Source organism: Phormidesmis sp. 146-20, assembly GCF_052939475.1.
On the sequence record NZ_JBJPHT010000038.1, the window covers coordinates 1 to 57,671 of the forward strand.

Annotated in this window: 52 protein-coding genes and 1 riboswitch (1 of these 53 running past the window's edge); of the genes, 25 read left to right on the plus strand and 27 right to left on the minus strand. The window is 49.0% G+C overall.

The window, feature by feature from the left end; all coding sequences use genetic code 11:
• Positions 1 to 51 precede the first annotated feature (51 nt).
• Entirely contained in the window at positions 52 to 870 is an 819-nt protein-coding gene (locus tag ACKFKH_RS23535; RefSeq protein WP_446860797.1) for a Uma2 family endonuclease, read from the minus strand.
• 286 nt (positions 871 to 1,156) lie between these two features.
• Entirely contained in the window at positions 1,157 to 5,812 is a 4,656-nt protein-coding gene (gene gltB, locus ACKFKH_RS23540; RefSeq protein ID WP_446860798.1) for a glutamate synthase large subunit, read from the minus strand.
• 745 nt (positions 5,813 to 6,557) lie between these two features.
• On the opposite strand from gltB, the gene ACKFKH_RS23545 reads away from it, so the two are divergent.
• The 10 genes from ACKFKH_RS23545 to ACKFKH_RS23590 all read left to right on the plus strand — a co-directional run bounded on the left by ACKFKH_RS23545 (position 6,558) and on the right by ACKFKH_RS23590 (position 15,631).
• Positions 6,558 to 8,471, plus strand: coding sequence for a phosphodiester glycosidase family protein (locus tag ACKFKH_RS23545; protein WP_446860799.1), 1,914 nt, complete (start codon positions 6,558 to 6,560; stop codon positions 8,469 to 8,471).
• 152 nt (positions 8,472 to 8,623) lie between these two features.
• On the plus strand, positions 8,624 to 9,043 hold the full coding sequence (locus ACKFKH_RS23550) for a cupin domain-containing protein (protein WP_446860800.1): 420 nt from the start codon (positions 8,624 to 8,626) through the stop codon (positions 9,041 to 9,043).
• 97 nt (positions 9,044 to 9,140) lie between these two features.
• On the plus strand, positions 9,141 to 9,533 hold the full coding sequence (locus tag ACKFKH_RS23555; RefSeq protein WP_446860801.1) for a HesB/IscA family protein: 393 nt from the start codon (positions 9,141 to 9,143) through the stop codon (positions 9,531 to 9,533).
• Between the two features lie 126 nt (positions 9,534 to 9,659).
• Positions 9,660 to 10,046, plus strand: coding sequence for a 30S ribosomal protein S12 (gene rpsL, locus ACKFKH_RS23560; RefSeq protein ID WP_446860802.1), 387 nt, complete (start codon positions 9,660 to 9,662; stop codon positions 10,044 to 10,046).
• A 196-nt stretch (positions 10,047 to 10,242) separates the two neighbouring features.
• Positions 10,243 to 10,713 (plus strand): 30S ribosomal protein S7, encoded by a 471-nt coding sequence (gene rpsG, locus ACKFKH_RS23565; protein WP_446860803.1) that lies wholly within the window; start codon positions 10,243 to 10,245, stop codon positions 10,711 to 10,713.
• Between the two features lie 71 nt (positions 10,714 to 10,784).
• Positions 10,785 to 12,875, plus strand: coding sequence for an elongation factor G (fusA, locus tag ACKFKH_RS23570; protein ID WP_446860804.1), 2,091 nt, complete (start codon positions 10,785 to 10,787; stop codon positions 12,873 to 12,875).
• Between the two features lie 24 nt (positions 12,876 to 12,899).
• Positions 12,900 to 14,129, plus strand: a complete 1,230-nt coding sequence (tuf, locus tag ACKFKH_RS23575; RefSeq protein ID WP_446860805.1) for an elongation factor Tu — start codon at positions 12,900 to 12,902, stop codon at positions 14,127 to 14,129.
• A 128-nt stretch (positions 14,130 to 14,257) separates the two neighbouring features.
• Positions 14,258 to 14,575, plus strand: coding sequence for a 30S ribosomal protein S10 (gene rpsJ, locus ACKFKH_RS23580; RefSeq protein ID WP_446860806.1), 318 nt, complete (start codon positions 14,258 to 14,260; stop codon positions 14,573 to 14,575).
• Between the two features lie 158 nt (positions 14,576 to 14,733).
• Entirely contained in the window at positions 14,734 to 15,387 is a 654-nt protein-coding gene (locus ACKFKH_RS23585; protein ID WP_446860807.1) for an LON peptidase substrate-binding domain-containing protein, read from the plus strand.
• Between the two features lie 61 nt (positions 15,388 to 15,448).
• Positions 15,449 to 15,631, plus strand: coding sequence for a hypothetical protein (locus tag ACKFKH_RS23590; protein WP_446860808.1), 183 nt, complete (start codon positions 15,449 to 15,451; stop codon positions 15,629 to 15,631).
• 172 nt (positions 15,632 to 15,803) lie between these two features.
• Here the strand turns inward: ACKFKH_RS23590 and pheA are convergent, their stop codons facing one another.
• On the minus strand, positions 15,804 to 16,643 hold the full coding sequence (gene pheA / locus ACKFKH_RS23595; RefSeq protein ID WP_446860809.1) for a prephenate dehydratase: 840 nt from the start codon (positions 16,641 to 16,643) through the stop codon (positions 15,804 to 15,806).
• A gap of 202 nt (positions 16,644 to 16,845) precedes the next feature.
• On the opposite strand from pheA, the gene ACKFKH_RS23600 reads away from it, so the two are divergent.
• The gene (locus ACKFKH_RS23600; RefSeq protein ID WP_446860810.1) at positions 16,846 to 17,421 is read left to right on the plus strand and encodes a DUF1997 domain-containing protein; all 576 of its coding nucleotides are present in this window, start codon (positions 16,846 to 16,848) and stop codon (positions 17,419 to 17,421) included.
• Here the strand turns inward: ACKFKH_RS23600 and ACKFKH_RS23605 are convergent.
• The 4 genes from ACKFKH_RS23605 to ACKFKH_RS23620 all read right to left on the minus strand — a co-directional run bounded on the left by ACKFKH_RS23605 (position 17,418) and on the right by ACKFKH_RS23620 (position 23,989).
• Entirely contained in the window at positions 17,418 to 18,056 is a 639-nt protein-coding gene (locus ACKFKH_RS23605; protein WP_446860811.1) for a ribonuclease HII, read from the minus strand. The genes ACKFKH_RS23600 and ACKFKH_RS23605 overlap by 4 nt on opposite strands.
• A 63-nt stretch (positions 18,057 to 18,119) precedes the next feature.
• The gene (locus tag ACKFKH_RS23610; protein ID WP_446860812.1) at positions 18,120 to 20,309 is read right to left on the minus strand and encodes an Rne/Rng family ribonuclease; all 2,190 of its coding nucleotides are present in this window, start codon (positions 20,307 to 20,309) and stop codon (positions 18,120 to 18,122) included.
• Between the two features lie 470 nt (positions 20,310 to 20,779).
• Positions 20,780 to 23,485 carry a TIGR03960 family B12-binding radical SAM protein gene (locus ACKFKH_RS23615; RefSeq protein WP_446860813.1) on the minus strand — a complete coding sequence of 902 codons (2,706 nt, stop codon included), beginning with the start codon at positions 23,483 to 23,485 and terminating at the stop codon, positions 20,780 to 20,782.
• A gap of 168 nt (positions 23,486 to 23,653) precedes the next feature.
• Complete coding sequence (locus ACKFKH_RS23620; RefSeq protein ID WP_446860814.1) at positions 23,654 to 23,989, minus strand: STAS domain-containing protein; 336 nt, start codon at positions 23,987 to 23,989, stop codon at positions 23,654 to 23,656.
• A gap of 516 nt (positions 23,990 to 24,505) precedes the next feature.
• On the opposite strand from ACKFKH_RS23620, the gene ACKFKH_RS23625 reads away from it, so the two are divergent.
• Positions 24,506 to 24,700, plus strand: coding sequence for a hypothetical protein (locus ACKFKH_RS23625; RefSeq protein ID WP_446860815.1), 195 nt, complete (start codon positions 24,506 to 24,508; stop codon positions 24,698 to 24,700).
• Positions 24,701 to 24,719: 19 nt separating this feature from the next.
• Here ACKFKH_RS23625 and ACKFKH_RS23630 read toward each other — a convergent pair whose 3' ends face one another.
• Positions 24,720 to 25,163: a hypothetical protein gene (locus ACKFKH_RS23630; protein ID WP_446860816.1), complete on the minus strand. Its 444-nt coding sequence runs from the start codon at positions 25,161 to 25,163 to the stop codon at positions 24,720 to 24,722.
• Between the two features lie 313 nt (positions 25,164 to 25,476).
• On the opposite strand from ACKFKH_RS23630, the gene clpS reads away from it, so the two are divergent.
• Positions 25,477 to 25,758 carry an ATP-dependent Clp protease adapter ClpS gene (clpS, locus tag ACKFKH_RS23635; RefSeq protein ID WP_446860817.1) on the plus strand — a complete coding sequence of 94 codons (282 nt, stop codon included), beginning with the start codon at positions 25,477 to 25,479 and terminating at the stop codon, positions 25,756 to 25,758.
• A gap of 71 nt (positions 25,759 to 25,829) precedes the next feature.
• Complete coding sequence (locus tag ACKFKH_RS23640; RefSeq protein ID WP_446860818.1) at positions 25,830 to 26,573, plus strand: CPBP family intramembrane glutamic endopeptidase; 744 nt, start codon at positions 25,830 to 25,832, stop codon at positions 26,571 to 26,573.
• Here ACKFKH_RS23640 and ACKFKH_RS23645 read toward each other — a convergent pair.
• Genes ACKFKH_RS23645 through ACKFKH_RS23655 form a run of 3 tightly spaced genes read right to left on the minus strand, consistent with a single transcriptional unit; the run spans position 26,532 to position 30,223 of the window.
• Positions 26,532 to 27,194, minus strand: a complete 663-nt coding sequence (locus ACKFKH_RS23645) for a pentapeptide repeat-containing protein (protein WP_446860819.1) — start codon at positions 27,192 to 27,194, stop codon at positions 26,532 to 26,534. The two genes, ACKFKH_RS23640 and ACKFKH_RS23645, sit on opposite strands and share 42 nt — an antisense overlap.
• Before the next feature lie 4 nt (positions 27,195 to 27,198).
• Positions 27,199 to 28,635, minus strand: a complete 1,437-nt coding sequence (locus tag ACKFKH_RS23650; RefSeq protein WP_446860820.1) for a DICT sensory domain-containing protein — start codon at positions 28,633 to 28,635, stop codon at positions 27,199 to 27,201.
• A 7-nt stretch (positions 28,636 to 28,642) separates the two neighbouring features.
• Positions 28,643 to 30,223 (minus strand): photosystem II high light acclimation radical SAM protein, encoded by a 1,581-nt coding sequence (locus ACKFKH_RS23655; RefSeq protein ID WP_446860821.1) that lies wholly within the window; start codon positions 30,221 to 30,223, stop codon positions 28,643 to 28,645.
• 444 nt (positions 30,224 to 30,667) lie between these two features.
• Between ACKFKH_RS23655 and ACKFKH_RS23660 the strand changes: the two genes are divergently transcribed.
• Both ACKFKH_RS23660 and ACKFKH_RS23665 read left to right on the plus strand, forming a co-directional pair.
• Positions 30,668 to 31,012 (plus strand): DUF1830 domain-containing protein, encoded by a 345-nt coding sequence (locus ACKFKH_RS23660; RefSeq protein WP_446860822.1) that lies wholly within the window; start codon positions 30,668 to 30,670, stop codon positions 31,010 to 31,012.
• Between the two features lie 217 nt (positions 31,013 to 31,229).
• Positions 31,230 to 31,655: a DUF4079 domain-containing protein gene (locus ACKFKH_RS23665; protein ID WP_446860823.1), complete on the plus strand. Its 426-nt coding sequence runs from the start codon at positions 31,230 to 31,232 to the stop codon at positions 31,653 to 31,655.
• 26 nt (positions 31,656 to 31,681) lie between these two features.
• Here ACKFKH_RS23665 and nadB read toward each other — a convergent pair whose 3' ends face one another.
• The 4 genes from nadB to ACKFKH_RS23685 form a co-directional block, all read right to left on the minus strand.
• Positions 31,682 to 33,367, minus strand: a complete 1,686-nt coding sequence (nadB, locus tag ACKFKH_RS23670; RefSeq protein WP_446860824.1) for an L-aspartate oxidase — start codon at positions 33,365 to 33,367, stop codon at positions 31,682 to 31,684.
• Between the two features lie 105 nt (positions 33,368 to 33,472).
• Positions 33,473 to 33,904: a photosystem II complex extrinsic protein PsbU gene (gene psbU, locus ACKFKH_RS23675; protein ID WP_446860825.1), complete on the minus strand. Its 432-nt coding sequence runs from the start codon at positions 33,902 to 33,904 to the stop codon at positions 33,473 to 33,475.
• A gap of 186 nt (positions 33,905 to 34,090) precedes the next feature.
• A complete protein-coding gene (locus ACKFKH_RS23680; protein ID WP_446860826.1) occupies positions 34,091 to 35,098 on the minus strand; it encodes an FHA domain-containing protein in 1,008 nt (335 codons plus the stop codon).
• Positions 35,099 to 35,255: 157 nt separating this feature from the next.
• Entirely contained in the window at positions 35,256 to 35,915 is a 660-nt protein-coding gene (locus ACKFKH_RS23685) for a DUF3120 domain-containing protein (protein ID WP_446860827.1), read from the minus strand.
• A 326-nt stretch (positions 35,916 to 36,241) separates the two neighbouring features.
• On the opposite strand from ACKFKH_RS23685, the gene ACKFKH_RS23690 reads away from it, so the two are divergent.
• Genes ACKFKH_RS23690 through ACKFKH_RS23705 form a run of 4 tightly spaced genes read left to right on the plus strand, consistent with a single transcriptional unit; the run spans position 36,242 to position 39,371 of the window.
• Positions 36,242 to 37,141, plus strand: a complete 900-nt coding sequence (locus ACKFKH_RS23690; RefSeq protein ID WP_446860828.1) for an undecaprenyl-diphosphate phosphatase — start codon at positions 36,242 to 36,244, stop codon at positions 37,139 to 37,141.
• A gap of 41 nt (positions 37,142 to 37,182) precedes the next feature.
• Complete coding sequence (locus tag ACKFKH_RS23695; RefSeq protein WP_446860829.1) at positions 37,183 to 37,422, plus strand: hypothetical protein; 240 nt, start codon at positions 37,183 to 37,185, stop codon at positions 37,420 to 37,422.
• A 25-nt stretch (positions 37,423 to 37,447) separates the two neighbouring features.
• The gene (locus tag ACKFKH_RS23700; protein ID WP_446860830.1) at positions 37,448 to 38,803 is read left to right on the plus strand and encodes a TIGR03279 family radical SAM protein; all 1,356 of its coding nucleotides are present in this window, start codon (positions 37,448 to 37,450) and stop codon (positions 38,801 to 38,803) included.
• A gap of 37 nt (positions 38,804 to 38,840) precedes the next feature.
• A complete protein-coding gene (locus tag ACKFKH_RS23705; protein ID WP_446860831.1) occupies positions 38,841 to 39,371 on the plus strand; it encodes a hypothetical protein in 531 nt (176 codons plus the stop codon).
• Between the two features lie 273 nt (positions 39,372 to 39,644).
• Here ACKFKH_RS23705 and ACKFKH_RS23710 read toward each other — a convergent pair whose 3' ends face one another.
• From ACKFKH_RS23710 to ftsH4, 4 genes are all read right to left on the minus strand, one after another.
• Positions 39,645 to 41,096 carry an SAM-dependent methyltransferase gene (locus ACKFKH_RS23710; protein WP_446860832.1) on the minus strand — a complete coding sequence of 484 codons (1,452 nt, stop codon included), beginning with the start codon at positions 41,094 to 41,096 and terminating at the stop codon, positions 39,645 to 39,647.
• Positions 41,077 to 41,619, minus strand: a complete 543-nt coding sequence (locus ACKFKH_RS23715) for a restriction endonuclease (RefSeq protein WP_446860834.1) — start codon at positions 41,617 to 41,619, stop codon at positions 41,077 to 41,079. The genes ACKFKH_RS23710 and ACKFKH_RS23715 overlap by 20 nt, the downstream gene beginning before the upstream one ends.
• A gap of 2 nt (positions 41,620 to 41,621) precedes the next feature.
• Complete coding sequence (locus ACKFKH_RS23720) at positions 41,622 to 41,960, minus strand: hypothetical protein (protein WP_446860835.1); 339 nt, start codon at positions 41,958 to 41,960, stop codon at positions 41,622 to 41,624.
• Between the two features lie 183 nt (positions 41,961 to 42,143).
• A complete protein-coding gene (gene ftsH4 / locus ACKFKH_RS23725; RefSeq protein WP_446860836.1) occupies positions 42,144 to 44,000 on the minus strand; it encodes an ATP-dependent zinc metalloprotease FtsH4 in 1,857 nt (618 codons plus the stop codon).
• A 280-nt stretch (positions 44,001 to 44,280) separates the two neighbouring features.
• Here ftsH4 and ACKFKH_RS23730 point away from each other — a divergent pair, with 280 nt between their 5' ends.
• Positions 44,281 to 45,159 carry a phosphodiester glycosidase family protein gene (locus ACKFKH_RS23730; RefSeq protein ID WP_446860837.1) on the plus strand — a complete coding sequence of 293 codons (879 nt, stop codon included), beginning with the start codon at positions 44,281 to 44,283 and terminating at the stop codon, positions 45,157 to 45,159.
• Between the two features lie 12 nt (positions 45,160 to 45,171).
• A complete protein-coding gene (locus ACKFKH_RS23735) occupies positions 45,172 to 45,783 on the plus strand; it encodes a DNA-3-methyladenine glycosylase family protein (protein WP_446860838.1) in 612 nt (203 codons plus the stop codon).
• Positions 45,784 to 45,888: 105 nt separating this feature from the next.
• Here the strand turns inward: ACKFKH_RS23735 and ACKFKH_RS23740 are convergent, their stop codons facing one another.
• Positions 45,889 to 46,623, minus strand: a complete 735-nt coding sequence (locus tag ACKFKH_RS23740) for a glutathione peroxidase (RefSeq protein WP_446860839.1) — start codon at positions 46,621 to 46,623, stop codon at positions 45,889 to 45,891.
• Positions 46,624 to 47,095: 472 nt separating this feature from the next.
• Between ACKFKH_RS23740 and ACKFKH_RS23745 the strand changes: the two genes are divergently transcribed.
• Together ACKFKH_RS23745 and ACKFKH_RS23750 are read left to right on the plus strand one after the other, a co-directional pair.
• Entirely contained in the window at positions 47,096 to 48,163 is a 1,068-nt protein-coding gene (locus ACKFKH_RS23745; RefSeq protein ID WP_446860840.1) for a hypothetical protein, read from the plus strand.
• 234 nt (positions 48,164 to 48,397) lie between these two features.
• Entirely contained in the window at positions 48,398 to 48,970 is a 573-nt protein-coding gene (locus ACKFKH_RS23750; protein ID WP_446860841.1) for a TIGR04376 family protein, read from the plus strand.
• Positions 48,971 to 49,254: 284 nt separating this feature from the next.
• Here ACKFKH_RS23750 and ACKFKH_RS23755 read toward each other — a convergent pair whose 3' ends face one another.
• Positions 49,255 to 49,626, minus strand: a complete 372-nt coding sequence (locus ACKFKH_RS23755) for a hypothetical protein (protein ID WP_446860842.1) — start codon at positions 49,624 to 49,626, stop codon at positions 49,255 to 49,257.
• A 763-nt stretch (positions 49,627 to 50,389) separates the two neighbouring features.
• On the opposite strand from ACKFKH_RS23755, the gene ACKFKH_RS23760 reads away from it, so the two are divergent.
• Positions 50,390 to 51,508 carry a hypothetical protein gene (locus ACKFKH_RS23760; protein ID WP_446860843.1) on the plus strand — a complete coding sequence of 373 codons (1,119 nt, stop codon included), beginning with the start codon at positions 50,390 to 50,392 and terminating at the stop codon, positions 51,506 to 51,508.
• Positions 51,509 to 51,872: 364 nt separating this feature from the next.
• On the opposite strand, the gene ACKFKH_RS23765 is transcribed toward ACKFKH_RS23760, so the two are convergent.
• The 6 genes from ACKFKH_RS23765 to ACKFKH_RS23790 all read right to left on the minus strand — a co-directional run.
• Positions 51,873 to 52,736 carry an energy-coupling factor ABC transporter ATP-binding protein gene (locus ACKFKH_RS23765; protein ID WP_446860844.1) on the minus strand — a complete coding sequence of 288 codons (864 nt, stop codon included), beginning with the start codon at positions 52,734 to 52,736 and terminating at the stop codon, positions 51,873 to 51,875.
• Positions 52,723 to 53,523 carry a cobalt ECF transporter T component CbiQ gene (gene cbiQ, locus ACKFKH_RS23770; protein ID WP_446860845.1) on the minus strand — a complete coding sequence of 267 codons (801 nt, stop codon included), beginning with the start codon at positions 53,521 to 53,523 and terminating at the stop codon, positions 52,723 to 52,725. The genes ACKFKH_RS23765 and cbiQ overlap by 14 nt, the downstream gene beginning before the upstream one ends.
• Before the next feature lie 17 nt (positions 53,524 to 53,540).
• Complete coding sequence (locus ACKFKH_RS23775; protein ID WP_446860846.1) at positions 53,541 to 53,831, minus strand: energy-coupling factor ABC transporter substrate-binding protein; 291 nt, start codon at positions 53,829 to 53,831, stop codon at positions 53,541 to 53,543.
• Positions 53,832 to 53,833: 2 nt separating this feature from the next.
• Positions 53,834 to 54,592, minus strand: coding sequence for an energy-coupling factor ABC transporter permease (locus ACKFKH_RS23780; RefSeq protein ID WP_446860847.1), 759 nt, complete (start codon positions 54,590 to 54,592; stop codon positions 53,834 to 53,836).
• A gap of 19 nt (positions 54,593 to 54,611) precedes the next feature.
• A riboswitch (cobalamin riboswitch) is annotated at positions 54,612 to 54,771 on the minus strand.
• Between the two features lie 125 nt (positions 54,772 to 54,896).
• On the minus strand, positions 54,897 to 55,637 hold the full coding sequence (locus ACKFKH_RS23785; protein WP_446860848.1) for a class I SAM-dependent methyltransferase: 741 nt from the start codon (positions 55,635 to 55,637) through the stop codon (positions 54,897 to 54,899).
• A gap of 23 nt (positions 55,638 to 55,660) precedes the next feature.
• On the minus strand, positions 55,661 to 57,671 hold the 3' portion of the coding sequence (locus ACKFKH_RS23790) for a caspase family protein (RefSeq protein ID WP_446860849.1). The gene runs 80 nt beyond the window's last position; the window shows 2,011 of its 2,091 coding nt (coding positions 81-2,091); its start codon lies beyond the right edge, outside the window; it ends in the stop codon at positions 55,661 to 55,663.

Genomic DNA, 57,671 nt, shown 5'->3' on the forward strand with positions numbered 1-57,671 from the left:
CGTCTCATGGTGAGACGATTAGCTGCTTAAGATTTACTTTATAAATTAGCTCTAAAGCGTCTCTAAGTCAATTCCTAACTCGCGCAATTTCTCGGCAAGTCGTTCTTTCTGAAGGCGTTCGTTCTCGATTTGGGACTGTGCTGCTTCTAATTGCTGTTGTGTTGTTTCTAGTTGCTGTTGCGCTGCTTCTAGTTGCTGTTGCGCTGCTTCTGCCTGTCGCTCTGCTGCTTCCGCCTGTCGCTCTGCTGCTTCTGCCTGTCGCTCTGCTGCTTCCGCTAGCCGCTGTGCCGCTTCCGCCCATTCGTCAGGCGTGGGAAGGAGTTGTCCTTGACGGCTAAAGAATCGAAGCTGACGCTGATGGATGCCCAGATAAAGTTCGAGCTGTTGGCTCCAGAGCCAGCCTTGAGAATCGGGCTGTAGCGCTTGATATTCGCCAGCCATCAGCCGAAATCCCTGAAATTCCAGCGTATTAGGGTCAAACCAAAAGTATTCAGGCGTGCGGAAGGTGTCTTGATAAATTTGCTTTTTGAGACCGCGATCGACCTTCGCCGTACTGTCTGACAGCAACTCGATAATCACGTTGGGATATTTGCCGTCTTCTTCCCAGACAACCCAACTTTTGCGGGTTTTCCGCTCAGTGCCCAACACGACGAAGACATCCGGGCCGCGAAAAAATTCAGACTTGAGTTGGCGAGGGCTGTAGTAGATGGTCAGATTGCCAAAGACGTAGAAATCCTGGCGATCGTCCCACCACAGTTCCAAACATCGAATTAAAAGCAGCAGTTGCCGCAGGTGGAGTTCGCTTTCCAAGGGGGGTTCGTCGCTGTAGATGTCACCAGGCGGAAAAACGATGTCTTGAGACAGGGACATCACTTTAGGCTCGTAAAGGTACTTTTAGTTTAAGACTTAGCCTACAAAAATGGGTCGCTGGCTGTAACCAATGACCCAAAAAGTTTCTTCGCTTCGATGCTGTCCCGCCCTGCACTGGAAGTACGGGCTAGCTGAGGAAAGTCCACTGAAGGGACTCCGGAGCCATTTCAGCGTCTTGAGTCCGTTTCAACGGAGTTCGCACGGGTAGCCCGGATTTCAATCCAGGGCGGGTGAATGCCATGAACAACACCTGTTCAAACATCCTCTTAACCAGATTGAGACTCGCTCAAGAGGCGGGGGTTAGTATCTTTTCAGTCGTCACTTCGGGATTGGCTTCGGGGGTGTCTTTCTCAGATGGAGGTACGACTTGCCAGAATTTGAGCAAATAGGTTGACCAGTCCGCCAAGATCGCTTTGGCTTTGGGGCTGCCTGTACGATCGCGATGCGCTTCGATCAATTCCTTCAACTGCTGCTCACCTGCTGGAGAAATCACCCGCTGGACTTTGACAATCTCTGGGTTGACCTTTGCTTGAAAGCTGCCGTCTTCGTCCAAAAAGTACGCTAAACCGCCTGTCATGCCTGCGCCCACGTTGCGACCGTTGCGACCGAGAACGACGATCGTTCCCCCGGTCATGTATTCGCAGCAGTGATCGCCGACTCCTTCAACCACGGCTTGAGCTTTCGAGTTGCGGACTGCAAACCGTTCTCCCGCTTGACCATTGGCGAATAGACTGCCGCCTGTGGCTCCATACAAGCAGGTGTTGCCGATGATCACATTCAACGACGGATCGTAGGCTGCGTCAGCGGTAGGCTTGATGATCAGTTCGCCGCCGTGTAAACCTTTGCCGACATAATCATTGGCTTCACCTTCTAAAATCAGCGTCATCCCAGGCAGATTGAATGCACCAAAACTCTGACCGACACTGCCCTGGAAGATGAGCGAAATTTGACCACCAAAGCCCGTGTTGCCATACTGTTTGGCGATCGTTCCCGCAATCCGACTGCCGACGGTGCGATCGGTATTCACCACTCGAACGGTTTTTGTCACACTGCCCTGATCCCGAATCGCGGTCTGAATGTCAACATCCCTGAGCAAGTCATCATCCAAAACTGGCCCATTGCTGTGAACAGATTCATGCGTCAGCCAAGTGCGATCGTTTCGGGTATCCGGTAGCTGAGTCAGACAATCTAGATTCAGGCTTGTGGTTTTAGTCAGGTTAACTTCACGAGGTTTCAGCAAATCGGCACGACCAATGATCTCATTCAAAGAGCGGTAGCCCAGACGCGCCAAGAGCGATCGCACTTCTTCCGCAACAAAGTAGAAGAAGTTGACCACATGCTCAGGCGTACCGGGAAAGCGTTTCCGCAGTTCTTCTTTTTGGCTGGCCACGCCGACCGGACAGTTGTTGGTGTGGCAGATCCGCGCCATAATGCAGCCTTCAGCGATCATCGCGATCGACCCAAAGCCATATTCTTCACCGCCCATCAGCGCTGCCATGACCACATCCCAGCCCGTTTTGATGCCGCCATCGACTCGCAGGGTGACGCGATCGCGCAGTTGGTTTTGCATGAGAACGCGGTGAACTTCGGTCAAGCCTAATTCCCACGGACTTCCCGCATGTTTGATCGAGCTTAGAGGAGAGGCACCCGTTCCGCCGTCGTGACCAGAGATTTGAATGATATCCGCGTTGGCTTTGGCGACCCCAGCGGCGATCGTGCCGATTCCCACTTCGGCGACCAGTTTGACGGACACCTGAGCCAATGGGTTGATTTGGTGCAGGTCAAAGATTAGTTGGGAGAGGTCTTCGATCGAGTAAATGTCGTGGTGAGGCGGCGGAGAAATTAGAGTGACACCGGGTTTCGATCGGCGCAGCATCGCAATATAAGGGCTGACTTTGGGGCCAGGAAGCTGTCCACCTTCGCCCGGTTTTGCGCCCTGAGCCATCTTGATTTCGATCTGCTTGGCGCTCATCAGATATTCAGGAGTTACACCAAATCGACCAGATGCTACCTGTTTGATTGACGAATTAGCGGTGTCACCATTCTGCAAGCCTTTCAGATGAGGCAATAGGGGAGACAAGCCTTCGTTAACATCATTGAGAACATTAAACCGAACCGGATCTTCGCCGCCTTCACCCGAATTGGATTTGCCACCGATGCGATTCATGGCGATCGCTAACACTTCGTGCGCTTCGCGAGACAGGGCACCCAGCGACATCCCACCCGTACAGAACCGTTTGACAATCTCAGCCGCAGATTCGACTTCTGAAATGGGCAGAGAAGGACGATCGCTCTTAAAGTCCAATAAGTCGCGTAGCGCCGTCAGCGGACGGCCTTGCAGATGTTTTTGATACAGGTCGTAATGGTCGAAACTCTTGGTGGCGACGGCTTTATGCAAATGTTTCGCCAATTCGGGACTGTTCATGTGATACTCGCCACCGGGACGATATTGCACAAATCCGAAGTTTTCTAGCTTTTTGGCATTCAGTTCAGGAAAAGCGCGAGAGTGGAAAGACAGCACTTCTTGAGCCAGATCCGTCACGCTCAAACCGCCCAACCGAGAAGCCGTTCCGGTAAATCCCAGGTTGAGCAAATCAGAACCAATGCCGATCGCTTCAAAAATCTGCGCCCCGTGGTAGCTCGACAGTAGCGAAATCCCCATCTTAGAAAGAATCTTGAGCAGACCGTCTTCGATCGCTTTTCTAAAGTTTGCCTGCACTGCTGACAGACTGGCCGCTTTGATTTTGCCTCGTTCCATCAAGGCTTTGGTACGCGAATCAGACCACCACTGACGCACCGTTTCGAGCGCCAAATAAGGACAAACCGCACTCGCACCGTAGCCAATTAGACAAGCAAAATGGTGAGTACTCCAGGCTTGAGCGGTGTCCGAAACGATCGAAGCCTTCATCCGCAAGCCCTGACGAATCAAGTGATGGTGAACGGCTCCCACAGCCAGCATCGGCGGAATGTAGCTGTAATCTGTGTTGAGATGAGTGAATTGGCCAGAGGGCGTGAGGCGATCGCTCAACACCAAAATTTTCTGACCCGCCCGAACAGCCTCCGTTGCTTTCTGACAAAGTTCCGTCACAGCACGTCTCAAACCTTCAGGGCCATTGGCGATCGCAAACAACGTCGATAAGTTAGCCGTTTCTAGACCAGACTGCCGCACCTGCTTCAGATCGCTGTCATCCAAAATCGGTGACTCCAGCATCAGCAAATTGGCATATTCGGGCCTGGCTTCTAGCAGGTTGCCGCGTTCTCCAAGCTGCATGATTAGAGACATTACGAGCTTTTCACGCAGGGGGTCGATCGGCGGATTGGTCACCTGAGCAAAGCGTTGCTTAAAGTAGTCGTAGAGCAAGTGAGGTTTTGTAGACAGTACGGCCAGTGGAATGTCATCGCCCATACAAAAGGTCGGTTCTTTGCCTTGAGCCGCCATTTCGTGAATGATCATTTCCACATCTTCAGACGTGTAGCCAAAGGCGGTTTGATGACCCAGCAGGGTTCGACCATCCATCAGCGTCGTTTCGGTTGGCGGTTGAGCGGGAATGTTGCGGCGCTGCTTTAACCAGTCGCCATAGGGATTTTCGGACGCGACTCGCTGCTTGAGTTCCCAGTTTTTGAGAACTTCATGAGAATCGAGATCAAAGGCAATCATCTGTCCCGGACCTAGTCGGCCTTTCTCAATCACGTCTGACTCTGGAATGTCCACTACGCCAGCTTCGGAAGCGACCACAATATATTGATCGGTCAGACAATAGCGAGCCGGACGCAGACCATTGCGATCGAGCGTTGCCCCCACCCGTTTTCCATCGCTAAACACCAGCAGGGCGGGCCCATCCCAGGGTTCTTGAATGCCACTGTAGTATTCGTAAAAATTGGTGATTTCGGGATGATCCGTCAGGTCGGGCTGATTTTTGTAAGCTTCTGGCACCAGAATCATCAAGGCTTCCATCGGACTGCGCCCCGATCGCACCAGCAGTTCCAGCACGTTATCCAGATTAGACGAATCGCTGTTTTCAGGATTGACGGTCGGCTTGAGCAACTCGACGCGATCGCCCCAGTGAGCATGAGCAATATCCGCCTGCCGCGCCACCATCCAGTTCACATTGCCCAACAGCGTGTTGATTTCGCCATTGTGACCGACCAATCGCATCGGTTGCGCTAGATGCCATTTGGGTAACGTATTGGTGCTAAAGCGACGGTGATAAACCGCAAAAGCGCTCTTGTAAGCAGGATTCTGCAAATCTTCGTAAAAAGTGCCCAAAACCGCCGATCGCACCATGCCTTTGTAGACGATCGTTCGGCTTGAAAACGAGCAAAAATAGCACTCTGACACACCCGCCTTGTTGGTTGAGGTCGGATTGAGAATGCCATGAATCCGTTTGCGAACCAGATAAAGCTGCCGTTCTAGCGCGTCTCCTTGAAGCTCAGACTGCACGACCAGTTGCTCAATTTGCGGTTGATTTTCTCTCGCCTGAATGCCCAGCAGATTTGACTTGACAGGCACCACACGCCAGCCCAAAAGCGTCAGCCCTTCTTCGGTGAGAACCTTTTCGATCTCCTGTTTTGCTGCCGCCACATCTTCTGACTTTTGGGGCAAAAAGACCATACCGACTCCTACCTGAGCCGTTTTCAAGGCTGGAATCTCCTGAGACGCTGCCCACTGCTGCAAAAGCTCCCACGGAATCGCCGTCATCACCCCGGCCCCATCTCCAGAGTCTTGATCGGCGCTGCATCCTCCCCGATGTTCGAGACAAGCCAGTGCAGACAACGCTTTAGTGATTAGATCATGAGTGGCACTTCCCTGACGATCGGCAATCAAGCCCACCCCACAGGCATCCCGCTCTTCTATTAGCCACCGCTGCCCCGCATACCCTGCGTCTGATACTGAGTTGGGCTTCTCAAAATTTGCACTTGCTTTGATCATGGGATGGTTCATTCCGTTCATTTCAATGAGAATTTTGTTCCTTCTAAGAAGAAATCGGGACGACGCTGGGATGCCTCAAGCGATCGAGGCATTCATGGCTAAAAAACTAAAAATTTAAGTCGCTAGAAGCTTTTGTGAAAAAATCGAGAAACGCATGACATAGATCACACAATCAATCAAAAAACAATGCTAGTCAAGTCTACTGACCAACATAAGTGAGAAGTCCATTTTGATCACAGACAAGACTACTCCAGACTCAGCACTGGTCGTACATCACACGTTCAGCAGGTTTGCAGACCTAAACGCTTGACGCTCTCACTAGCCTGTTTAGATGGTTACTCAGTAACTCGAAAACCACTTGATTTGAGAAGGGATGAAGTAAAAATATTATAAAAAATCCCTTCTGCTGGCAATCCCTGTGGTAAGAAGCCTTTTGGAAATCTAAATTCATCTGGGAGCAATGTACGAAGGCAAATTGTCTCAAAAGATGAAGAACAATCGACTGGGGAGATTTACTATGCTAATTCATATTTACTTCATACCATGCAGGGCTGGAGAAAAGGCCAGTCTGAAAGTCAGTGTTTCTTGATGAGACGATCGACTAGCCCAAAAGACTGTCGTTTTAGTTTGGACAAGTCACTCAAAAAACTTCACAGAAATAAATCTCTCCCCTTAAAACCAGACGAGTCGAGTAAAATGCGCCTCAACCGTCATCCAAACGTCACTTTTCAAGAAGCGCAGAACGATAAGGAAGCCTGTGGTTAGGATCAAAACTAGTTATCTTCAAATTGAGAAGCCATCTCTTCGAGTTACCCGCAAGGGATCGCTTCAGCGTACAAGACTCTTCAACTTAAGATCGGTAGCCTGGCTTACGATCGCCCTCTTCCTAACTGCCCAAAAGCCTGGAGCTGCTGATGCTCCGATCACTCGTCCATTAGACTTTGCGCCACCTGGACAGAGCCAACGATCGCCCACTCCCCAACCGCTCAACTTCAACCCGCCCACTCCTCAAAAGCTAGCGCAGGCTCAGGGCAGCCAAATCTCGCTCAATGGGCGCACCTTCAATCTGCCCTGGACTCAGTGGCAAACGGGCACAACTACCCGAATTGGTCTAAGTGACGCAGCCTTAAACCAGTTATTTGGAGCAAATTTGTTGAGTACCTCGGATGTCATGAGACAGCCGATCGAGTGGTTTCCCACTGCTCAAGGGTCAATTCTCTCGACTCGCCTGGCCGCGCCGCTTCGCTACTTAGATATCACCACTCTAGCGCAGCAGTACGGGTGGCAAATGCAGGCATCGGGTCAAAGTCTACGCATCAATACCCCGACTGCAAAACTGGTTGGAATTCGTCAGGGACAGCAGCCATTTGGCGATCGCATTGTGATTGATCTCGATCGTCCCGTTCCCTGGCAGGTCGATCAGCAAAGTCAAGAATTTATCCTGACCTTGGATGCCCAAACTGATCCCGCGTTCGTTCAAGCGTTCAAGCCCAAGGTGACAACTCAGGTCAAGTCGCTCAAAGTGGAGGCGGGGTCAAATCAAACAACGATTCGCTTAGGGATTCCGATTACGCAGCGATCGCAGATTTCAACTTTGTCGAATCCAAGTCGTATTGTGATTGACCTGCGATCGGACTACTTGCCCAACCTAAATATTCTCTGGTCAAGCGGACTGCGCTGGCGACAGCAAACCTTAACCGTGGGATCGTCGCGATTCCCTGTCATCTGGCTTGAAGTCAATCCACGTCAGCCAGGCATGAAAATCCGCCCCATTCTCCCCAATCCAACTGTTGTAGGAACTGCGCCCCTAATCCAGACGGCTCGACAGTCTCAAGCGAGCGCTGCCATTAATGGAGGCTTCTTTAATCGTAATAACCAGCTACCGCTTGGTGCAATTCGTCTTGATGGGCAGTGGCTATCTGGGCCGATTCTCAATCGTGGCGTTTTTGCCTGGAATGAAACGGGTGAAACAAGGTTCGATCGCCTGACGCTGCAAGAAACGATCGTCGCTTCCAATCAGCGCATTCCCCTTGCTACGCTCAACAGTGCTTATCCCCAAGCTGGAATTTCTCGCTATACAGCGGTTTGGGGTGCCAGCTACACCACGCTGGGTGACAACGAAATCTTGATCACGGTTCAAAACAATCAGGTCACGAATCAACAGCCTGGAGGCAAGGCAGGGAGTGCTTTTGCAATTCCGACGAATGGCTATCTGCTGGTGGCTCGATCGAGTGCAAATGCGGCGGCTTTGTTAACGATCGGCACGTCGCTCCAGCTAGAGAATATCTCCCTCCCTTCTGACCTCAGTTCCTACCAAAACATTGTGGGAGCGGGGCCGTTGCTGATTCAAAATCGTCAAATTGTATTGGATGGCAGACTTGAGAAATTTAGTGAGGCGTTCATTCAAGAAACTGCTGCCCGAAGCGCGATCGGACAGACTTCAGACGGCACCCTGCTCATCGTTTCGGTTCACAATCGAGTCGGCGGCAGAGGCGCAACCTTAAGTGAAACTGCTCAGATGATGTCTCAATTAGGAGCCGTAAATGCACTGAATCTGGATGGAGGAAGTTCGACCACGCTTTACTTAGGAGGTCAAATCCTCGATCGTCCCCCTCGCTCATCAGCCCGTGTCCATAACGCTATCGGCGTTTTTCTTCCTGCAACTCCCTAGAAAAACTCCGTGAAGAATTTGTAAACTTCTTCTAAATGGTTCGATTCGCGGTGGTATCCCTCAAAAGCGTTTGTTAGTCTGATTGGTTGGCAAAGGTTCTGGATTTCTAACGACAGTTAAACAAACTAAATTCAGTGTAAAGGAGAGGAACGGTGGCTCAACCTCAAGAGATTATGCAGACTCCCACGCTCACATTATCGACATCGACAACTCCTCTCAAAGGAGCCGCAGCAACAGAACTTCGTCCTTGGGGTTCTTTTACGATCCTGGAAGAAGGACGCGGCTACAAAATCAAGCGCATTGAGGTAAAGCCAGGTCATCGCCTGAGCCTGCAAATGCATCATCACCGCAGCGAACATTGGATCGTTGTTTCAGGAACGGCAAGAGTCACCTGTGGCGAAGCAGACTTGACCCTCAGCAGCAATCAATCCACTTACGTTCCTCAATGCACCGCGCATCGTCTAGAAAACCCTGGGGTGATTCCCCTGATTCTCATCGAAGTTCAAAACGGCGAATACTTGGGCGAAGATGATATTGTGCGTTTTCAAGACGATTACTCGCGCGCTCAGTAGAGGTCTCAAAGCAATCTTCAAGATATTAGTTTCAAGACATTAATTCCAAGACGATAAATAAAACGGGGCTATCAGAACGGGTCGCCTCGTTTATTTTTTGTCGAAAAGTCTTCTCCGTCACGGTACGATCGCCCCTACAGTTTCGTTAGCGATTCGTATGATTCATCTCAGTCAATCCGCCGCCGATGAGGTGATGCGACTTAAGTCACGTCAAAAAAGTCCGCAGGTTTACTTTCGAGTGGGTGTGGCGGCGATCGGATGCTCTGGTTTGTCCTACATCACAAAATTTGAGGAAGTCGCGCAGGTCGATGACCAGATTTATGATTGTCAAGGAATTCGAGTCGCGATCGACCCACAGAGCCTCCCCTATGTCAATGGTTTAACGCTAGACTATTCAGAGGATCTCATGGGAGGAAGTTTCCGCTTTCATAATCCCAATGCGTCCCAACACTGCGGCTGCGGAACGTCTTTCTCTGTTGTAGAACGGTGAGATCTCCTGAACTGTAGACCGATCATCTGTGGTCATCCATAAAATGTGTTTGACAGTGACGCAGACAGATTGGTATGCTCAATATTTGTTGAAAGTTGGAACAGTCAAAGCTGCCTACGCCAAAAAATGCCCACAATCCAGCAACTCATTCGTACTGAGCGCAACAGAGCGCAAAAGAAAACTAAATCTCCGGCGCTCAAGAGTTGCCCTCAGCGTCGTGGTGTCTGTACACGGGTCTACACGACGACCCCCAAAAAGCCTAACTCCGCCTTGCGTAAAGTGGCGCGGGTTCGCTTGACCTCTGGTTTTGAAGTCACAGCTTACATCCCAGGTATTGGTCACAACCTCCAAGAACACTCTGTTGTGATGATTCGTGGCGGACGGGTGAAAGACTTACCCGGTGTTCGCTACCATATTATCCGTGGCACCCTCGACACCGCAGGCGTTAAAGACCGCAAGCAAGGTCGTTCCAAATACGGTGCCAAACGTCCCAAGGCAGCCGCAGGTAAGTAGCCTGAGAACCTCATTTTTTGAGCCTCTCGCTTCCTCCTCCAGCTAGCCAAACCTGCTGGTTGAAATAGTTGAAAACAGCTTTGAAGGAAGATGAATCTTTCTCAGAGCCGTTTGTGCGCTGTAGTTCCTGCCGTATGTTCAGCTCAAAAAGTTGAATTTTCACAAGCAATCCTGATTTCTTTCTAAAAGGCTTACTATGTCCCGTCGCGTTGTCATTAAAAAGCGTCCCGTTCCGCCAGATCCGGTTTACAACTCTCGTCTCGTCAGCATGACGATGCGAAGAATTATGAAGAGTGGCAAAAAGTCATTGGCTTCCCGCATCATCTACGATGCCTTTGAAACCATCAAAGAGCGGACAGGCACAGAACCTCTCGAAGTGTTTGAACGGGCTGTTCGCAACGCAACGCCTCTGGTGGAAGTCAAAGCCCGTCGAGTCGGGGGTGCTACCTACCAGGTGCCGATGGAAGTCCGCCCCGATCGCGGTATTGCTCTTGCCCTACGCTGGTTGATTCAGTTTTCTCGTCAACGCCCTGGTCGCACAATGGCAGCCAGACTAGCGAGTGAACTGATGGATGCTGCTAACGAAACTGGCAACGCGATCCGCAAACGGGAAGAAACCCACCGGATGGCCGAAGCCAACAAAGCTTTCGCCCACTATCGTTACTAAAAAGTTAAAATACTTAATAGAAGCAGTAGTGTAATTTATCGACTCATGCGGCAGAGACTAAGGAGGTAGCTGTGGCTCGTACAACCCCACTCGAACGAGTACGCAATATCGGAATTGCAGCCCACATTGATGCGGGCAAAACAACGACGACTGAGCGAATTTTGTTCTACTCAGGGGTCGTTCACAAAATTGGTGAAGTTCATGAGGGGACTGCCACTACGGATTGGATGGAGCAGGAGCGTGAGCGCGGCATTACCATTACGGCTGCCGCTATCAGCACTAGTTGGAAAGACCATCAAATCAATATCATTGACACGCCTGGGCACGTTGACTTCACGATCGAAGTCGAGCGCTCTATGCGAGTACTAGATGGAGTAATTGCGGTGTTCTGCTCGGTGGGTGGTGTGCAGCCTCAGTCTGAAACCGTGTGGAAGCAAGCCAATCGTTACAACGTTCCCCGCATTGTGTTCGTGAACAAAATGGATCGGACAGGTGCAAACTTCTACAAGGTCTACGAACAGGTGCGCGATCGCCTTCGGGCAAACGCAGTGCCGATTCAAATTCCAATTGGTGCAGAAGACAAGCTGAGAGGTATTGTGGATTTGGTGCGGATGCGCGCCTACGTCTACAACAACGACTTGGGAACGGATATAGAGGAAACTGATATTCCTGAAGACGTTTTGGCACTAGCCCAAGAATACCGGACTAAGCTGATTGAGTCCGTCGCAGAAACCAGCGATGCTTTGATGGAGAAATACTTCGCAGGGGAAGACCTGACCGAAGCTGAAATTAAAGCAGCACTGCGAAAAGGGACGATTCAAGGCGTAGATGGTGAGTTTCTGGTACCCATGCTCTGCGGTTCTGCATTCAAGAACAAGGGCGTTCAGTTGATGTTGGACGCGGTGCTAGACTATCTGCCTGCTCCGATCGATGTGCCTCCGATTCAAGGCTTGCTTTCTGATGGCACCACGGTTGAGCGAAAAGCAGACGACGCTGCCCCCATGTCTGCGTTAGCATTCAAAGTCATGGCAGACAAATTTGTGGGTCGTTTGACTTTTGTGCGCGTCTACTCTGGCGTGTTGAAGAAGGGTAGCTATGTGATGAACTCTTCCAAAGGCAAAAAAGAGCGCGTGTCTCGGCTGATTGTTCTGAAAGCAGACGATCGAATTGATGTAGATGAGCTTCGGGCAGGTGATTTAGGCGCAATTCCAGGACTGTCAGACACATTGACTGGAGACACCCTTTGTGACGAAAACGCGCCTGTGATTCTGGAGTCCTTGTTTATTCCTGAGCCTGTAATTTCCGTCGCGGTCGAACCCAAAACTAAGCAGGACATGGAAAAGCTCTCCAAAGCCCTCAAAGCTCTGTCAGAAGAAGACCCAACCTTCCGTGTCAATATTGATCAAGAAACCAATCAGACCATCATCGCTGGAATGGGCGAACTTCATCTGGAAATTTTGGTCGATCGAATGCTTCGCGAGTTCAAGGTAGAAGCAAACGTGGGTGCTCCGCAGGTCGCGTACCGCGAAACTATTCGTAAGGCTGTGAAATCTGAAGGGAAATTCATTCGTCAGAGTGGCGGCAAAGGGCAATATGGTCATGTTGTCATCACGGTCGAGCCAGGTGAACCAGGGAGTGGCTTTGAATTTATCTCTAAGATCGTCGGTGGTACCGTTCCCAAAGAATATGTTGGCCCCGCCGAGCAGGGCATGAAGGAGGCCTGTGAATCTGGTATCCTCGCTGGATATCCGCTCATCGACGTGAAAGCCACTCTAATCGATGGGTCGTACCACGAAGTTGACTCCAACGAAATGGCATTTAAGATCGCAGGCTCAATGGCGATCAAGGATGGAGTCATGAAAGCTTCACCTGTCCTTCTAGAACCTGTCATGAAGGTCGAAGTTGAAGCTCCTGAAGATTTCCTGGGCACCGTTATGGGCAACCTGATTTCTCGCCGAGGTCAGATTGAAGCTCAGGGCGTTGAACGGGGAATTGCCAAGGTCTCAACCAAAGTTCCATTGGCGGAGATGTTTGGCTATGCCACCGACATCCGGTCTATGACGCAAGGACGAGGTACGTTTACAATGGAGTTTAGCCATTACGAAGAAGTGCCTCGTAACGTGGCTGAAGCCATCATCGCAAAGAACAAAGGGAACGCATAATTCAGTCAAGAGGAACAATAATACATGGCACGCGCAAAGTTTGAACGGACAAAGCCCCACGTTAATATCGGTACGATTGGTCACGTTGACCACGGTAAAACTACCTTGACTGCCGCAATTACAATGACACTGGCTGCATTGGGTCAGGCGACAGGTAAGAAGTATGCTGATATCGACGCGGCACCTGAAGAAAAGGCGAGAGGAATTACGATTAACACTGCTCACGTCGAGTATGAGACAGCCGAGCGTCACTATGCTCACGTAGACTGTCCAGGTCACGCTGATTATGTGAAAAATATGATCACAGGCGCGGCTCAGATGGATGGTGCAATCTTAGTTGTATCGGCGGCAGATGGCCCAATGCCCCAAACTCGTGAGCACATTCTGTTAGCGAGACAGGTTGGCGTTCCTCGTCTAGTAGTTTTTCTGAACAAGAAAGACATGGTGGATGACGAAGAGCTGCTAGAACTTGTGGAACTGGAAGTTCGTGAGCTTCTTAGCTCCTATGACTTTCCTGGTGACGAAATTCCTATCACTGCTGGCTCTGCCTTGCAAGCTCTAGAAACGATGACTGCCAATCCCAAAGCGGGTCGTGGCACTAATGAGTGGGTTGACGCTATCTACACCTTGATGGATACAGTTGACGAATACATCCCAACTCCTGAGCGCGAAGTCGATAAGCCCTTTTTGATGGCGGTTGAGGACGTTTTCTCGATTACGGGTCGGGGAACTGTCGCAACAGGAAGAATTGAGCGAGGTACAGTCAAGGTTCAAGATGATGTAGAACTCGTTGGCATCAGAAACACCCAGAAAACTACCGTTACTGGGATTGAGATGTTTAAGAAGAGTCTCGATCAGGGCATGGCAGGAGACAACGCGGGAATTTTACTCCGGGGTTTGAAGAAGGAAGACATTGAACGTGGAATGGTGCTTGCAAAGCCTGGTTCCATTACACCTCACACCACCTTTGAATCTGAGGTTTACATTCTGAAGAAAGAAGAAGGCGGTCGTCACACTCCTTTCTTTCCTGGATATCGTCCTCAATTCTATGTGCGAACCACTGACGTAACTGGAACTATTAGTAACTTTACGACCGATGAGGGTGGTGAAGCTGAAATGGTCATGCCAGGTGATCGGATCAAAATGACCGTTGAACTGATCAACCCGATCGCGATTGAACAAGGAATGCGCTTTGCAATTCGTGAAGGTGGTCGGACTGTGGGCGCAGGCGTAGTTGCCAAGATCCTCAAATAGCTTCTACAAAGGTTAATCAGCTATCAGTGGTCAGCAATTGAGTTTGGCTGCTGATAGCTTTAGACTGTTTACACTGGGCACTTGTTCAGACCCGTCCAATATCGTTTATTCAGAACCTAGACAATCCAATGGCAACGATTCAGCAGCAAAAAATTCGGATTCGTTTGAAAGCTTTCGACCGTCGGCTTCTCGATACCTCTTGCGAGAAGATTGTGGACACAGCAAATCGCACTAACGCTACAGCGATCGGCCCGATCCCTCTCCCGACTCGTCGCCGTATTTTCTGCGTATTGCGTTCTCCTCACGTTGATAAAGATGCTCGTGAGCATTTTGAAACTCGTACTCACCACCGCATTATCGACATCTACCAGCCTTCCTCGAAGACGATCGACGCTTTGATGAAGCTTGATCTCCCGGCTGGAGTGGATATCGAAGTGAAGCTTTGACCTCTAAAAAGTAGAAGCTGATGAAATGCAGGGGGCAAAATGTCTGTCGCCCTGTGTTTTGTGTTTGTGAATTTTGACAGAAACCCTGAGTCTGCTTCAATTCCTCAGTCTGAATGGGCTAGAGTAAATAAAGGAGCAGTCTTTTTATTTGGTAAGTAATGGCATCTTCGTCATCGATCGCGGTTCGAGAACTTCCGCTTTTTCCTCTACCTGAAGTCGTTTTGTTTCCGGGTAGACCGTTGCCCTTGCATATTTTTGAGTTTCGCTACCGGATCATGATGAATACGATTCTGGAGAGCGATCGTCGATTTGGTGTTTTGATGTGGGATCAGGTTCAGGGTAAACCTGCTGCGGTGGGGTGCTGTGCTGAGATTATCCAATTTCATCGCTTGCCGGACGATCGGATGAAGGTTTGGACGTTGGGACAACAGCGCTTTAGAGTGCTGGAATACACCCGCGAAAAGCCTTACCGAGTTGGTCTAGTTGAGTGGATTGAAGACCAGCCGACGGATCAGGATTTGCGACCATTGGCTAACAATGTCAGTCAGCTCCTTCAAGATGTGGTGCGATTGTCTGCCAAACTGACGAGTCAAGAAATTGAGCTTCCTGAGAGCATTCCTGACCTACCCACTGAGTTGTCTTACTGGATTGCTAGTAATCTCTATGGGGTGTCCGACGAGCAGCAGTCGCTTCTAGAAATGCAGGATACAGCCGCCCGATTGGAGCGTGAGTCAGAAATCTTGACCTCAACCCGTAACCATTTGGCAGCACGGACAGTTCTCAAAGATACGCTTGGCGATGTTTCTGAGTAAGCTTGGGCAGTGACTACTCCAGATTTTGTACGCGCTCACCGTCATTCAATTCACCACCATAGTGAGATTTTATCAAGCTCAAAGTGCGGCTGCTTCTACTGTTGCTCAATATTCTTGTCATCAGCTATTGAAGCATGGACAGACGAATGGGAGGGAGTCGGTCAAACTGCTCTATGTCCCAATTGCGGCATTGATTCAGTCCTTGGCTCAGAGTCTGGATATCCTATCACTGCTGAGTTTTTGAAGAAAATGAATTCACACTGGTTCTAAATTGTTTCTTTTTTGTCGGTGGTGATTGCCTAATCACTTTTAATGGTTTGAAGCGGTGACTTCTGAACAATTGATTTCTTCAAGATTTGGATGCCTCATCATCCACTTCGATAACAAATTACTGAACTTTAAGCAGTGCCGTTGGCTTATTCGATCGCCACAATGTCATAGCTGCCAAAGATTTTGAGCGTTTCGGTGTAATGGGTCAGTTCCTCTAGTGCAGATTGAATTGGGGATTCCCGTGCATCGGCTTGCAGGTCGAGGAAGAAGTGATACGTTCCGCGTGCGCGTCGGGTGGGACGGGATTCAATGCGAGTCAGGTTGATGTTGCGTTGGGCAAACACTTGTAAAGGCTTGACTAATACTCCGGGCTGATTGGCGCTCATCCCAAAGGCGATCGACGTGTGGGTGCCTCCAGGAGACGAATCGAGACTCAGCACTAAAAAACGAGTGCAATTATCTGGGTAATCGTTGATGGGACTTGCAAGAATTGGCAAGTTGTAAAGTTGAGCCGCCCGTTGAGAGGAGATGGCCGCGATCGTGCGATCCTCCCTCAAATGCTGGAGCGCCTCGGTGGTAGAATTTGCAGCAATTAATTGAGCTGTAGGCAAAAACTTATCAAGCCATTTCTGACATTGTGCCAAAGCTTGTGGATGGGAGTAGACGGCACGAATCTCTTCGAGACGGTCTGCATGAGACATCAGAGCATGGGAAATTGGCAGGACAAAGGCCCTTTGAATTTGCAGCTTATCTAACTGCCAAAGATTGTCAAGCGTCATAGTGACACTGCCTTCAATCGAATTCTCTACAGGCACGACAGCATATTGAACTTTCTGGTCGGCGGCAGCTATCAGCGTTTGAGCAATGCTGGGATAAGGGCAAAGAACAGCATCTTGTCCATTCTGTGTTAACCACTGCACAGAAGCGAGGGCGGCGGTTTCTGCATAAGTGCCAGCCGGGCCTAAATGAGCGATCGAGATTGCCATCGCGGTTCACTTCTACTGAGTATTACTGAAATCTTGATCTAATTAAGCCCATACGATTCAGAATTCCTACGGGAGTTTGCAAAACATTATCTTTATAAAAAACCGAATTCTGCTGATCCGTCGGTGGGGATACGCAATCTATGAGAAGCTAGTTACAATTGGTTAAGTAAAATTCGCGATCGTAACCCTTCTTCCCCCCTACATGGATACACGGTTCGCCAACTCTCAATCTGTTGAAATCCTTGTCCCACAACAGCCGACACCGATTTCTCACTATCTTCGTCAGCCCCATCGAGTCGTCCAGGCTCTCGCCGCTTCTAGCCGCATTGAACAAGTAAATGAAGATTGCTTCCGGTTGTCGATGCGGCCGTTAAGTTTTATGACGTTGAGCATTCAGCCGATCGTTGATTTGCGCGTCTGGACGGATTCAGAAGGAACGGTAAACGTGCAGTCGATCGCTTGTGAAATTCGAGGAACTGAATACATTAATCAACGCTTCACCCTCAACCTGGTGGGACGACTCTACCCTACGCAAGAAAACAGCAAAACCTATTTGAAGGGGAAGGCAGATTTGGAAGTTTTAGTCGAACTGCCGCCGCCCTTCTCATTCATGCCGAAACCAATGCTAGAAACTGCTGGAAACGGACTGTTGATCAGCGTTTTGACTACCATTAAGCAGCGATTGCTAAGTCAGCTTCTGTCAGATTATCGAAACTGGGCATCAGTTCAGGCAGAATCAGGAAGCAATCCAGACGGAGTTCCGTTTCCGGTCAGCTAGTTTGCGAACAGATCTAACTGCTTCAAAGCTTTTTGAATTGGTGCATACGTACGGCGATGGCATCGGGTCACGCCAAGTTCTTTAATTGCTGCTAGATGAGCCTTTGTTCCGTAGCCCGCATTACGTTCCCAGCCATAGCCAGGATGACGTTTTGCCAGACGCTGCATAAATCGATCGCGCCTCACCTTGGCCACAATGGATGCACATGCGATCGCATAAGAGGTAGCATCGCCGTCAATAATCGCCGTATGTGCTCCCAGGTCAGCCTGCTTGATTGCTCGTCCATCAATCAAAGCGTGGTCATAGGGCTGAATTCGCTTGAGCGCTCGCTGCATCGCTAAATAAGAGGCTCTCAGAACATTAATCTGCTCAATCTCGGCAACTGTTGCAATGCCTACACCAACCGCGGTCGCCTGCTGCAAGATTTGGACAAAGAGTCGATCGCGTTGAGTCGCAGACAGCAGTTTTGAGTCGCGTACCCCGTCGATCAGGGGGCAGTAAGCCGGAAGTAGAACAGCGGCCGCCACGATCGGCCCACACAAGCTACCCAAGCCTGCCTCGTCTACGCCCGCAATTCGCAACTGGCCCTTTGCCCAAAAGGTAAGCTCTACCTCTAATCCAGGAGCTTTTGCCATAGAAATTAACTTTAGACCCTCGACCAATTCCAGATCATCCAGTCTAGAGTCTAAAGTCTGACTTTATTCGCCCGTTGCCGAATCCCCGTTGGTAGCTGACGATCGTCGTCGCCGTCGCCGAGTTACAGAAACTTCCTCCTCTGGCTCAGGCTGACTTTGCTCTTCAACTTCTGGCAGTGAAACTTCTGGCGTTGGGGGGGCAGCAGTTCTCAGGACAGGTTGAAACCGAGGTTCAGGAATGGTGGCTTCCTCACCAACCGGAGGTTCTTCACCTAACCTCTCCTCCTGATCAGAAGCTGCCTCAACGGGTATCGATTCCGTAACTACAGGTTCAGGAGGTGCTTGCCCAGGAAGGGTGACGATTACGGTCGCTGATTTGGGATTTTTTAGCTCACGGGTCGAAAGCACCAGGGGCGAAATGCCCATCCAGGCATAAACTTCTTGCTCTTCAGGAGTCATTTCTACATAAACTGACTCTGGCGGCTCGGCAGCAGATTTAACTGCCCCTCGTCTACCTGTACGAGTTCGACGATCGTCTAGCACACGCCCTTCTCTAGGTGCAGAGGTCTCCTCCGGCATTAACAACTGCTCCGGTGGCTCCACTACAGGCTCGTTTCTGTTGACCAGTGCAGGCAGGGGAGTGGGCGTTGGAACGTGGCGGACGGGTTCTTCCCAGGGAACCGTCTTCGCTCGAATGACTTCTCTGGATACTCCTTCTCTAGGCAGCCCTTCTCTAGCTTCTCTAGGCAACCCTTCTCTGGGGGGTGCGCCTTCTCTGATTGGCTCTTCACCCACCCGGCGACGGCGACGACGATTGGTTGCTCGTCCCTGCTCTCTGTAGCTCGGATGGTTGATCAAGTCTAGATCCTGATCGCCATTCTCAGGCTCTGCGTCATCTCCGTCCCAAAATGCTTCTGCCACTGAGGGAATTTCTCGACGTGGCTCCGATCGCCGACTTTCTCGACTATCTCTGAGCGACACCGCAGAGCGCTCCAGGCTCTCCCCTTCTTCGTCAGACTCTCCAGGAAGATGGGCTAGATGTCCCAGACCGCCGCAAGTTGGACAGGTTTTGCCAAACAGTTCGTAGATGTTTTTACCCTGACGTTTGCGAGTTAGCTCGACCAGTCCTAGCTCAGACAGTTGAGAAATTTGAGGTTTGGCTTTATCGACACGCAGCGCCTTGTTGAAGTGTTCTAGCACTTGCAGTTTGTCGCGGTGAGAATCCATATCGATAAAGTCAACAATGATCACACCTGCAATATTTCGTAATCTGAGCTGACGAGCGATTTCAGTCGCTGCTTCACAGTTTGTCCACAAAACGGTTTCACGAGCTGTTGCTGATCGCGTAAACGAGCCAGAGTTCACATCGATCACGGTCAATGCTTCTGTTCTTTCGATGATAATGTAGCCGCCAGAAGGTAAATCCACTCTAGGCTTCAGAGCTTCTCTAATGGCTGCGTTGACGCGGAAAAAGTCGAGAATTGGAATACGATCGCGGTGATGATCGACCAGCACCCCTTGAGGAACTTTTCCGCCGCCCCAGCTAAACAACTGTTGTTTGACGCGCTTGAGTCCTGTATGAGAGTCAACGACAATCCGGTTTACGTCTGCGCTGTAGACATCCCGCAAAACTCTTTGAATAAAGTCATCATCTCGATTGAGCAGGGCCGGAGCGCGCGTGGAGGTAGCTTCTTGCTGAATCGATTCCCATTGCTTTTGCAAGGTTTCCAGATCTTCGATGATTGCCTCTTCGGGCATTCCTTCGGCCTCGGTGCGAATCACAATCCCCATGCCAGCAGGCTTGACGAGAATGGCTAAGGCTCTGAGGCGGTTGCGTTCGTTCTCGCTGCGAATTCGACGCGAAAGATTAACGCCTCGACCGTAGGGCATCAGCACCAGGTATCTTCCCGGCAAAGAAATGTTTCCAGTCAGGCGGGGGCCTTTGTTTCCGGTTGGCTCCTTCATCACCTGCACAAGAACTTTCTGCTGTGGCGCAAGGAGTTCTGTAATCGAACCAGCCGATCGCTTTAATCGGAGTGGCCCTAGATCCGTAACGTGAATGAATCCATTTCGTTCAGAATCGCCAATATTTACAAAAGCGGCATCAATACCGGGCAGGACATTCTCCACAATGCCCAGATAGATATCACTGACTTGATGACTGCCTGTGGCAACGATGATTTCTTGAATCTGATCTTCTGAAAAAACGGCAGCAATTCGATGCTGTTCTGCGATAACAATCTGCTTTGTCATTCAATTTCCTCAAAATTGGGGGCGAGGAGGGCATCGAAGTTCTTGCGCCTCTCGCTTTTTCCTTAAATAATGTCTGTGAGCTAAACCCTTAAAATCATGTAGAACCGGGGATTCCAGCCCTTGAGGTCATCAATGCCCAACTACCCTCAAGTGGGCGGCCTCAGCGACGGACAAGTCAATACACAAGCTGCGATCGATAAGGCAATGTTGCATATCCTCGAAGGATAAGTCACTGCATCTCATGAACGATGAGCGGAAAGTCTAGCAAGAGTAAGCTGCGTCTGGCATCTAATGCAATTCACCCGACGGCAACCACGGGGAACTCTAGTCCACAACTGCCTCTAATGGAAAGCATTATAGCGTGAGGATCTGCGCCTCAGCGAAAATTTCGAGAAATCACCGAGATTTAGCTGAGATTTAGCGAGAATCGTACCTCGACTTCTCCGTCAAATTACTTATCTCTGACCAAATCAAATATTCTCAGTTTCAGCTAGAAGCAGTTGATTACGGTGAATCTGTAAAAGGCAGAGTTCTTGCTGGGCAGTCTGTTCGAGCATATAGACCAGGTGATCCGGACGAAGCATAGTGCCATCATTGCGACAACTACCGACATAGCGCAGTGTTGTTTGGCGATCGCTTCGAGTTACCCGCGAGGGGTCGTTCTCTACCAGTTCCAACTCAAAGAGCCGATCTCGCAGGTTGATCAGGTGTACTTTTCCAGATTTTGTCGTCTGCTCAAGCCAAATTTCTTCGGCTGCTTGAATGGCTTGAATCCAGGTTTGCCACTGGTCTGTCGAGATTTGGGGACGATCGCCCCCAGCTTGATCAGCGACATCCACTGTAATCAGATATTCTGCCTTTTCGAGAATCTGGGCGGAGGCGGGGGCTTTCATGCTGACTGCTTCGACGCGATAGATGGGCATGTCTGCTGGCAATTGAGCCGCTAATTTTGCCTGAAAGAGGGCTGGCTCGATCGCTTCCGTCAATTCAAAATCCACAATCTCGCCCGAACTAGTCGTTCCCAGGGGCAGCGCGTTGGCGGGAATAATCCGCGGGTTGGGGTGAAAGCCGCCTGTAAAAGTAATCGGAATCGAGGCTCGACGAATCGCTCGATCAAATAGCCGCATTAAGTCTAAATGGCTAACCAATGCCATCTCGCCAGTTTTTCCTAGCCAGACTCGAAGACGCTGCGATCGACGCTGATCGGGTTCAAACTGCCCCACAAACTCAGGAATGGGTAATGGCGCAACAACGATGTTATGCCCAAAATCCACACCGCACACGCCACAGTGAGAACAGCCCTCAAAGGAGCAGTCTGGTACAGTTGCCGCTTCTAACGCCCGTTGCAAATCCTCTTTGAGCCACTGTTTATGAATGCCCGTATCGATGAAATCCCAGGGGAGCGGGGAATCGAGGGATGAGGGAGAACTTCGATGATCTGTCCCCCTTTGGGGGTAATCCGCTGCGCGAGGAGAGATGACTTCCGCTTCGAGGGCTGATTCAGAGTTCTCAAAGAGGTTCCATTCGCCGTTTTCGACTTGGCGGTACTTCCAGGTGAGATGAGATTCGTCGATCGCTTGTGTCCATGCGTTAAAGGCTTTGTCCAGGCTTTCCCACCAGGCATCCATCCCGGCTCCCAGTTCCCAGGCTCGACGGACGACGCTAGAAAGACGACGATCGCCTCGTCCTACAAAGTCTTCCATTGCAGAAATGCGGACATCGGTGAAGTTAACCTTTAAGCCGCGCAGAGAACGGAAGGCCTCTCTTAAAAGACTCTGCTTGCGTTTGAATTCAGCGGTCGAGACAGAGTGCCACTGAAACGGCGTGTGAGGTTTGGGCGTAAAATTTGAGATGGTGATGTTAAAGTCCAGCCGCTTTCTGCCTCTCTGACTACATTCTCGCCTCAGCCAGTGAATGGTCTCTGCAATCCCCAACACATCCACGTCGGTCTCACCTGGCAGTCCAATCATAAAGTAGAGCTTGATCTTGTCCCAGCCTTGATCAAATGCTGTTTTTACGCCTCTAAGTAATTCTTCATTGGTCAAGCCCTTGTTGATGATGTCGCGCATTCTCTGCGTGCCCGCTTCTGGAGCAAAGGTCAGGCTGCCTTGACGAGTGCCGCCGAGGATGTGAGCAATGTTTTCATCAAAGCGATCAACTCGCTGACTGGGTAATGATAGTGAAATATTCTCGTTTTTGAGCCGATTTTTGATTTCCATTCCCACTGCGGGCAGAGCCAGATAATCGGAGCAACTTAGCGACAGTAGAGAAAATTCGTTGTAGCCCGTCGCTCTCATTCCCTGCTCGATCGACTCAACGATGCTTTCAGGTTCGACATCTCGCGCTGGACGGGTCAGCATTCCTGGTTGGCAAAATCGACAGCCCCGCGTGCAGCCTCGACGAATCTCAATCACCAGTCGATCGTGAACCGTCTCGATATAGGGCACCAGACCAGTTGAGTATGCGGGAATTGGATCAGCGACTCGTCGCAAAATTCGAGTTGGGACATCAGGACGATTGGGATATACTGACCCATCCTCCGCCATGTCATAAAACCGAGGCACATAAACTCCGGGAACCTGTGCTAAGTCCAAGAGAAGGCTTTCTCTACTCAGTCCAGCTATCTTTCCTTCTTCTAAAACCAGACCAATTTCAGGCAAAAGTTCTTCACCATCTCCCAAGGCGATGAAGTCAAAAAAGTCTGCATAGGGTTCTGGATTTGAGGTAGCCGTCTGGCCGCCTGCAAAGATTAAGGGATACTCACCCTCTGCCCGATCGCGCCAAGCCAGCGGAATACCTGCCAGATCCAGCATTTCCAGAATATTCGTTGCGCCTAACTCGTAGCTGAGGCTAAAACCGAGAATATCAAAATCGGTGAGCGATCGTCGAGACTCAACCGCAAATAAGGGTGTCTGTGTTGCTCTCAGTTTGGCGGCAAGGTCAGGGGCAGGCAAGTAAGCACGATCACACAACTGCCGAGGTTGAGCATTCAGAATGCTGTAAAGAATAATATGACCCAGATTGGAAGCCCCTACTTCATAAACTTCGGGATAAGTGAGCGACCACCGAACGATCGCGCTTTCCCAAGGCTTATGCACTGCGCCCAACTCATTACCGAGGTAGCGAGCTGGGCGCAGGATTTCGGGCGTGAGTAGAGCTTCGACTGCAACGACCACGGCTGGATCACCTTACTTGAGGGTTTGATCTTCAGCCTATTAGTATACTGAAGTTCGCAGCCGCAGCTATTAAAGTACCACAGGTTCTAAATACCAATCAGGCAGCGAGTTGGCAACAGAACTTAGCGATCGCCTCGGTTCAATCTGAGTAATTGGGGGCGTGAGCAATCAAGCGTTTCTCAACTCAAAAGCGGCGACATTCTCAAAAATTTCAAAGACTCGATCCAGTTGGGTCAACTCAAACACGATGCGAATTGGAGCAGACACCGAGCAAAGCGTAAATCGTTTACCAAGTTTTTGGGCGAGGCGTAGAGTTGCCACCAACGCCATCAAGCCAGCACTATCTAACGATTCGACATGACTCATATCGACGAGCAGAGCAGCAGTTTGCTCAGAGGTGACTGCGTTGATGAGTTGATTTTGGAAGTCGGACGCGTTGGCGGCGTTCAGGTATCCCTGTGGGCAAATGGTGGCGGTTTGAGGACGGACGAGCACGCTCTGCATAATCTAACCTTTTACTATCAAATCAAAGAACTTGTTTCACTGATGACTCTGACCATAACCGCACATCCCTCGTAACGAATGGAAAGGAGCGATCGTTTCGCACAATCTTTATACGACAAGCGTCCTTGTTTAAAATTTCCGGTAAGCGTCAGGAAGATTACGTATCGTAAATCACATGTTCAAGCAGGTTTCTAGCTAATCATCCTGTGCAGAATGAAAAAATAGATGAAAGCTATCAACCCAAAAGCAATTCATGCCACCGACGATCGCAGGTTTGAAGACGATTGATTGTGGTCAGCTCAGAAGATTGATAATTGATATAAGTAGAGCGAGTAGAGCGATAGTCTTCAACCTCTGCCAAAAATTATAGAGGCGCTCTGATGCGTGATTTGACCTCGTTGAGCGGTCATCCGATTTGACCAGTGACTCAAATCACCTGAAAGACCTTATGTGGATCACCTATCTGATAGCTCCTTCCACCGATAATTTAGAAGTACGAAATCATTGCGAGTAGCCATGAAAAGTAGTGAAATCATCCGTCGGCTAGTTGAGAAAGCGCTTTACATCAAGTGCTTAACGCCTGACATGGAGAACGAAATCAACTATGAGCTAACCCGGTTGGGGCATATTTCTGACGTAGACTATGAAGCCTTAGAACTTCTGATGTCCGAAATGGATGAGGGTCGAATTCGTTTAGTCCCTAGCGTCTGAGCTAACGTTGGTCACAGTTTTACTGATCGCAAAAAACATCCGGGTGTGCCTGCCAAATTTGACGAATCAATTGGTTAAGTGACTGACGAGCGGCGATCGCTTGCGGGGAACTTGGAGAAATCGCTTCATGTCCCTCCCAGTCTCCTTCTGAGCGATAAAGCTGTGACAACAGTGGGATCACCTCCACATCCAACGCTTGCCGAAACAAAATCGCAGGCAGCAGCAGATCTGCACCTTGACGCAAATCCTGTAGGTTTTTGGGGTCGATCGCCTGAAGCATTCTCTCTGAATCTGACCCCATAATCAACACAAGAGGGCGTGCCCAGCAGAGTTGCCGAACCTCCACAATCTGCACAACTTCTGCATACAAGCGAGTCGTCTCATGCTCTAAGCAAACAATCTGAGATGGCTGAAAGTGACCTCTCCCATCCTTTGAATGAGCGTATTGTGAGGCAAAATCCATAAGGTCTATTTGGAGCGTAACGGTGGTTTAACGATTCTAAAGTTCTATTGGAGTTAAGTGCTACCGTTGAAGTGCGGTGGTTTATCAAGATAATGCCGCTATTGGGCAGGGATTTCTGACTTGTGTGGTGAATTGTTATGAAGAAGCGTTAAGGTAGGAGACGGGGCTGATTATAAGAGCTTGCTCAAGTCAAAACCACGGTTTGTCTCTGACGAAGGAGTCTATCGTGGGGTTGTCGGTGATGAAAAAGATCATTATGGTTAAAGAATCAGCCCGATTAATGTAGTTGATAGCTTACGGAGAGAAGAGAACTGTGTCTGTTGAAACTATTGAAAAGCGTTCAACGTCCCGTAAACTCGCGCCTCGCTATCGTGTATTGCTCCACAACGATGATCACAATCCAATGGAGCATGTAGTGCAGGTTCTCATGAAAACAGTTCCCAGTCTGACACAACCACAGGCTGTGAGTATCATGATGGAAGCGCATAATAGCGGATTGGCGTTGGTGATTACCTGTGCTCAAGAGCATGCTGAGTTTTACAGCGAAACGCTTAAAGCCAACAATTTGAGCAGTACGATCGAGCCTGACGAATAATTCTAAACACTTTGAAGCGCCGTCTCGATCGTATACCTACTTATCCCGCCCCACTTCGGATCGGGATATTTTTGTCTATTTTACTTTGTGCATGGCTGCCTTTGGCTGGCTTAATTCAATGGGGAGTGTCTGATACAAATGCGGCTTCGATCATTACGCTAGTTCTTTTGTACCTGGAATTTATTCTTCTAGTTCGACTTTGGGGGCACTATGTCTATCAACAGCCTCTTCTCAAACGTTATGGACTGAGCAGCACCCGCAAAAATGCACTCAACACTCTAACAGGTTTGGGGTTAGGGTCGATTTGTCTACTGGCAATGTTTGGATTTTTAGGGATTTTGGGCTGGGTAGAGTGGCGATCGTCTCCCGTTCTAGCTCAAATGATTTTGGAAGGCTCCCTCACGGGTCTGGGGGTTGGTTTTGCTGAAGAGCTTTTGTTTCGTGGCTGGCTGTTGGACGAGTTAGAGCGAGACTACCCCCAAACAGCACTTTGGATTGGTGCTGTCGTCTTCGGACTCCTCCACGCGCCTAGAGGAATTGCTCAAGTTCCTGCCCTGATTTTGCTGGGAGCTGCTTTAGTGTGGGCAAAACGCGCCACTCAAGGTCGATTGGGTCTATCGATCGGGCTACATGGCGGGTTGGTCTGGGGCTATTACATCTTGAATGTGGGACAGGTGATCCAATTCTCTAATCAGGTGCCCCAGTGGGTCACAGGTGTCGATCGCAATCCATTGGCTGGGCTGGTGGGGACTTTGGCAATAGGGGCGATCTCACTAGGAATGAGACACTGCGCTATCAGGAATCGACCCATCTAATTTCGTTCCTACTAGACAGGCTCCTGTAAGATTCACGCCTTCCAAATTTGCATTTTCTAACTCAGCACACAAAAGGTTTGCGCCCGCCAAATTTGCGCCTGCTAGATTGGCACCCTGTAAGTCAACTTCCTCCAGGTTCGCTTCGGTCAAGAGTGCTCCTTGCAAATCTGCCTGACTCAAGTTTGCGCCGTGAAGATTTGCGCCACTCAGATTTGCACCTCGCAGATCAGCACCCCGCAGGTCAACCCCCTGAAAGCTCACGCCCATCAAGTTTGCGCCACTTAAGAAAGCACCCGTCAGCGTGGCCCGAGTCAACCGGGCCCGCATCAAGTTTGCCCCACGCAAGTTGCTGCCTCGCAGATCAGCTTCGGTTAGGTCGGCTTGCATGAGGTTTGCCCCCATCAGATTGGCCCGCAGGTCAGTGCCTACTAGCTGACAGCCGATTAGATTCGCACCATCTAGAGATGCGCCTGAGAGTTTGGAGCCTGTGAGGTCTGCACCTGTGAGTTTTGCGCCTGCGAGATTAACGCCATTGAGATCCGCGTTAGAGAGATCTTCGTCCTGTAAATCTGCCCCGGCTGAATGCTTGAGTTTGTCCGATCGCACTACTTGAAGCTCCATGCTGTTAAACCTGTTCGATTGCCATGTCCACCATCTGCTCGAATTCTGACAACTTGAGCAGGTCTTCGTCTGAGTGAGAGTCGAGCAGCCACATCCCCGCTGCAATTTTGGGCAGGCTGATCGGTAGACTCAACCCTTGTTGCATTCCACTCACCAACAGGGTGAGCACATCAACGAGTTTTGGATCCCAGCGATCGCCCTGTTCTGACTGACAGGCTGCTAACGCTTGGGTAAAACACGCCTCTGGAGTCAGGGCTGGATTCGCTCGATGGTTAGCAAGCTGCTGCTGAAAAGCGGCCAAAAGTCCGAGAATTCTAGATTCTAAAGGAATTTCGTCGCCCGCTAGCCCCGCAGGTTGGCCTTGTCCGTCCCAGCGTTCGGTTTGGTGAGTGATGATGGTGGCGATCGCCTTTAACCGCTGCATGGTTCTGAGAATTTGCGCTCCGGGCACGATCGGGCAACTGGGCGGCGCGTCTGGTTCACTTTCAGAATAGCGGGCAAAACTTCCGGCACTCAAAACGCTGTCCGATCGCTGTAAAAAGGCCAGTCGATGCAGCAAACCCGCCAGCCTCAATCGATTTAACTGCCACGAAGGAAGATCGAGCAGTTGCGCCATTGCTTCTCCAAGCGTCGTCACTTCTGCGGCGGCCATCGGATTACTGAGGTCAGTTTGGTCAATTAGTTGAGCCAGCCTCAAAAATGCCTGCAACTCATTAGACACTAAATTGTTATCTAAAGCTTCGTGACGATGAGCGGTCGAGACAGACTCCAAATCCTGCTGACCCGTTTTCAGGTATTCCATCACCAGCGAGACAGCGGTGTAAATGTCATCGCGATCGGCTGCTTTAGCCTCGGTGCTAATTTCTTGCACTCTGGCAGTGAGCTGCTGGCGAAGGTCAGAATTGTAGCGTCCGAGATGGTCGATCGTGAGTTCTACTGTTTCCTTAACTAGATTGGATTCAAACGTCCAAAACCCGTAAAACTTACGATCGAGATCTTCGGTCGGAACCCCTTTCTCACCGTAGTCTTCGACCGAAAGCTCTTGACAAAGCACCATCGCAGTATAGGTAGGCGCAAAAATCATCAAGTGCCACTCTTGAGAAACAGGGTCAGTTTGTTCCAGTTCTACCAGAGAGACATTCGATCGCTGGCTGGTCGGATGTTCTGCAAAGCCTGTGTCGTGGGAGGCCATGATCACCACCTGTCGGGATCGATCAGCTAGTTCAGCATAGCGATCGGCTTCCTGGAGATACCATTTGCCACGCTGGAAGGCAGTCACCACGAGGGGCGCACTGCTACAGGTGAGAATGCAGTCCTCTAGGGCGTGACAGAGAGAGACCAGCGTGTTTTTGTAGTAAACCCCAAAGTTTAAGGGACGTTTCCCTGAGTGCCCGCTCTGGTGAGCAGACCTCAACCTTTGTAGAATGGAACCTTCCAGCATTAAATCCTCACTTTCTCGCGCCAACGCTTGCTAGAGCCTGTTGTTTGGGTGCGATCGGGGCCGTTAGAGCCTCTTCTAAGTCTGCACGTCCCAGTCTCGCTTCTAAAATATTCATCACTTCGCGCCCGAAGTCGTTGGGGTTTTGCCGCCACGCTTGCAGACAGACTTGCCCAAAGAATGATCCCAATGGCTCAGGGTTCCACAACAGCTTGCGAACCGTCCAGGGCGTGATGTTCATCGGGTCGTACCCAGGTTTGAGAATCTGATTTTTGAAGGCAAATTCTTCAAGGTGGGTATGGGGTTGGAGTCCGATAAAGAAGATCGCAGGCTCTACTTTGTCGGCCCCAAAAATTTTCTCTAGCTCACGGTGGTAGGCGATCGTTTGACGAATTGTTTCAGGACGCTCATCAATCACGTTAAACGAGTAGTTCACCGAAACCAGGTCGTTGAATCCAGCAGTCTTCAAATCGCGGCAGTTTTCTAAAACGGTTCTCAAGTTATAGCCCATCCGCATTTTGCGAACCAACTCTTGAGACCCACTAGTGATGCCAATCTCAAAGTAATTCATCCCTGTTTTGACCATCAGATCGCACAGTTCAGGCGTGAGATTGTCGGCTCGGATGTAAGCAGCCCAGTGAATGTCTTTCATGCCTGCGTCGAGAACTTTTTGCAGTAGCTCGATCACGTCGTCCATATACTTGCGGGCGGGAATCAGTTGAGCGTCGGTGAACCAGAAATTACGAATACCGCGATCGTAAAGCTGTTTCATCTCAGCCACGACTTCCTCAGCCGGATTAATCCGCACCTGCTTACCTTCGATCACCGTGTAGATGCAGTAGCAGCAGTTATGAGGGCAGCCCCGCTTGGTCTGCACGCCTACATAGAAATCTTGAGACTCAAAGTAATACTCAAAGTCACGCCAGATACTCTGAATGTAATCGTAGTTGCAGGCCGTTTTCTCAATATTAGCGGGCGCTTCGTGAATCATGCGATCGCGGGGAGTCGTCTCACCCACCACATAGCACCGCTCATCAGAAAAATCTTGACCCCGCACCAGCTTTTCTAAAAGCGCTTCCCCTTCACCGACTGAGATGATCGACCCGTTGGGCAAGCTTTTTCCGACCTGTTCGTAAAAAACACTGACGGCACCACCGCCTACAACCACACGAGCATTGGGATTGTAGCGTTTCGCTCGTTTTACGCCTCGCTTGATTAAGCCCAAATTGCGCCAAAGCTCGCCATAGTAGCCTGTTGCGATTTTTAGCAGACCGATCGCGCCTTTCATCTTGACCAGCGGATTGAGCGAGTAAAAGAACTCAAACGTATGCTGCAAAGGATTTCCACCCCGTCCACCCACAGGCGCATAAATTTGAATGTCTCGCCAAGAATAAACCAGCAGGCTGGGCTGAAATTCATCAATGCAGGCATCCAGAGCGGCCGCAAAGTCTAGTGGGGGAACGGTACCCAGGTCAAAGATTTTTTGTTCAACGTGGGGAAACTGCTTGTGAATGTGATCTGCCAGGTAGACCACGCCGATGGGAAAAATCGGGTTACACGGAAGGCGGACGTAGAGAATTCGATTTTCCATTATTGGTTGGCGGTTTAAGGATATCTCAGTCTCAAATGAGCAAGTCAAAACCTGCAAGTTTCAGCAAACCTTCTCACTTTTAGTTTATGAGAAATTGCTGATGTGTTTCTGAGATCAAGGGGTGGATCTAAATAGATGTTTGGTCAAAGATTCTGAAAAGTGTTGTCATATAACTTTACGATACCACTGCTTCTGATTCCTGTGGATCGATTTGGGTTAAGTTTTGCCAGGATCACGGATGGATAAGGGTTGCGATCGCCCTTTCATCACTCCTTACTCAAAATTTATTAATTAAGCATAGAGACAATCCTTGACATTGCTCTACCTTAAGAAAGAATTTGCAATAGAAAAAGCCATTGGTAGTGGGATTTACAGTCACCTGGGATCGCAGAGTGTTAGCGTTAAGCCACTCACCTCAAAGATGGAGTCCTCTCCATGAAACCTATGGCTCAGATTTTTGATCCCGTCCCTTCTGACACTGCGACCAAGCTGCTTTGCTGCTATGTCAACGCTACAAGTCAGATGCAAATTGCCCGCATCACCAACATTCCTAACTGGTACTTTGAGCGGGTTGTTTTTCCGGGTCAGCGTTTGTTGTTTGAGGCGGTGTCTGATGCCCAGCTTGAAATTCATACGGGCATGATGGCGAGTGCCATTCTCTCAGATACGATCGCTTGCTCAACCTTGTGTGTGGAAGAAGGCAGCAAGTCACCAGCAGTTTCCACCCAAGAACAGGAACGTCGCAATGAAGGCATTGCTGCCACGCCCGTTTTAACCTCTGCTGAGTAGATAGCTTGGCTTGAGTCAGACCTGATTGACACTCTAAAAAATTGCTCTTTAAGAAAAATTGTTCCGAAGTCCCTTGAAAGTTACGATTGCCCAAAGCTGCATCAAATCACTTCTGTGCCAAATCTGTAACGAATGAAATGTGACCAAACTCCTGCGGTGGCTTGATCAGTCACTGCATTTTTTAGGACAATGAGGGTGCTGTACTGAGTTAACTATTTTGGATCTACCCTCTTTTATCTGGCTGTGGAAAATTGCTGCCTGGTCAATGGGCTTTACGATCGTTGCCTATCTGATCCAGGCTGTTACTGGAGTTGCCCTGTTTGCGACGCGCCAGCAGCGTCCCGATTGGTTGCGACCCTTCCACTTTGTAACGGGGGGCATCATGGCAGGGCTGGTGTTGTTGCTGTTGGCGATCGGCATTGTCGGCACCCTGGGACATTACGGCAGTTTGGGTCATTCCAGCCATCTTCCGGTCGGAATTGCTGTCGTCGAGTTAGTGTTTGTCTCAGCCTGGAGCGCTGTGCAAATTAGTCCGGATCGTCCCTGGGCAAAACCGCTCCACATCGGCGTAAATGCCCTTCTCTGCGTTGCCTTCGTATTAGTCTCCCTGACAGGTTGGGAAGTCGTCCAAAAATATTTGTAGTTTTTTCATCTCATCGAAGTTTTCCCTCATCCCTTATCCCTTCTTACGGGTGCTGTCCACCAGCGATCGCGCTCTGCTTCCCGCCGAACCATTGTATGCATCTGCCATTCCAAAGACGAGTTGGGGAAGTCCGATCGATAGTGTCCCCCCCGACTTTCGGTGCGGTAGGCAGCACTTTTGAGAATCAGATCAGCGATATCCAGCAGATTGTAGAGTTCGCCCCAAGCCCGAAGGTGAGCATCTGCGTCGGCGGCATCAAATTTGAGCGTTTGGCCGGGAGATAGATTTAACAGGCTTTGTGTCAGAGAGAGTTGGGCAAATTCTTGTTGCCAGAGATGAAGTTGAGCGATCGCTTCCTGCAAAACTTTCTGCTCTCGACAGATCCCGGCTCCTTGCCAGACGAGTTTGGGCAGTTCTAGGCGAAGTAGCCGAATTTTTTCGAGGTCAGCGGCGACAAAGTGGACAACGGATGCAGCAGTTGCAGCAATCCCTTGGGGGTAACTTGAAGAGATTGCGCTTACATCTAATTCCAGGTACTTTAACTGCGCCCCAAAAACCAGACATTCTAATAGTGAATTGCTAGCAAGGCGATTGGCCCCATGAACACCCGTGCTGGCCGTTTCACCCACCGCATACAGTCCTGAAATCGACGTGCGGTTTAGCAAATCTGTCTCAATGCCCCCCATCCAGTAGTGGGCTGCCGGGGCGACCGGAATCGGCTCCTCAAAGACGTTGATCCCCCAGCGCTGACAGACTTGAATAATATTTGGGAAGCGGTGACGAATGGTCTCAGGAGCGATCGGCCTCAAATCTAACCACACATTTGCTAGGGCGGGATCTGCTTCCGTCTTTTGCAAATGGCTAAAAATCGCTCGACTCACCACATCTCTAGGAGCCAACTCTCCAGCCGGGTGGTAATCAAACGCGAATCGATGCCCCAGACGATCGACCAGATGTGCGCCTTCTCCCCGCACCGCTTCGCTAATCAGAAAGCGGGGTGCTCCTGGCTGAGTCAGTGCCGTCGGGTGAAACTGCATAAATTCCAAATCTCGCAAAATTGCCCCTGACCGATGCGCGATCGCGACCCCATCTCCTGTACTTACGGCTGGATTGGTCGTTTGCGCAAATACCTGTCCCCCGCCGCCCGTTGCCAAAATCACTGCACCTGCCCGAATCCAGTGAACCTGCCCCTCATAAACAACGCTGACACCCTGACAGGTTTGTTCTGAATCTAGCCAAAGGTCAAGGACAAAGGCTTGAGCGACAATGTGAATATTTTTACGGCTGAGAACCTGTTCAGTAAGCGTTGTGACGACAGCTCGACCCGTCGTATCAGCAGCATGAAGGACTCGTCGCCGTGAATGGGCCGCTTCTAGCGTCAGAGCCAGATTGGAACCCTGACGATCGAACGCCACCCCCATGTCTACTAAATTATGAATGCACTCAGCCGCATTCTCGACCAGAAACTTGACCGCCTGGTAGTCACACAGACCCGCCCCCGCCTTCAGCGTATCGTCGAGGTGTAGAGCCGTCGAATCCTGGGGATCAATCACTGCCGCAATGCCGCCTTGTGCCCAATCACTGGCAGAGCGAGAGATCTGATCTTTGGTAATCAGTCCGACTTGAAAGTGAGCAGGCAGACACAGAGCAGTGTAGAGACCCGCAGCCCCCGCCCCAATCACTAGCACGTCGAATGAGTTGAAATCTGACATCTTAAATCTGACATCTTAGAGGCAGCTATAAAAACACTCTCTGCATTCTGGGACAGCCCGATCGTGCAGAGAGCGAAAAATTAGAACACGTAGATTTTTTGAATCTTAGCGATAAATCCCGTTGTTGATGCGATCGTCACCTTCTACAAGCTCCTTCGAGACTTCACTAACCGTGAAATTGTTCAAATTGGCTTGCAAAACTTCCTTTTGTTTCTCACTCAACCCAGGAATTTTTAGGACATCTTCAACGCTTTCATAGGGAGCATTTTTGAAGATCAGACTTGCCAGCGTTGGATACATGCCCTGATATTGGCGGAACGCTCGAAGATTGGTGTTGTTTAGGTCAATTTTTTTACCATAGTCTGTTGCCATTTTATCTTCAACCGCATTGCGAAGCGGCTCGGCAGCCAGCACAGCAGACGGACGGACAGACCCAAAATTGCTCAGATTTGCAGCCGTTGCACTCTGAGACGCGCTAAACCAACCCAGGCATACAATCAGGCTCAAGGTGGCGATAAATCGAACGAAACGTTTCATGTTAATTTCCCTCCCACTCGATCGAGCAGACTCTCGACACAGCTTTTATTAGAGCCTATCATCTCCGTGATACAAACTCTTAATCAGAGGGTTTGAGTTTTCAAGTTTGAGAAATTGAATTCCTCAAATCCAAATCAATTCTGAAGATTCAGACGCTTGAGCAATGAAAGTTAACTCGACACTGGGTTAACTATTTGATCCAACTTTGAGTTGTAGAAACGTATCGAGATCCGCAAATGAGCAGGCATGAGTCAGCGTCGGAACGTCGTAGCCTTTAAGGTGAACGGTGTATTGCTCAAAAAACTGAGCATCTGCCACCAGGGTCGAAAGATGATGGTAAGTGGTTTCACCCAAAGCAATATCTAGACCGATCTGTTTGGTTGAAGATTCGAGGCGAAAGGCAGCATTGACGGTATCTCCGAGGGCAGTGTAATCGGGGCGATCGCCACTCCCTGTATTGCCAACCATCGCGTAGCCTGTATTGATCCCAGCGCCAATGCGTAAAGGAAAGGGTAAGGGATACTGGTTGTAAAGATTGCTAGTCATCGTATGCAGGGCCCCCACTGCCTGAAAGATTCTCAGCATTTCGTCGCGGCTGACTCCCTGGGGGCCATGCGTCCAGACTGCCATCACTGCGTCACCGATGTACTTGTCAACCCAGCTTCCGTACTCGCGAATAATGTCGCCCGCCCGCCGAAACCAGGTGCCAATCACTTCTGAAAGTAGCTTTTCGTCTAGCTGGCGCGTCAAAACTGTGAAGTCTCGAATATCCACAACCAGCACAGAAATCAGTCGTCGAATATGCAGCGTCGCGGTCGCGGTAAATTCTTTGGAGTCTATCCCCATCGAAGGGTCGGTAGGATGATGAATCGGGCAGTAAAACTCAAGCTCTGTTTGCCCAAACGTCAAGCGATCGCCATTTTGCAGCGTTACCGGAATGCTCACTCGTCGTCCGTTGACAAAAGAGCCATTGCGACTTCCTAAATCGATCAGATAGAACTCGCCTGTCTCCATTGACTGCAACATGGCATGGTTGCGCGAGATCCAACGATCGGACAGCACAAAATTATTATCTTCACTACGTCCGATCGTCCAACAGTTACCGCCAACCAGGGGAAAACGACGACTTCCAGAATCAGTCCGTAATACAAGGTGAGGAGTGGGTTGCAAAGTCACCACAGGTTTAGAAGTCAATAAGTCTTTCCTATGATGCATCCTGACATCGCAAAACGTGTCAGTGTTCACGCCTGAAAACAAGTAACCTACGCATCTTTGGGCTACTCAACTTTTCAACTTCTCAAGGATGAGATTTTCTTTCAAGCGTGATATTACTGACCTACTAAAGCTTTGCTCAAGCGAGAGAAGCCGCAAGCCAGAATAAACCATCTACCAAGATTGTACTCAGAACTGCTCCACTGAACGCTAACCAATGCAACTTTTGGGGCCTAAAAGAAAAAATACCGACGCTAAAGAGAATTGTTGCTAGGATAGCGACCCAAAAAAGCCCCCAGGCAGTGTTAACTTGAGCGATCGCTTGCTGAAAAATTGGGCGAACAAGATCCGGTTCGGTCTGCATCACCTGTCGCCAAGCCGGGATCAAACCAACCAGGTAGAAATAAAGGTCAGTCAACACCGTGCCAAACAGGGAACCCAGATAGAAAAGGTTGCCTACCTTGCACAGCCCACGCGACAGCCCCCAAAGGGCGATCGGCAGGGCGATCGCTTCTACGGGTAAATGTAAGGTCGGTTCCCAGCGCAGCCATCCCCAGTAGACCGATCCCGCCATCCAAGTCCAAGCAAATCCTGTGATTAGGTCTCCCCAGATCTGAGTGTTGAGTTTAGATGAGAGCTTTGAACCTAGCCAGAGCCAGCCTGCGGTCAACGCCAAACTTACCAAAGGCAATGCTCGAACCAAAGGCGCTTCAAAGAAGACAGGCACGGCAACCAGAAACACTGCGCCCCCAAAGACCAACCAGGGTCGAACAGCGGGTGCACTCTCAGCAGAAGCCATTGCTTCGGAGGTCTGAGGTTGATAAATAGGGTTAGAAGTGTACGGGTAGGAAATCAAGGGATTCTTATTTCTGATTAATTTTATTTACTTAACTTAACATTACCATACAGACTTCGGTCGGTTAAACGTCGTAACTCTGTAATAAATCTTAAGAAGCTTATCCCCCCTGGGGGTATTTCTGATTTTAGCGGATTTTCCGGAGTGCGATCGCAAATCATTGACTGGATCAGCAGAGAGTCATAGAAACTTAGCTGCTAAGACACAAGTTTCGGATAGACTAGTCGCGCAAAGACGACCCCGATCGCTCAATCACTCCACAGGAACGCATGAACTTTTTTGAACTCAACCCCGATTGGGGCGCTTTATTCAACGCTGGGCACTTCTTGCTACAAGCTGCCGACGCTCCAAAAAATAATCTGCTGGTTGGTTTGTTTCAGGCGATCGTGCTGGGCATCGTTCAGGGAATCACAGAATTTTTGCCGATTAGCAGCACGGCTCATTTGTTGATTTTTCGGGATGTGTTTGGCTGGACGCAGCAAAAGTATTTTATTGATGCGATTCAGTTTGGTAGTGTGATTGCGGTCGTGATGTATTTTTGGTCAGATATTCAGCAGATTGTGACGGGTGGTTGGTCAGCATTTCGGGAAAAAGATTGGCAGCGTGAAGAGTGGAAACTGCTGGTCGGTATTGGAGTGGGTACGATTCCTGCATTAGTCGGTGGGCTACTGCTCAATGACAAAATTCCAGAAACGCCTCTGGTGATTGCGGTGATGTCGATCGTGATGGCTCTGCTACTGGGTTTGGCAGAACAAATCGGCAAGCGTAAACGCGGCTTTGAGTCACTGCAAATTAAGGACGGAATTTTGGTGGGGGTAGGGCAGACGATCGCTTTGTTTCCGGGGGCTTCTCGATCGGGGTCTACCTTGACGACAGCCTTGTTTTTGGGACTGAAGCGAGACACCGCCGCTCGATTTTCTTTTTTGTTAGGAATTCCGACCTTGACGATCGCTACCCTTTATCAAGCGAGAAAAGCGATCGGGAATGTCGATGAATTGCTGCCTTTGCTAGGGGGAATTGTCTCAACGTTTATCTTTTCTTATTTGTCGATCGCCTGGTTGTTGCGCTATCTGCAAACCAAAAATACGCTGGTTTTTATCTGGTATCGTCTGACGTTCGGTGTGGTGTTGTTATTGGCGATCGCGACAGACATGCTGAAAAACGTCTGACTCAGGAGGCTTAGAATAAGAAAAGCACGGGTGAAAGGATCATGACCGAGCAATCCGACGACGACCAACGAAATTTTAGAGACAGAGACTTTCAGCAACAGGTTTTGGAGCGGCTGGATCAGCTATCTGATCGAGTTGATAAGCTGTCTAGTGATGGGGAACGGTTTAACGATCGCTTTAGTGACTATCAACAGGCGACTCAATGGGTCGTGCAACTGGCTTTTACGCTGATTGCGTCTGCGACGGTCACGGTCATTCTCACCACGGTTTTCAAACGCTGATTAGACATTTAGCTTCCCAACTTCCATGAGCGATTCTTCCATTCGTCCGGCTTTAATTACGGCTGTGTTGCCCAATTCGATCGCCGCAGAAATTGGCTTTGAGTCGGGCGATCGTCTGGTTTCGATCAACGGGCAAAAGCCGCGTGACTTGATCGATTATCAGTTTCTCTGTGCGGATGAAGTGCTGGATCTCGAAGTGCTGGACGCGAGTGGCAAAACTCATCAAGTCGAGATTGAGAAAGACTACGACGAAGATTTGGGGTTGGAGTTTGAAACGGCTTTGTTTGATGGCTTGATCCAGTGCAACAATCGCTGTCCGTTTTGCTTTATCGATCAGCAACCGCCTGGAATGCGGCAGACGTTGTATTTCAAAGATGACGATTATCGTCTGAGCTTTTTGTATGGCAGTTATTTGACGCTGACCAACTTGACGCAGCGAGAATGGGAGCGCATCGAACAAATGCGGCTGTCTCCCTTGTTTGTCTCAATCCACGCGACGGAAGCCCCTGTGAGAACCCGGTTGCTCAAGAACGATCGAGCGGGGCAAATTTTGGAGCAGTTGAAATGGTTTGACGATCGCGATTTACAGATTCATGCTCAGGTCGTGTTGTGCCCTGGAATTAATGATGGCGAGCATCTGACGCGCACGCTGTTGGATCTGGCGCAGTTTCACAGAGGGGAGATCCCGGCGATCGCTTCTGTAGCCGTGGTGCCTGTGGGATTGACGCGCTTTCGTCCTGATCAAGATGAGTTGATTCCGGTGACTCGCGAAAAGGCTCAAGAAGTGATTGCTCAAGTGCAGCAGCTTCAACAACAGTTCAAACAACAATATGGCTCGACGATCGTGTGGCTGGCAGATGAATGGTTTTTGATTGCGGGTCAGGCGTTGCCGCCGGAGTCCCATTACGAAGACTATCCGCAGATTGGTAATGGAGTGGGGTCGATTCGGCAATTTTTGAAAGAGTTTCAGTCACAGGCAAAACGGCTTCCTAAAAAGGTGTCTCCTCGTTCCTTTACATGGATTGTGGGCAACGCGGTCGAGCAAGCTTTTCAGCCGATCTTGAGCCGACTCAATCAGGTTCAAGGTCTAACAGTGAAAATGGTGGCACTCAATAGTCAATATTGGGGTCAAACGATGACGGTGACGGGCTTACTGACTGGGCAGGATATTTTACAAGCGTTGCAGGGTCAGGAGTTACAGGATGGGATTCTGCTGCCTTCTTTGATGTTGAAGCATGGTGATACCGTGTTTTTAGATGACATGCGTGTTGAAGATCTCGAACAAAAACTCAACACCAAAATTTGGATCGTCCAGGGTCTTGATGGACTGATCGAAGCTTGTCAAACGTCTGGGGTGGAGAAAACAGCCGCTCCTTGCTAATCTGATTGGATGAACAATCGCCCTCACCCATTTCACCGTGGCTAAATCAACCAACAAAGCTTTAGAAGTCGAGGAAATTCAGCTTCCGGCGAATCTTGATCGTCAAGCAGAACGAGACTTAATTTTGGCGGCCATCGATAAATTTATTGAAGTCCGTAAGAGTGAATGGGGCGATTTGCGATCGCAGGTGGGCGAGTTTAATCCCTATGTGACGCGATATGACATGCTGCAAAAGTTTCGCAAAGCGATCGCTCAGGGCGAATTGTTGAGTCAGTTTCCTGAGTTGAGCGGCAGTCTGGTGGAGCGGGTCTTTCCGATTTGGCAAAAGTTGGCGAGCTTGGCAGTTGGGCAAGCGATTGCTTGGGGACATCCCATTTCGCTAAAGTCAATTTATATGCAGCTTGATCACATCACCTGGGACGAGTTTTTGAGTGAACTGGCGCAAATTAACCAGACCGAATTTGAGTTGGTGCCGAGTCGGGTGAAAAATTGGATGGTGGGCGATCGACAGGTCGGAGCGCTAACGTTTCACCGAAACTTGGGCATTGACAATCACAAGGTAGATTAATTTATCTAATTTGTCGATCGCTCAACCGCCATCACTCAAAATCTAGGCTAACAAAGTAGAGGCTAGTCAACTGTTTAACGACAGGTATTCAAAAACTTTCAGTCTGATGGTTTTAACCTGATAGCTAATTTCGGCGTTGCTGAATCAGGGGATGAATTGCCCCACGGAGGGAACCCCAAGGTTCAAAGTCCCCCATTTTTGGGGGATTTAGGGGGCGGAAAGATTGACACTTCCCAACAGATTCATCCCTCCAATCAGCAACGCCCTAATTTCTTACAATTTTGAGGCTAGTCTTTCTGCTAAAGCAGGTAAGTTTAGACTGTTCAAGATGCTGGATTTAATTGGGCGTTTTTCATCCCAAAAGATCAAAGAGGAGTAAAAGTCTATTGCTGGCGAAGAAGTTAAAAGTGTAAGTGTTTGAGTAGCAACTTGTTCATCTTCAAAACTGAGAAAGTAAACGGTGTCGTCAAAAACAATTGGTTTGCCGTTCATTTGCCCAACCAACCGAAAGTCTAGTTTTTTGTAGAGTCCACATATTGCAATTTTCCAGGGCGCAAACGTGTACAAGCCAACTCCAAAGATAGAGAAACGAGAACTCTTCTGATGAATTTTGCTTTTTCTGTTCTCTAAATAGTCCGAATGAGTCTCTAAATAGTTCCAGGTTTTGGGAGCTAAAGTTTGGATATATTCAGTTGGCTCACCAACGAATCTTTGAGTGACCAAAACATAGCGATTAATGCTTTTTATGCGGTTTTGTGCAACATCAGAACCTTTGACTAAAGGAAACAGGCAAGTGTCTTCAATATCAACAACTTCTCCCAATCCATTCATAAATGCATTATCAACTTTACGAAATTCCATTACACTTGAGCAATCGTGCTTAATGCCCGATCGCCATTTCGCTTCCCTCTTGGGATCATGTAGATTTTCTAATTGATCAAAAGAGCCTGTATCTCTAATTGGAATATTATTTCGATAACCTATCCGGTAGTGAGTATCCGCCTCAAGACTATTGAATACGTCACAGAAGTAGTTTTGTGAATCCAAGTCAAATTTACAGAATAGAAGACAAGCATCAACAGTTGCGTTGAAATATTTCTTTGCATCTATTTTGTAAGTTGAGCAGTAAGAAAGATTTGAATTTTTGGACTGAATATAATTTAATAGTTTTCTTGCAACAGAAGTCTTACATAGCATTGCAAGATAGGCATCCTGTTTCTGCAACCATTGGATAGCGTTAATCAACATCCACTCAGAAATGTCAAAATTGCTTTTACCTGTAATGGCATCCAAACCGTTGTGATTTTGAAAGTTAGTCTTTTTAGGTAAATTTCTGCTCCCAGTCATTCCTTGTTGAGAGTTAGTAACCCAGGGAAAGTTCCCCAATACCAGAATTTTTTCGCTACATTGAGTTTTCATCACTGAAGACCAATCAAACTCAAAGAAATCTCCTGGCTGAATTTGAATTCTTTTGTCTTGTAGCCGACTATTTTTTCTAATTTCTTGTAAATAGTTTTGGTTTCTCTCAACTCCGATGATTTTACTGGCTGATGGAAATAAATGTGCAGAAGCTTGAATAAAGTTACCAATGCCACAGGTTGGCTCGACAATAATGTCAGGGTTTACACCAAGCTCTAACAACTTATGACAAATTTTTTCAGCTAACTCTAATGGAGTTTGAAAGTCTCCATACTCTAATTTTGACTTAGAGACAACCTGAGTCATACAACCGCTCTATAAACAGCAACAACACCTTCTTCTTGCCCGGCTCGCTCAAGGACTCTCCCATATTGAAGCCGCCACTGCAAAGCATTGGAGTTTGAAAATCGGCTGTTCTCTCGGCAGTGACATAGATGGTGTGCAGAATACTTAAAGTTGCTGTGCGGATGGTGCTATTGTCTGACTTGTCATAGACAAAAACAAGTAGAGAATATCCAAGTCCAAAAATCTTTTGTCGTGCAGATTTGAAGGGGCATGGCGACTGAGGTTGTCTGACGCTGGTTACTTTTACGTCAACAAGCAAGCCTGGAAAATCAATACCACTGGCTGAATTACCCTCCAAAAACTCATATTTTCCCTTTGAGTAAAGCCTGAATTGTTCCAAATATGTTCCAATAGCTTTACCGTCTGTGACACCATAGAGAATAGGCTCTGGATGCTGAGACTCGATCGCTGAGAAGCTTGCTGCTTCAGAGCATAAGGCTTGTACTGTTAAAATCGGCATCTGTGGAAGCACTTTATTTACCATCGCTACCGTTCATCTGTAGAAAAGTCAGCAGAATCTTCGTCGATCGCTTCCATCCGATGCTGATAATAGATTTCCAAGTCTTCAGGACTAATTCGATTTTTGGCTGGGTTAGAAAAGAAGGCTTTGACGCGAATGTAGAGGCGCAATCCCTCTGCTCCAGCATCTTCTCGTGTTGCCTCCTTAAAGTCTTCTGGAAAAGTCTCACTGACCTTGAGCCAAGCGTCTTGAAGAATTTGCTCGATCGCTTCGCTGGGTGCTTTGTCTAGTAAAGTTTCTAGCGCTTCTAGAACGTCGATCGTTTGGAGGATTTCGGGCGTAATTTCTGGTTGAGAATCCGACATTTTTAGCAGATGGATGATTAAAAGATAAATGGGTTTTGGAATAGCGCGAATGGCTGACTAATTCACTAATCACATTGTAGACAGCAGCAGGTCAAAGACTATCAGAGAGCACAAAACAAAAGCGGAACCTCAATGAGAATTCCGCCTGCTTTCGTTCAATTACTGATGCAATGACTGAGAAGACTAGGAGACAGCGACTTTGTTGACCTGACCTAAGAGTGCATATAACTCTTCCCCTTCGATCACTTCCGTTTCGAGCAGCTTTTGGGCGATCGTTTCCAGCAACTCGCGATTTTGTTTGAGAATGTCTAAGGCGCGATCGTGGGCTTGTTCCACAATTTCCTTGACTTCACTATCGATCGCTTTGGAGGTTTCTTCGCTGACGGCTCGACGCGGATTGGGCGATCCTCCCAAAAAGTTGGACTGCTGTTGCTGATAGGCAAGTGGGCCAAGCACTTTGCTCATGCCATAGGTGGTGACCATGCGTTCGGCTAAGTCAGTGGCTCGTTGCAAATCGTTGGAGGCTCCGGTGGTAATGCTGCCAAAGACGACTTCCTCGGCCGATCGTCCACCCAGCAATGTGGTGATTTCGCCGCGCAGTTCGTCTTCGTTCATCAAGAAACGATCTTCGGTGGGAAGCTGCAAGGTGTAACCCAGGGCTGCCATGCCGCGAGGGACGATCGAGATCTTTTCGACCCGACCACTTCCGGGCATTGCGTAGCCGACCATTGCGTGACCGACTTCGTGATAGGCGACAATTTTCTTCTCGGTTTCGTTGAGAACGCGGCTCTTTTTCTCTAAGCCTGCTACGACGCGCTCGATCGCTTCAGCAAAGTCTTCTTGAGCGACGGTTGTGCGGCGGTTGCGAGCGGCGAGTAGGGCGGCTTCATTCACCAGGTTGGCCAGATCTGCGCCAGCGAATCCGGGGGTGCGAGTGGCGATCGCTTTCAGATTGACATCATCGCCCAGCTTGACTTTTTGAGAGTGAATCTTGAGAATGGCTTCCCGTCCTGACAGATCGGGGCGATCGACGAGTACCTGACGGTCAAAGCGACCTGGGCGCAACAGGGCTTGATCCAGCGTTTCGGGGCGGTTGGTGGCTGCCAAAACAATCACCGTCGCGTCGCCTGCTGCAAATCCATCCATTTCGGTGAGCAACTGGTTGAGGGTTTGTTCGCGTTCGTCGTTGCCGCCGTAAAATCCGTTGCTGCTGCGGGACTTGCCGATCGCATCCAGTTCGTCAATAAACACGATGCAGGGTGCTTGCTTTTTGGCTTGATCAAATAGGTCGCGAACTCTAGAGGAACCTACGCCTACAAACAGTTCGACGAATTCTGATCCTGAAATGCTGAAGAACGGTACGCCTGCTTCGCCTGCGACGGCTTTTGCCAAAAGGGTTTTACCCGTTCCAGGTGGCCCGACTAACAAGACACCTTTGGGAATTCTGGCACCAATTTGCAGAAATCGAGCGGGTGTTTTGAGAAAGTCAACGATTTCGACTAGCTCAGTTTTGGCTTCCTCAACCCCAGCCACGTCTGCAAACGTGATTTTGGCTGATTCGCCTTCGACATAGACTTTGGCTTTGCTCTTGCCGATCGACAGTGCGCCTTGAGGCCCGCCGCCGCCGCGTGCAATGAAAAATTGCCAGATGCCAATAAAGATTAACGGAGGCAACACCCAGCTTAGAAGTGTGGTGAACCAGCCATTTTTGGGCGGTGGCGTGGCGGCAAATTCGACCCCTTTTTCTTCGAGCAGTTTGGGCAATTCGAGATCAAAAATTGGTGTGGTCGAGAAGACTTGACCCGGCTGATCGGCTTCACCTTTGACCTGATAGCGAATCTGATTTTGACCGACTGAGACGCGATCGACTTCCCCTTCCTGGACTTGATGGATAAACAAACTGTAGGGAACGCCCGGAACCTGCGGCCCAAACAAGTTGGGTAAAAACAGATTTGCCAGGAGAAACAACCCAGAAACACCTAGCAAAATGTTGCCAATGATGCGCGGGCGCGACGGAGTTGGGTTTTCTTTGATGCTCATAAATGTGACCAATCCTTGTGATTTAGACTTGGTGCTTAGACGAATCCTTCAAAGTTATGCCGATCGAGAGAGTCAAAGCATGTACCAGAAGATCTAATCCAATGTCCAAAATGGTTCAAAGTGAACTTTTATTTATGTAACTAAACTTAACATCTTGGCAACTGGGGCGGTCAGCGCTCAGGCTTCGGTTTACCGTACTCAAAGCAGTGTGAATGGTAGATTTCGAATTTTGCAGTTTGATTTTAGCAGGCTGATCTGAAGGGCAAGTGAAGAGGCGAATATGAGAAAAGCTTGGCAAATTGGATTGGTTTTAGGTGGATTAAGTTTGTCGATCGCCTTCGTATTTCGTTCTTCGTTCCCATCTGCTCAGGTTCCGATTTCTATGTCAAGCTCGGTTTCTCAAACGATTCAATATGAATCACGGTCGTTTTCTCACAGCGTTGTTCATGTTGTTAAAATTCCGTTGCAAAATCAATTTGAGGTGATGCCTGTTTTATCAGAGGCTACCGAAACGATCGAACAGTTTGCCCAACGAGAAGGCGCAATTGCAGTCATCAACGGCGGATATTTTGACCCTCAAAACCAGCGATCGACTTCTCATATCATTCTCAAAGGGCAAGTGGTGGCTAATCCTCAAGAGAACGATCGCTTAATGGAGAATCCGACGTTGAAGCCTTATCTAGAGAGGATTTTGAATCGATCGGAGTTTCGGCGCTATCAATGTGATCAAACGATTCGATATGCATTTGCGCTGCATCGTGATCCAGTTCCATTAGGATGTCGGCTAAAAAGTTCGATTGGTGGTGGCCCACGTTTGTTGCCAAGACTCACTGCTGAGTCAGAAGCCTTCATCGATCCGAGTAATGGACGTGACCCAATCGGCATCAATCAACGGAATGCAAGAAGCGCGATCGGGCTAACTGACACTGCGATCGTTTGGGTAATGGTGGCTCAGACTGCCTCACCTGATTCGGGAATGTCACTCATAGAACTCGCTGACTTGATGAAAAGTCTAGGAGTCAAAACGGCGATGAATCTGGATGGTGGCAGTTCGTCAGCGCTGTATTATCGAGGCAAAACCATTAACGGTAAGGTGGATGAGACTGGGAATCGAGTGAAGAGATCAGTTAAATCAGCTTTGATCATCAAACAAAAATAATCAAACTAAAAAATGGACTATACGATCGCGCTTGCTCATCTCAAACAGTCTGATCCAATCTTGGCAAACCTGATTGATCAAATTGGGGATTGCACATTAGATCAGGCGCAACAGTCCGGTGATTTATTGTTTTCGTTGTCACGATCGATCATCTCACAACAACTGTCTACAAAAGCCGCAAAAGCAATTCACACCCGGTTTTTAGCCTTGTATTCTGGAGTGCCGACCGCAGAGGCGATTCTCAACACATCAGACGAGGATTTACGAAGTGTGGGATTGTCTCGATCGAAGACGCTCTACATCAAAGATCTCGCCCAACAAACACTCAACGGATTGCCAACGATATCAGAATTAGCAACGCTAGAAGACGAAGCGATCGTTGAGCAACTTACCCAAATCAAAGGCATCGGTCGCTGGACAGTGCAAATGCTATTAATCTTCAGACTCCATCGCTGGGATGTATTGCCCGTTGACGATTTAGGAATCCGCTCAGGCATCCGTCGCGCCTACAATCTAACCGACCTACCCAACTCAAAAGCGATCGCTCAACTCGGACAGCCGTGGCAGCCTTATCGAACGATCGCATCCTGGTATCTATGGCGCAGTCTAGAACTGAAGGAATGAACAACGGGCAATGAAATTCAAATGATGGAATGAAAAGGTTGAACGGCGATCGCTCATCCCTCATCCCTCATCCCTCATTCCTCATTCCTCATCCCTCATCCCTTCTTACACCGCTCCCAAATAAGCCGCCAACTCCTCAGATCCGCCGACCAGCCTGCCATCGATAAAGACCTGAGGAACCGTCGCCGCGCCCGTCATCGCCCGGACAGAACGACTCGTCACATCGCGACCCAAGACAATCTCCTCATAGTCCATGCCGTGATCTTGCAGCATCGCTTTAGCCCGCGCACAGAAAGGACAACCCACTTTTGCAAATAGAGAAACCAGCTTGGGTTTTTGCGCCTGATCGTTGATATAACTCAGCATCGTCTCTGCATCAGACACCACAAACGGATCGCCCGGCTCTTCTGGCTCAATAAACATCTTCTCGATCAGACCATCTCTGACCAACATCGAATAGCGCCACGATCGCTTGCCAAACCCCAAATCATGTTTGTCTACCAATAGGCCCATCCCTTCGGTAAATTCACCATTGCCATCAGGAATCAGCGTCACATGGTCGGCTTCTTGATCTTTAGCCCATTCATTCATCACAAACGTATCGTTGACTGACATGCAAACAATGTCATGAACCCCATTGGCTTTGAAAACTTTGGCCAGTTCGTTATATCCCGGCAGGTGTGTAGAGGAGCAGGTCGGCGTGAAGGCACCAGGCAGCGAAAAGACAACAACGGTCTTCCCCCCAAACAATTCTTCTGTTGTGATGTCTACCCACTGGTTGTCTTTGCGGGTGTGAAATGTAGCGTTGGGAACGCGCTGTCCTTCTCGGTTAGGCAACATAGGTAAGCTCCTCGATTAGTGAATTAATCAAAGCGTACTCGTAATGAGTATGAGTTGTCAAGCCAAAGGGCTTCTACCTCTTCTCTAAAAAGCCTCTTTTTGGAGAAGACGAATCGAAAACACCTCCACCTCACAAGCAAGCTCACCCAAAAGTAACACTGTTTTTCTTGGTCACTGAGAATCGGGTTGATTTAATATCACATGTAATCTCAGTAAGCAGTTTCTAGAACCGTGGGTGTCATTTCTGGAGGAATGATAATTTTTGCGGAAGTGCTGCAAGCGTTGACTTTTGGGGTATCATCTCTCGATACTTCACTTTTAGGTGCTCTCTACCTAAAGATAGATTCGTGAGTGGGATTGAGTGCTTTAATTAGATTTGCGCGATCGAGAAAAATGATCAGACCGTGACAGATACAGAAGTTCAAGGGTGCAGTCAGCCAATTATCCGTCTTGATCGACTCTCATAAAAACCATGCCTCAAGATGTCACCAGCCAAAAATCGCTTCTAGATGCTCAGTCCTGGGAACAAACCGAAGCTCTACCAGAGCCATTTCAGGTCGATTCTTTTGCCGATCGCTTGATGGATGATCTGTTTGATGATGTTGAGCGACTGTTAGAGGGTGCTGTTCCGCCTGCGACTCCCGTTTCGGTCGAAGCGCCTGTCAAACGCAAACTAGACATTGCCCCGCCGCCTCTCTCTTCAGGGCTGTTGAGCGCTCCCAGCTTTCCTCAATGGAAGCCAAAAATCGACACTGACGATCTGACACTCCCCGAACTGGGCGAACTCACCAAAACTAAACCTCCCGAACCTCGTCGCAGCACCTTCGATCGCCTCCTGATAGTTACCTGTTCAACCTCTGCGATCGCGGCTTTGGCGATCTGGTCGATTCAACAAGGCATTCCGGGTCGCGTTTTGTCTGCGTTGACCTCTGCTCCGGCTCCTACAACGGTGGCTCAAGCGCCTCAGCCCGTCGATACGAATGCTCAGTTTTCTGCCTATGTGCAGCGATCGTTGGAGGCAATCGATCGCAAAGCGACTACAGGTAAGTCAGAAGGACTGCCCACTGCTCCTTATAATGGCGGGATGCCGACGGTGCCAGTGCCCAAAAATCAGCCTCCGGCAAGGTCTTCGACAACATTACCCAGAGCGCCGATCACAATTAATATGCCTGCTGCTCCGGCGGCCAGTGTGCCTGACAATTCTCGCAATCGTGAGCTAAATCAGATTTTGACGCGGCTGGCTAGTGTGTTAGAGCGACTTTCTCCGACGGCGAATCGTCCGGTGAGCGTTCAACCTGCGGCTCCGATCGTGCCTCAATCAGAAGCGACTGGCCCTCAGCGAACGATGGTGGGCGTGTTAGAAGGGGCTGACCCCTCGAAATCAGTTGTTTTGTTTGAGATGAATGGGGTGACTCAGCGCTACTACATTGGTGAAAGCATCGGGTCGAGCGGTTGGAGTTTGGTGGAAGTGTCTAAACAATATGCGACTGTGCGACGCAATGGGCAGGTGAGAACGCTTTCTACAGGACAAAAGCTTTAGGGTAGCGATCGGCTTTTGGGATCAAGAATTAAATAGCTCGTAATTCTGACTGGCGGTTCAAACCGTTCTTACAAGCGCAAAATCTGGCTTCGTAGACTAGAAGATTTTTAACTGCGAAGACAAGTTTTGTTTGGGTCGCCGTGAATTGATTCGCTGGGTTCATTTAATTCACGATCCTTAGCGATTAGACTAAGGAAAAACCTAGAAGCCACTTGCGATCAGGAGCCGTAAATCATGGGTCTGTTTGACGATTTTAGTCAGTTTCTTGAAGCTCGACTTGATGAGTTTTTGCGTAACAATCCGCATCTTGAGTTGCAGGCGCTCGAAGAAAAGCTGCGTGATCAAGAGCAGGAAACGCGGCGACTGATGGCAGACCTTCAGTTAAAAGAGAAGCAGCTTCAAGAAGAGATTTTGACCACGGCGCAAGAGATTCAGCGCTGGCACATTCGTATTGAGAAAGCCAAAGCAGGCGGGCGGATGGATCTTGCGGAACCTGCTCAAGCTCATGAGGCGGCTTTGTTACGAGAAGGCAACCAGAAATGGGGACAGATGGAAATGCTCAAGGAACGGCTCAAGCAAACGGAAGCGCTACAGCAAAAAATTCAGAAGCGCCGTCAAGAAGTCCAAACGGAACTCACGCAAGCTCAGACGGCCCGTGCGGCTCAAACTGAACAACGCTGGGCGGTCAATGGCTGGAATCAAAGTACGAACCATATTCATAATTCAGCCGATCCGCTAGAGCAGCAGTTTACCCGCTGGGAAGCTCAAGAAGAGTTGAATCAGATGAAGCGAAAAATGGGCAAGTGAGGGCTGTTGAGGTTTTTGGCATAACGATAAAAAACGAGGGATGAACAGATAAATGAGTTCTCAATCATCCCTCTTATTTAGCGTCAGTTCGAGGAACGCTTCGCTTTTAGATCTAGGAACGCCCCCTAAATCCCCCACGAGTGAGGGACTTTGAACCAGAATTCCTCTCTGAAAGTCCCCCAAAATTGGGGGGTTGGGGGGCAGGAGCCGTGAACAACGAAGCGGAAAAACTCTCATCGAATTCACGTTTATTTAGAGTGTGAATCAGGTTCGCGATCGACTCCCTAAAGTTGAATTGTCTTTTTGTCGTGCAATTCCTCCAGGTGGATGAGTGAACTGTCGCCGATGACGATATTGAACTTCACTAAAGAACGCTGAACTTGATATCCGGGCAAGACGCGAATGATTTGATATTCAGTCGTCAAGTCGCTGGTGCCATCCCATTTGAGAATTGCCAGTTTTGTCGAGGCAATTTCACTCAGTTGTTCAACAAATTCTTCAACGAAATCAATCACATCGGGAAGAATGCCAGAGGACATCAAGATTAGTCGCTCTTGCAAATCCAATGTGACCATAACCCGATAGCGTCTAACGGATGAACATTGCAACTCAAAGCTAAACGAAACCGAGTCAGGAAGGTGTTTCCTAACGGCCATGTTTTTATCCTCTCTATTTAGTGCAAAATTTAGTGCAAAGAGGACGGGAACGCTGACGGCTCAAACGTTCCCCCGTTGTATGAAGTGTATGCAGGATCTTGATTCCAACCTCTCAAGATCCCATCGCAAAGCAGACGTAGTACAATCATGAACGCCTCCGAAGTTAGGACAATTAACTTAGGTGGAAGTCCTCGGAAGTCTGATCTAGTCCATCAGATTTCCGGGGCGTGATACCCACCTGCGGACATCTTACACAGATTTTTGATTTTTTAGAAGACTCAACTTTTAAGGATGATAGTCGTTCTTCAGTCCGTTAAGAGGAGTGCCTTACTCAAATCGCTCACGTACTGGGTCAAACAGCTTTTTCGGTGGCGTTTTCAGGTGGCTTAACCCGTCATTGTCGGAGAAGTGTAGATCACTTCCCTGTTGTAGAGAGTGATTAGAAGCGCCGTAAAACTATTGCAGTTACGCATCCCTCTGGCTGTATATATGGAGATACTCCACATAAACAATAGTTAGACTGAAACGCAGTATAAAACTTGACATAATGTGCTATAATCACTGTGCATTTCGCCATACCAACCGCGCTGGAACCGGCCCGCAGAAGTTACTCGTGGTGACCGCCCACTCCACTAAAGTGAGCCGGAGCAAAGAAACTCTCCAGGGCGGTTCAGCTTGATCATTAGCCTGCTGAGTAATATATGGGTAAGCTCTTTAGGGCTATCTGTAAGGAACGAATGTTTTTGAGTAAACCTATTAAGTTATGGAGAATTTGCACACGTGTAGCCAAGAAGCATGGTTATCAGAGCCGACGACGATTGATAATACATGGGCAAACTATGGTGAAAAAGCGGTTGGTTGGCTAGAAAGATCAACTCATCCACGCGCACAAGCAGCCAGACAATTTTTGCGAGAGAATTTGGCTAAGATTCCCTCAGAGTACAGGAGTCATTTTATTCAAGCACTGCGAACCAGATGGGATAGTGCATTTCTCGAATTTATATTAGCCAGAACTATTCAGGAGCTAGGCGGAGAGTTTGCTCTAGAGCAAGAAAACTCAAGTGGTAGTTGTCCAGATTTCCTTGTAAATTTTAGTGGGCATCAATTAGTTATTGAAGTTGTATCTCCGAGCTTTGATGGTGAAGGAGATGACGAACGAATAAAGGATGCTCCACTTCTTGAGTTTATAAATAAATATGCTCCACGGGATTGGAGTATCGCTATCTTTCAACTACCTAAAATTGGACCTCAAGATTCTAAAAAAAATTTTAAGGAAGCATTTCAGCAAGCGTGTAAAAGTTTACCTGCTGACCCTGAAAAGAAATGGTATTACGTAAATCATCCGGTTCAATACGGTCAATTACATCTAGGATTTTTTCCTGAAAAATCGGGGCATGAAGCAATCGTTTGCGGCAAGACGTATCCTTTCGGAGATGCAAAGGATAGGATACAACAAGCCGTTAAACGAAAACGAAAACAGGTAAGAGCAGAAGCCTTGCCTGTACTACTAGCAATACATGGTTCAGGTTACGGAGTGACGTTTTACGACTTCGACCGTGCATTATTCGGTGAAGGATTCACAATTGTTGGGGGTGACGATAGCGTTGAGAAAATTCAGTTTAAGCCAAATGGGCTTTTTCTAGAATCTGGCAAGGAGGGGAAAAGTCCAACATATGCCGGAGTGCTTGCTTTTAAGAGAATAGATACTAGACGCAAAAGTGATCCTGTCATCTATCATCACCCAAGATTTACTGGGGAGTTGCCTATGCAGTTGATGAACTTTGAACAAAGAAGATTTCAGAGTCCAAACAAAATAAATATTCAACATGCAAAGTGTCAAAATATACTTGCAGGGCTTTATTTCATACTCAATCATTTATAGCGGTTATTTGCCGGGTGAGGTACGCTAGTCCTCCACTAAACCCTTGCTGAATAAGGCTTTCAAAAGCTAGCTTGTACTTCACTGAACCAGGAGCCGCTTTATAGTTCCGCAGGCTAACACTTCACGGCAGCGGACGGACGAAAGCCAATGGTGCTGAGTTTGAGGTTATCTGCCGCCGCTGCGTTTTGCCGTTAGCTGGCTAAGTTTAGGGGTAGAGGGCGGTAAATCAATAATTCGACAATTGCATGGGGTGCGATCGCAGTGCCATATCCAACTTTCAATGACTGCGGATGGTGGTTGATACTAATAATGTGTTTGAAAGTTCCACCAAACAGGGCGGTGCTTCAGTGATTTTTGTGAATCGTTATTCATATCGAAGCACTTCTAAAATGCGGTTTCGCAACGGTTCAACAATTCTCTCTTGTAGTGATTTAGGTTCTTGAGACAAGGCTTCTGTCACCTGCTCTAAAACCTTAAATACTAGAGGAATTTCTAATTGAAGCTGGTTGAGAGTGTCGCGTTGAGCAAATACATGCTGAGGCGTTCCTTCTAAAATGAGTTGCCCTTTGTTGAGGATAAAAATCCAGTCGGCCCAACAGTAGGCTAAATCTAAATCGTGAGTGGCCATGACGATCGTCGTTCCCCTTTGGTGAATCTGACGTAGTTTTGCCATCAGATCGCGGGTTTGACGTGGATCGAGGTAGGCCGTTGGCTCATCTAACAGCAATAGCTCTGGCTCAAGCACCATGACATCGGCGAGAGAAACGCGCTTTTTTTGCCCCAAACTTAAGTGATGAACGGGACGGGCGGCCAGTTCAGTAAGGTTGAAAGCGGCGATCGCATCCCCAACTTTTTGGATCACGTCTGCATCTGGCAAACCTAAATTACACAACCCATACGAGATATCTTCTTCAACAGTAGAGGCCACTAGCTGCTGTTCGGGATCTTGAAAAACTAGCCCGACTTTTTGACGAAGATTGAGCAGAGAGGAGCGACCCCTTGCGGGTAACTCGAAGCGATCGTAGCGAAGCGGTGAACCTTGCCAATGAATTCGTCCTTTTTGGGGTTTGTAGAGTCCGTTTGCTAAGAGAAACAGCGTGGTTTTGCCGCAGCCATTTTGACCAATTAAGGCACAGCGTTTGCCTGACGGAATGCGTAATGTGAGATTCTCAAGGGCGGGTTGATCACTACCAGGATAGGTGTAGCCAACTTGCTCAAATAGAAGCATAGTGCCATCCCGTGAGCGCGACTAAAATGACACACCCTAACAATGCTTCAAAGCTGTAACGTTTGGAGGGATAATAACGCCGCGAGTGACATACCCGAAACTCTCCAGTAAAGCCACGGGATTCTAACGCGAGAGAGCCTTGACGATAGTTTTCTAAGGTACGACGAAGGAGTTGCCCAACTAGCAGTCCCAGACTTTTGATCCAGAGTTTTCGAGTATGGTAGCCGTTGCGCGATCGCTGCGCCATCCAAATCTCATTCGCCGTGCGTAACAACACAAAGATAAATCTGTACATCAACATCAAGAGATCAACTAATAATACAGGGCACGCAACGCGACGCAGAATGTCTAGAACTTCAGTAAAGGGAATGGTCAACATGACAAAATAAATACAGGCAGTAGAGGCGATCGTTCTCATGCCCAACACACTTACCTGCTGCATTCCTTGATGACTCAGATAAATAAAATGATCGTTCCAAACGAATCCCTGCCACGCATCAGACTGAACCAAAGATAAATTAGATAAGGCAACGCTGCTGACAACAAATGCAGGCAGACTAGTCAACCAAAACCCAATCGGAATGAAAAGCAGCCGCAAATAGATCGAGACCGAAATTCTAGCATAAGCCACAATCCAAATGCTCACCCAAACAGTAATCAGGCTCTGTATGGGAGCAGAAGTGCAATAGGTAATCGACAAAAGCACGATCGCAAACAGCAATTTTTGACTCGGTGGCAAGTGGCGTAGTCGATTGGTGTAAGCGATCGTATCAATTTGCAGGGTCATGTTTGGCAGAATACAGGCTATTGATCATCCTTGCGCTGCTGCGATCGACCTTTGTATAAGCCCAGAATGTAACCTGTGATGCCTGCCCCGATCGCCGCTTGAGCCGCAAATAAGAAAGTTTGCACTTCGGGGCCAGAGTCCTTAATCACAGGCTGAAACCAGGGTTTGTAGTCCGGTCGAATCTCTTGAATTGCAGTTGAATTGTGACCGTCGGTTGCTCCAAACTCTCTGCCCTGGAGAACTAACAAAGGGCCAAGAGATAAAACAACTACGCCGATGAGTAATAGCCAGTTCGATCGTTTATTCATCATTATTGTGGTTCTCTCAATGCTTTCAGGGTTTGCAGTTCTTGTTCTCCATAATGCTGTAGCCAGTTCCAAACTAGTACCGTGAGCAACCCTTCAGTCACGGCTAGGGGAACTTGGGTAATGGCAAAAATACCTGCAAACTTGAGAAATGACGCAATAAAGCCACCTTGCACAGCAGGAAATGCTAATGCAAGTTGTACGGCGGTTACCAGATACGTGATCAAATTTGCCAACGCCGCGGCTAAAAAGATTGCAACCTTTTGATACCCAGTTCGCAATACAAGATGGTAGGTGAAATAGGCCACGTAAGGGCCCACGATCGCCATCGACACCATATTTGCACCCAGCGTTGTCAAGCCCCCATGCGCCAGCAACAACGCCTGAAAGAGCAAGATCAATCCCCCCAGCACAGACATCACGGAAGGGCCAAACAAAATTGCGCCCAATCCGGTGCCCGTCGGGTGAGAGCAGCTACCTGTAACTGAAGGAATTTTCAACGCTGATAAGACAAACGTAAATGCGCCTGACAATGCCAACAAGAGTTTGAGTTCGGGGTTTTGTTGAGTGATGCGGGTGAGCGATCGTAGCCCCAGCAAAAAGAACGGCAACGCCACAGCCCACCAAAAGATCGCCCACCATACAGGCAAAAATCCTTCTGAAATGTGCATCGCGTAAGCGGGACTCGCTGAAGCTAGAAAAAGATAGCAACTTAAGCCAGCCATTAGTCCCAGGCTGACCCATTTTCGATATCGTGTCTTCATCCTGTACCTCGCAGATAAGACGTGTGGTGCGCGATCGGCAGGCATTCTGGCTCAAGAGTAGATTGATGAATGAATCAAAACTCTCTTACAGTTGCGGGACAGCGGTAGAATCACACTACACTTTCCCTGTTTCCTCCGACGGCTGCTCCCCGTCAGAACCGATGCGTGGAATTTAGCATACTGGATCAAAAGCAAATTAGAAAGGAATTTGCCCCGATCGTTACACTGCGGTTTTTGCAACAGTCTGGCTGGCGGTTCAAACCGCGCCTACAAGAACGACTCATAGCAATTTATTCAGTGACAGTCAGGCTAACTTTGGCTTCTCGAAGATCATTAAATGCTGCTGAGGTAAACCGTTTCTAGTTTCCTGATAGATTAATCCGACTTCTGCCATTTCTTTTTTGACTTGTGCTTGCGTCATTTTGTGCAGCGCTTTGATCAAAATTAAAGGATTCTCACCGCGATATTCAACAAGCGCCACTTTTCCTCCGGGTTTTAAGGACTTGACGATCGCCGCCATCATCTCTTGGGGATACTCAAACTCGTGGTACGCATCGACCATCAACGCCACATCAACACTGTTTTCGGGCAGATTGGGATTGGTGACACTGCTCAAAATAGGCTCGACGTTGGCAATGTGTTTTTTGGCTTTGAGGTCGTTGAGAATCTCGATCATTTCGGGCTGAATGTCTACTGCAAACACCTTGCCCTGAGACAGACGAGGCGCAATCCGAAAGCTAAAATAACCCGTCCCTGCACCAATGTCGGCAACCACATCGGTCGGTTTGAGATCGAGGGCAGTGATCACTTTTTGCGGTTGTTCTTCGCCCGATCGTCGGGGACGCTCTAACCAACCCGCACCTTCGTGGCCCATCACCTGAGCAATTTCACGATCGAGATAAAATTTACCAATGCCATCAGAACTATGCTGCAATCGTTCTTCGTACACAGATGTATCGGCTAAAACAACGCTGGGCGCATCGACCCAACAATGCAGCGTGAATAGAACCAGCAATACAACACGCAAAACTTTTTGAATGAACATGAGTACTTTTCTCAAACGACTTGTCAAACAACTTGATAGACAAACCGAAAGGTCGCCCACTCATTGATATCGAGCAGATAACTTTCGATCGCTCCTACCGTCTTCTCAGCATTCTGACTCGCTTGATGCAGGTCTTTGAGAATCGCTTGGGCCACTTCTAAAGGTCGCTCAATAGAGCGAATTCCTGACTGTGAGGGCGACTGCACCAGGCTTTGAGTTTGGCTAAAGGGCACACGGCTACAAATTAGGTGAGTTTCGGCAAGCCCGATCGGACTGCGAACCGTCCATTCCAGCGTCGGCACCGTCAGCACCGTTTTGGGAGAAACCGCCGCCTCATCTGCCCAAATCACAAACGACTGACCGCTATTATCCAACCCCAGCAACACAAAATAAAGCGGCTGATCTCCCTGATTTTCGAGGCGATATTGCAGGGAAGTGCCGATCGCCAGCGTCAAGCGTTTGCCTTCTTGAGCGCCTGCATTGGAAACCATTCCTTGAGAAATACGAGCCGTCTTTTGCTGGATCAAAACCCGCTCTAAAGAAGACTTCTCAATCAATTCTGCTTGAATTCCCAACGTCTGCGATCGCGTATTTACCGTCAGATTCAACAATTTTGCGGCGAGTAACCGTTGCAGGTGAGGCACCAATCGTTTGACGGCTAGCTTGACCGCTTCGCCCGATTCTCCACTGGTGTTGGCGATCGCCACTTGCCCCTGCGAAAACAACCCATACCCCGAAGGCGGCACTACCCCGGCGATCGGCGCGGTCGGCAAAGCGGCCACCTGAGTCGTCTCGCGCACTTTACCAAACAAAAAATCTGCCGCCTGCTCCCCCGCAATCACGGCCGACACGGAGGAAATCGCCGAAAACGCACTCACCGCATCGACTCGTTCAATTCGCTCTAGGCTGCTCTCGATCGCCACCGTCAGCCCCAGATTGTGAGGAATGATTCGTACCGCTTCTTGTACCCATTGCCCGACCTGAAGGGGAGCCGCAGAATTTTCGCTTTGAATTTTTGCCTTTGCGGTCAGCCCGTCTTTGGCGTAAATCTGGAGGCGAGTCCCGGTCGAAACCGTCAATAGAGCCTGGGTGCCTTGTTCGAGTTGAGCGGGTAAACTTGCTAACCAAACTTGAGCAACGGTGTCCTCGATCGCGGTGATCACTCCATCTGCCCCCGCATCGGATAACTGAATGTGATAAGGCTTTAAGGGACGATCGCGGCTTTTCTGACCTGCTAGATTGGGCTGTTGAGTATCCACTCGTCCGATCGCTTCGGCTGTTTGAGTCAGACTAAATCGCAGGGTTGTCGCGGGCGTTGAATGCCAGAGTTGTTGCGTTAAATAGTAAGTAAACAGTCCCGCACTAAAGCCATTCCATCGAGCTTCGCTGGCTGTTTGAGAAGCAGTTGCCGCGGTCAACACTACACCTGGAATTTGACCCGATCGGCGCTGTACACCCACCTGAGCGCGATCCAGACTCAACGCCGCCAAACGTTGTTCTTGAAACGCCAATTCTGCATCATCTAATCGAGCCATCGGCAAACTGGGACGCGATCGCACCCGCAAATTTCCCAAAAGGTTCATACCCGAATAGACATAACCTGCATCCAGAACCGTTGTCACCTGGTCAGTTGGCAATGATTTGAGCAAGAGCAACAGCGTTTCTTCGGTCAGTCCGATCGCAGATTCATCAAAAGCGGGTTCGTTACTGGTGATTAGCTGAGTTTGTGACTCTTCGATCGTCGTTCCCGTATTGATCAAATTCCCATAGCCACTAAAGTGAAAAACGACCACATCGCCCGACTTAGCCTGATTGAGCAAATGTTGAGTAAAGGCGGTCTCAATGTGCGATCGTGTCGCCTGCTGATCGGTCAAAACCAACACATCCGAGGGATGAAACCGAAAGCGATGAATTAAGAGTTCTCGTTGCAGTTCGACATCCGTTAGACAGCCATTGAGAGTTGCGCCCCGATATTGATTGATGCCTACCAGCAGCGCCAATCGACGAGTTGTAGGCTGTGCCAGCACTTGAGAA

Coding starts and splice junctions, on each gene's coding strand:
- ACKFKH_RS23535 (WP_446860797.1), bottom strand. CDS start 870: ATGTCCCTGTCTCAAGACATCGTTTTTCCGCCTGGTGACATCTACAGC.
- gltB (WP_446860798.1), bottom strand. CDS start 5,812: ATGAACCATCCCATGATCAAAGCAAGTGCAAATTTTGAGAAGCCCAAC.
- rpsL (WP_446860802.1), top strand. CDS start 9,660: ATGCCCACAATCCAGCAACTCATTCGTACTGAGCGCAACAGAGCGCAA.
- rpsG (WP_446860803.1), top strand. CDS start 10,243: ATGTCCCGTCGCGTTGTCATTAAAAAGCGTCCCGTTCCGCCAGATCCG.
- tuf (WP_446860805.1), top strand. CDS start 12,900: ATGGCACGCGCAAAGTTTGAACGGACAAAGCCCCACGTTAATATCGGT.
- rpsJ (WP_446860806.1), top strand. CDS start 14,258: ATGGCAACGATTCAGCAGCAAAAAATTCGGATTCGTTTGAAAGCTTTC.
- ACKFKH_RS23585 (WP_446860807.1), top strand. CDS start 14,734: ATGGCATCTTCGTCATCGATCGCGGTTCGAGAACTTCCGCTTTTTCCT.
- pheA (WP_446860809.1), bottom strand. CDS start 16,643: ATGGCAATCTCGATCGCTCATTTAGGCCCGGCTGGCACTTATGCAGAA.
- ACKFKH_RS23600 (WP_446860810.1), top strand. CDS start 16,846: ATGGATACACGGTTCGCCAACTCTCAATCTGTTGAAATCCTTGTCCCA.
- ACKFKH_RS23605 (WP_446860811.1), bottom strand. CDS start 18,056: ATGGCAAAAGCTCCTGGATTAGAGGTAGAGCTTACCTTTTGGGCAAAG.
- ACKFKH_RS23610 (WP_446860812.1), bottom strand. CDS start 20,309: ATGACAAAGCAGATTGTTATCGCAGAACAGCATCGAATTGCTGCCGTT.
- ACKFKH_RS23620 (WP_446860814.1), bottom strand. CDS start 23,989: ATGCAGAGCGTGCTCGTCCGTCCTCAAACCGCCACCATTTGCCCACAG.
- ACKFKH_RS23625 (WP_446860815.1), top strand. CDS start 24,506: ATGAAAAGTAGTGAAATCATCCGTCGGCTAGTTGAGAAAGCGCTTTAC.
- ACKFKH_RS23630 (WP_446860816.1), bottom strand. CDS start 25,163: ATGGATTTTGCCTCACAATACGCTCATTCAAAGGATGGGAGAGGTCAC.
- ACKFKH_RS23645 (WP_446860819.1), bottom strand. CDS start 27,194: ATGGAGCTTCAAGTAGTGCGATCGGACAAACTCAAGCATTCAGCCGGG.
- ACKFKH_RS23650 (WP_446860820.1), bottom strand. CDS start 28,635: ATGCTGGAAGGTTCCATTCTACAAAGGTTGAGGTCTGCTCACCAGAGC.
- ACKFKH_RS23655 (WP_446860821.1), bottom strand. CDS start 30,223: ATGGAAAATCGAATTCTCTACGTCCGCCTTCCGTGTAACCCGATTTTT.
- ACKFKH_RS23660 (WP_446860822.1), top strand. CDS start 30,668: ATGGCTCAGATTTTTGATCCCGTCCCTTCTGACACTGCGACCAAGCTG.
- nadB (WP_446860824.1), bottom strand. CDS start 33,367: ATGTCAGATTTCAACTCATTCGACGTGCTAGTGATTGGGGCGGGGGCT.
- psbU (WP_446860825.1), bottom strand. CDS start 33,904: ATGAAACGTTTCGTTCGATTTATCGCCACCTTGAGCCTGATTGTATGC.
- ACKFKH_RS23685 (WP_446860827.1), bottom strand. CDS start 35,915: ATGGCTTCTGCTGAGAGTGCACCCGCTGTTCGACCCTGGTTGGTCTTT.
- ACKFKH_RS23690 (WP_446860828.1), top strand. CDS start 36,242: ATGAACTTTTTTGAACTCAACCCCGATTGGGGCGCTTTATTCAACGCT.
- ACKFKH_RS23695 (WP_446860829.1), top strand. CDS start 37,183: ATGACCGAGCAATCCGACGACGACCAACGAAATTTTAGAGACAGAGAC.
- ACKFKH_RS23700 (WP_446860830.1), top strand. CDS start 37,448: ATGAGCGATTCTTCCATTCGTCCGGCTTTAATTACGGCTGTGTTGCCC.
- ACKFKH_RS23710 (WP_446860832.1), bottom strand. CDS start 41,096: ATGACTCAGGTTGTCTCTAAGTCAAAATTAGAGTATGGAGACTTTCAA.
- ACKFKH_RS23715 (WP_446860834.1), bottom strand. CDS start 41,619: ATGGTAAATAAAGTGCTTCCACAGATGCCGATTTTAACAGTACAAGCC.
- ACKFKH_RS23720 (WP_446860835.1), bottom strand. CDS start 41,960: ATGTCGGATTCTCAACCAGAAATTACGCCCGAAATCCTCCAAACGATC.
- ftsH4 (WP_446860836.1), bottom strand. CDS start 44,000: ATGAGCATCAAAGAAAACCCAACTCCGTCGCGCCCGCGCATCATTGGC.
- ACKFKH_RS23730 (WP_446860837.1), top strand. CDS start 44,281: ATGAGAAAAGCTTGGCAAATTGGATTGGTTTTAGGTGGATTAAGTTTG.
- ACKFKH_RS23735 (WP_446860838.1), top strand. CDS start 45,172: ATGGACTATACGATCGCGCTTGCTCATCTCAAACAGTCTGATCCAATC.
- ACKFKH_RS23740 (WP_446860839.1), bottom strand. CDS start 46,623: ATGTTGCCTAACCGAGAAGGACAGCGCGTTCCCAACGCTACATTTCAC.
- ACKFKH_RS23745 (WP_446860840.1), top strand. CDS start 47,096: ATGCCTCAAGATGTCACCAGCCAAAAATCGCTTCTAGATGCTCAGTCC.
- ACKFKH_RS23750 (WP_446860841.1), top strand. CDS start 48,398: ATGGGTCTGTTTGACGATTTTAGTCAGTTTCTTGAAGCTCGACTTGAT.
- ACKFKH_RS23755 (WP_446860842.1), bottom strand. CDS start 49,626: ATGGCCGTTAGGAAACACCTTCCTGACTCGGTTTCGTTTAGCTTTGAG.
- ACKFKH_RS23760 (WP_446860843.1), top strand. CDS start 50,390: ATGGAGAATTTGCACACGTGTAGCCAAGAAGCATGGTTATCAGAGCCG.
- ACKFKH_RS23765 (WP_446860844.1), bottom strand. CDS start 52,736: ATGCTTCTATTTGAGCAAGTTGGCTACACCTATCCTGGTAGTGATCAA.
- cbiQ (WP_446860845.1), bottom strand. CDS start 53,523: ATGACCCTGCAAATTGATACGATCGCTTACACCAATCGACTACGCCAC.
- ACKFKH_RS23775 (WP_446860846.1), bottom strand. CDS start 53,831: ATGAATAAACGATCGAACTGGCTATTACTCATCGGCGTAGTTGTTTTA.
- ACKFKH_RS23780 (WP_446860847.1), bottom strand. CDS start 54,592: ATGAAGACACGATATCGAAAATGGGTCAGCCTGGGACTAATGGCTGGC.
- ACKFKH_RS23785 (WP_446860848.1), bottom strand. CDS start 55,637: ATGTTCATTCAAAAAGTTTTGCGTGTTGTATTGCTGGTTCTATTCACG.